The 57671-nt window shown below is 35.4% G+C and carries 40 protein-coding genes (1 of these 40 running past the window's edge); 25 read left to right on the forward strand and 15 right to left on the reverse strand.

Translation table 11 applies throughout. The features are described 5' to 3' along the window. The 4 genes from VB264_RS13050 to VB264_RS13065 all read right to left on the reverse strand — a co-directional run. Positions 1-260, reverse strand: a 260-nt coding sequence (locus tag VB264_RS13050) for a transposase (protein WP_323250011.1), incomplete at its 3' end; no start/stop codon positions are given. A gap of 133 nt (positions 261-393) precedes the next feature. After that, positions 394-2808: a carboxypeptidase regulatory-like domain-containing protein gene (locus tag VB264_RS13055; protein WP_323250134.1), complete on the reverse strand. Its 2415-nt coding sequence runs from the start codon at positions 2806-2808 to the stop codon at positions 394-396. A 104-nt stretch (positions 2809-2912) separates the two neighbouring features. Beyond that, complete coding sequence (locus tag VB264_RS13060; RefSeq protein ID WP_323250013.1) at positions 2913-3899, reverse strand: PorP/SprF family type IX secretion system membrane protein; 987 nt, start codon at positions 3897-3899, stop codon at positions 2913-2915. A gap of 112 nt (positions 3900-4011) precedes the next feature. Further along, positions 4012-12540, reverse strand: coding sequence for an Ig-like domain-containing protein (locus VB264_RS13065; RefSeq protein WP_323250015.1), 8529 nt, complete (start codon positions 12538-12540; stop codon positions 4012-4014). A gap of 573 nt (positions 12541-13113) precedes the next feature. On the opposite strand from VB264_RS13065, the gene VB264_RS13070 reads away from it, so the two are divergent. The 4 genes from VB264_RS13070 to VB264_RS13085 all read left to right on the forward strand — a co-directional run bounded on the left by VB264_RS13070 (position 13114) and on the right by VB264_RS13085 (position 16107). Then, on the forward strand, positions 13114-13650 hold the full coding sequence (locus tag VB264_RS13070) for an RNA polymerase sigma factor (RefSeq protein WP_323250017.1): 537 nt from the start codon (positions 13114-13116) through the stop codon (positions 13648-13650). A gap of 87 nt (positions 13651-13737) precedes the next feature. Next, the gene (locus VB264_RS13075) at positions 13738-14946 is read left to right on the forward strand and encodes a hypothetical protein (RefSeq protein ID WP_323250019.1); all 1209 of its coding nucleotides are present in this window, start codon (positions 13738-13740) and stop codon (positions 14944-14946) included. Between the two features lie 107 nt (positions 14947-15053). Beyond that, complete coding sequence (locus VB264_RS13080; RefSeq protein WP_323250021.1) at positions 15054-15722, forward strand: hypothetical protein; 669 nt, start codon at positions 15054-15056, stop codon at positions 15720-15722. A gap of 139 nt (positions 15723-15861) precedes the next feature. Then, positions 15862-16107 (forward strand): acyl carrier protein, encoded by a 246-nt coding sequence (locus VB264_RS13085; protein WP_323250023.1) that lies wholly within the window; start codon positions 15862-15864, stop codon positions 16105-16107. 88 nt (positions 16108-16195) lie between these two features. Here VB264_RS13085 and VB264_RS13090 read toward each other — a convergent pair whose 3' ends face one another. From VB264_RS13090 to VB264_RS13100, 3 genes are all read right to left on the reverse strand, one after another. Beyond that, positions 16196-18406 (reverse strand): TonB-dependent receptor, encoded by a 2211-nt coding sequence (locus VB264_RS13090; RefSeq protein ID WP_323250025.1) that lies wholly within the window; start codon positions 18404-18406, stop codon positions 16196-16198. A 65-nt stretch (positions 18407-18471) separates the two neighbouring features. Then, positions 18472-19737, reverse strand: coding sequence for a sensor histidine kinase (locus VB264_RS13095; protein ID WP_323250027.1), 1266 nt, complete (start codon positions 19735-19737; stop codon positions 18472-18474). Beyond that, positions 19734-20414, reverse strand: coding sequence for a response regulator transcription factor (locus tag VB264_RS13100; protein ID WP_323250029.1), 681 nt, complete (start codon positions 20412-20414; stop codon positions 19734-19736). Before VB264_RS13100 ends, VB264_RS13095 begins: the two co-directional genes overlap by 4 nt. Positions 20415-20867: 453 nt before the next feature. Here VB264_RS13100 and htpG point away from each other — a divergent pair, with 453 nt between their 5' ends. After that, positions 20868-22685, forward strand: coding sequence for a molecular chaperone HtpG (htpG, locus tag VB264_RS13105; protein ID WP_323250137.1), 1818 nt, complete (start codon positions 20868-20870; stop codon positions 22683-22685). A 72-nt stretch (positions 22686-22757) separates the two neighbouring features. Here the strand turns inward: htpG and VB264_RS13110 are convergent, their stop codons facing one another. The 3 genes from VB264_RS13110 to VB264_RS13120 form a co-directional block, all read right to left on the reverse strand. Next, positions 22758-23438, reverse strand: coding sequence for a response regulator transcription factor (locus VB264_RS13110; protein WP_323250030.1), 681 nt, complete (start codon positions 23436-23438; stop codon positions 22758-22760). Positions 23439-23492: 54 nt separating this feature from the next. Next, the gene (locus VB264_RS13115; RefSeq protein WP_323250031.1) at positions 23493-24260 is read right to left on the reverse strand and encodes a sensor histidine kinase; all 768 of its coding nucleotides are present in this window, start codon (positions 24258-24260) and stop codon (positions 23493-23495) included. Between the two features lie 680 nt (positions 24261-24940). After that, positions 24941-25489 (reverse strand): hypothetical protein, encoded by a 549-nt coding sequence (locus VB264_RS13120; protein WP_323250033.1) that lies wholly within the window; start codon positions 25487-25489, stop codon positions 24941-24943. Between the two features lie 366 nt (positions 25490-25855). Here VB264_RS13120 and VB264_RS13125 point away from each other — a divergent pair, with 366 nt between their 5' ends. Further along, the gene (locus tag VB264_RS13125; RefSeq protein WP_323250035.1) at positions 25856-26386 is read left to right on the forward strand and encodes an inclusion body family protein; all 531 of its coding nucleotides are present in this window, start codon (positions 25856-25858) and stop codon (positions 26384-26386) included. Positions 26387-26489: 103 nt separating this feature from the next. Continuing rightward, the gene (locus VB264_RS13130; protein ID WP_323250037.1) at positions 26490-26999 is read left to right on the forward strand and encodes an AidA/PixA family protein; all 510 of its coding nucleotides are present in this window, start codon (positions 26490-26492) and stop codon (positions 26997-26999) included. A 3-nt stretch (positions 27000-27002) separates the two neighbouring features. Here VB264_RS13130 and VB264_RS13135 read toward each other — a convergent pair whose 3' ends face one another. After that, positions 27003-29411 carry a heavy metal translocating P-type ATPase gene (locus VB264_RS13135; protein ID WP_323250039.1) on the reverse strand — a complete coding sequence of 803 codons (2409 nt, stop codon included), beginning with the start codon at positions 29409-29411 and terminating at the stop codon, positions 27003-27005. A gap of 192 nt (positions 29412-29603) precedes the next feature. Between VB264_RS13135 and VB264_RS13140 the strand changes: the two genes are divergently transcribed. The 3 genes from VB264_RS13140 (at position 29604) to VB264_RS13150 (ending at position 31736) form a co-directional block, all read left to right on the forward strand. Further along, on the forward strand, positions 29604-30296 hold the full coding sequence (locus tag VB264_RS13140; protein WP_309912430.1) for a Crp/Fnr family transcriptional regulator: 693 nt from the start codon (positions 29604-29606) through the stop codon (positions 30294-30296). 140 nt (positions 30297-30436) lie between these two features. After that, entirely contained in the window at positions 30437-30802 is a 366-nt protein-coding gene (locus VB264_RS13145; protein ID WP_309912432.1) for a cyclic nucleotide-binding domain-containing protein, read from the forward strand. Between the two features lie 100 nt (positions 30803-30902). Next, on the forward strand, positions 30903-31736 hold the full coding sequence (locus tag VB264_RS13150; protein ID WP_323250041.1) for a universal stress protein: 834 nt from the start codon (positions 30903-30905) through the stop codon (positions 31734-31736). Between the two features lie 49 nt (positions 31737-31785). Here VB264_RS13150 and VB264_RS13155 read toward each other — a convergent pair whose 3' ends face one another. Beyond that, positions 31786-35943: a hybrid sensor histidine kinase/response regulator gene (locus tag VB264_RS13155; RefSeq protein WP_407654654.1), complete on the reverse strand. Its 4158-nt coding sequence runs from the start codon at positions 35941-35943 to the stop codon at positions 31786-31788. A gap of 376 nt (positions 35944-36319) precedes the next feature. Continuing rightward, a complete protein-coding gene (locus VB264_RS13160) occupies positions 36320-38206 on the reverse strand; it encodes a beta-N-acetylhexosaminidase (RefSeq protein ID WP_323250045.1) in 1887 nt (628 codons plus the stop codon). Between the two features lie 419 nt (positions 38207-38625). Here VB264_RS13160 and VB264_RS13165 point away from each other — a divergent pair, with 419 nt between their 5' ends. After that, the gene (locus VB264_RS13165) at positions 38626-41046 is read left to right on the forward strand and encodes an alpha-L-rhamnosidase-related protein (protein ID WP_323250047.1); all 2421 of its coding nucleotides are present in this window, start codon (positions 38626-38628) and stop codon (positions 41044-41046) included. Between the two features lie 7 nt (positions 41047-41053). Continuing rightward, entirely contained in the window at positions 41054-41446 is a 393-nt protein-coding gene (locus VB264_RS13170) for a hypothetical protein (protein ID WP_323250049.1), read from the forward strand. 63 nt (positions 41447-41509) lie between these two features. On the opposite strand, the gene VB264_RS13175 is transcribed toward VB264_RS13170, so the two are convergent. Continuing rightward, positions 41510-42136 carry a nitroreductase family protein gene (locus VB264_RS13175; RefSeq protein WP_323250051.1) on the reverse strand — a complete coding sequence of 209 codons (627 nt, stop codon included), beginning with the start codon at positions 42134-42136 and terminating at the stop codon, positions 41510-41512. A 106-nt stretch (positions 42137-42242) separates the two neighbouring features. Beyond that, positions 42243-42938: an XRE family transcriptional regulator gene (locus VB264_RS13180; protein ID WP_323250053.1), complete on the reverse strand. Its 696-nt coding sequence runs from the start codon at positions 42936-42938 to the stop codon at positions 42243-42245. A gap of 302 nt (positions 42939-43240) precedes the next feature. Between VB264_RS13180 and VB264_RS13185 the strand changes: the two genes are divergently transcribed. The 13 genes from VB264_RS13185 to VB264_RS13245 all read left to right on the forward strand — a co-directional run. Further along, positions 43241-43414 carry a hypothetical protein gene (locus tag VB264_RS13185; protein ID WP_309912448.1) on the forward strand — a complete coding sequence of 58 codons (174 nt, stop codon included), beginning with the start codon at positions 43241-43243 and terminating at the stop codon, positions 43412-43414. Between the two features lie 101 nt (positions 43415-43515). After that, positions 43516-44403, forward strand: coding sequence for a glycerophosphodiester phosphodiesterase family protein (locus VB264_RS13190; protein WP_323250055.1), 888 nt, complete (start codon positions 43516-43518; stop codon positions 44401-44403). A gap of 464 nt (positions 44404-44867) precedes the next feature. Next, a complete protein-coding gene (locus VB264_RS13195; RefSeq protein ID WP_323250057.1) occupies positions 44868-46031 on the forward strand; it encodes an AAA family ATPase in 1164 nt (387 codons plus the stop codon). A 2-nt stretch (positions 46032-46033) separates the two neighbouring features. Further along, the gene (locus tag VB264_RS13200) at positions 46034-46954 is read left to right on the forward strand and encodes an HNH endonuclease family protein (protein WP_323250058.1); all 921 of its coding nucleotides are present in this window, start codon (positions 46034-46036) and stop codon (positions 46952-46954) included. A 54-nt stretch (positions 46955-47008) separates the two neighbouring features. Continuing rightward, positions 47009-49354 (forward strand): M1 family metallopeptidase, encoded by a 2346-nt coding sequence (locus VB264_RS13205; protein WP_323250059.1) that lies wholly within the window; start codon positions 47009-47011, stop codon positions 49352-49354. A gap of 341 nt (positions 49355-49695) precedes the next feature. After that, positions 49696-50853 carry an aminotransferase class I/II-fold pyridoxal phosphate-dependent enzyme gene (locus tag VB264_RS13210; protein ID WP_323250062.1) on the forward strand — a complete coding sequence of 386 codons (1158 nt, stop codon included), beginning with the start codon at positions 49696-49698 and terminating at the stop codon, positions 50851-50853. Between the two features lie 8 nt (positions 50854-50861). Then, positions 50862-51485 (forward strand): dethiobiotin synthase, encoded by a 624-nt coding sequence (gene bioD, locus VB264_RS13215; RefSeq protein WP_323250063.1) that lies wholly within the window; start codon positions 50862-50864, stop codon positions 51483-51485. After that, a complete protein-coding gene (gene bioA, locus VB264_RS13220) occupies positions 51451-52815 on the forward strand; it encodes an adenosylmethionine--8-amino-7-oxononanoate transaminase (protein WP_323250065.1) in 1365 nt (454 codons plus the stop codon). The genes bioD and bioA overlap by 35 nt, the downstream gene beginning before the upstream one ends. A gap of 167 nt (positions 52816-52982) precedes the next feature. After that, entirely contained in the window at positions 52983-54737 is a 1755-nt protein-coding gene (locus VB264_RS13225) for a family 43 glycosylhydrolase (RefSeq protein WP_323250066.1), read from the forward strand. Positions 54738-54873: 136 nt separating this feature from the next. Further along, complete coding sequence (locus VB264_RS13230) at positions 54874-55077, forward strand: hypothetical protein (protein ID WP_323250068.1); 204 nt, start codon at positions 54874-54876, stop codon at positions 55075-55077. Continuing rightward, entirely contained in the window at positions 55061-55489 is a 429-nt protein-coding gene (locus VB264_RS13235) for a putative toxin-antitoxin system toxin component, PIN family (protein WP_323250069.1), read from the forward strand. Before VB264_RS13230 ends, VB264_RS13235 begins: the two co-directional genes overlap by 17 nt. Before the next feature lie 254 nt (positions 55490-55743). Continuing rightward, positions 55744-57288: a cryptochrome/photolyase family protein gene (locus VB264_RS13240; RefSeq protein WP_323250071.1), complete on the forward strand. Its 1545-nt coding sequence runs from the start codon at positions 55744-55746 to the stop codon at positions 57286-57288. A 43-nt stretch (positions 57289-57331) separates the two neighbouring features. Continuing rightward, positions 57332-57671 carry the start of an ABC transporter ATP-binding protein gene (locus VB264_RS13245; RefSeq protein WP_323250073.1) on the forward strand. Its footprint extends 404 nt past the window's final position, so 340 of the gene's 744 nt are visible here — the first part of the coding sequence; its start codon is at positions 57332-57334; the stop codon falls past the right edge of the window.

Raw genomic sequence — 57671 nt, forward strand, 5'->3', positions numbered from 1 at the left:
TCATTAAGGGATTTGGCAATCTTGCGACAGGAATAAATATTACTTAAATAACTGTAAAACAGCACTTTTAGCATCATTCTGGGAGCAAAAGCGGTAGTGCCACCTCCTTTGTATTCAGCCATGATTTTAGAAATATCCAATTTGTCAACCACATCATTTATTAGATGAACTGGATGATTTTCGGGAATTCTCTCGAAGATATTAACAGGAAATAGTTCGGGACTATTTAGCGGAAGAGGTTTGAAAAGTGCCTTTGCCATGATTGAAGATTTACATAGCTAAAATACTAAATATCAATAACATAAAAACAAAAAAGGCTGCCAATTACTTTTTGGACAGCCTCTTTTTTATGATTTTAAAATTCGGGATGACTCATGTTTATCTTATATCTCTTTATTCTAATTTTATAATCTTAAATTCTGAACGTCTGTTTATCTGATGTTGTTCTTCTGTACATTCTATACCATCAGCACATTCATTCAATAACTGTGTCTCGCCATAACCAGAAGTTTCAAATCTGTCAGCAGCGATACCTCTTTTAACTAAATATTGAACAACAGAAGCTGAACGGTTTTCTGAAAGTTTTTGGTTAAATGTTGTTGTTGCTCTACTATCAGTATGCGAACGTATTTCGATTCTCATATTTGGATAACGTCGCATCAATCTCAATAATTTATTCAATTCTACAGCCGCATCAGGACGAATATCATACTTCGTATAGTTGTAATAAATATTATCTAACGCTATGACATCACCTTCTTCAAACATCGTTAAATTACTATTGATTTCCGCTGGATCATTCACACCCACTTTTTCTATTTTATTTCCCTTGCTCGCAAAATGGTCTTTGGCAGCATCAATAGTATATTCACATCCTTCACAAATCTCAAATTGGTAAAGTCCATTCGAACCTGTAATAACTGTTTGAACTGTTTGGTCACATTCATTGGTTAGCGTTACTTTAACACCACCTAATGAGGCTTTATTTTTGCTTGCAGTTACCCTACCTTTTATTATTTTCGTTGTCGCACATGGTGAAGTATTTATAGCTTTAGCAACATTTGAGGTATCATCAATTCCTACTCTCATAAGTGGAATGTCTAATGCTTTTAATAAATTACCTTCAAGAGTTGTAAAAGAAACTGAATTAGGTAAATAATTATCTCTGCTGGCATTAAACTTATATTCTTTGTTCAAGTCTATACAAATTTTAAACCCTCCGTTTGAATCTGTTTTTTTCATCACTGATTTACCGTCAGTCAAAACTTCAACATCTGAATTATCCAAAGGCATTTTTGAATCTGCATCATATACAATTACTTGAAGCTCCTGACATTCTGGTTTTTCATCACATTCGCGCGTAAAACGATAAATATCATCATCTGTTCCTCCACGTTTACGATTTGAAGAAAAAAAGCCTGTTTTACGTTCACCGTCAGTAATCAATCCAAAATCATCTTTACTTGAATTAATGGGTATTCCCATATTAGACACGTTGCTCACTGCACTCATGCCTGATAATTTCACATAAAAAATATCTAAATCACCAAGACCAGGATGACCGTCTGAGGCAAAGTATAGATTTCCTCTTTCGTCGGCAAATGGAAACATTTCATTCCCTACGGTATTAACAATTGGCCCCATATTAATGGGTTTTCCAAATTTTCCATCTTGATATTCGCACACATAAATGTCAGTACCACCATACCCCCCAGGCATATCTGATACAAAATACATTAATTTATCATCTTTGGTTAAAGCCGGGTGACCTGTAGAATAATCGTTGTTATCAAAAGGGACTTCCTTAACATTTTCCCATTCATTATTTTTTAAATCAGCCGTATATATTTTTAATTTGTTGATTTTATCACTAGACGTCTTGTATTTACCATTGTTGTAATTGTTCCTCGTAAAAATCACTTTCTTTCCATCGCTCGTAAAAGTCATTGGGCCTTCATGGTATTTTGTGTTAAGACTTTTACTAAAACTCTCTGTTTTTACGCCAGGAGTTTCTACAAAGTTTCTGTAAATATTAGAACCACTATAAGTACCAATCGTTTTAGTATCATTGGCTGTTGGAGGAGTATATTCATCTTCGCCTATTCCTGCCCCTCTTTTCTTAATTTTCAATTTATCATCTGCCGAACTTCCCAAACCTGCTGGTGTTGTCGTCGTTAATTGATTGATATCACTGAGATAATACATATCCAAAAAGTGTGAATTATCCCAACTAAACATTCTTTTTAGTCCTATTTCATTTACCCTACTTGAGTTAAAAACCAAGCCATTTTTATAATACATCGGACTAAAATCAGCGTGGTCGGTATTCAATGCTAAATAGTCTATTTTATAGCAACTAGCATTTTTATTTAAAACATCTACATTTTTATATAACCTTTGAAATCCTCCGCTCCTTGTATCAGCTATTTCAATTTTAGCATACTGCTCATAAACCTCCTGAGCTTCTTTATACTTACCGTTTGATGCTAACGCTTGAGCATAGTATAAATATACTTTAGAGTCTGCTCCTGTGAATGCCGTACCTTTTGAAACTAGCTCACGATAAATCCTTTCAGCGTTTTGTGAATCACGCATTTGTCTGTATGAATAAGCCAATTTAATTAAAGCAGCTTGTCGGTCTACATCAGATAGCTTACCTTTTAATACCTGTTCAAACATTTCAGAGGCATTTAGGTAACTCATCTGTTTGAATTGATATTCGGCATCCTTTAAAGTTTGCGCAATAGCCCCAACTGCTGCAATCAACATCAGACACAAACAGAGTATAATTTTATTCAAATTAATCATCATTTTAAATATTTTACTATCTATTGTATTACTAGGAGGTCTCTTTACAATTTTGGTTCTTATCTAAGCATATTGCTTAGATATAATGCTCGTCAATTACTTGATTAAAAATATCGAGGCGTAAGTATCTTTGTTTTACGATACCCAAATTCATAACGAAGCATAAATTCATGAGAACCTTTTTGTATATTTTTCAACCCATTTAATGCATAATCATAAGCATATCCAAAACGAATTTGATCAGTAGCCTGAACCTCTAGCATTCCTATCAATGCATCACCATATTGATTAGTAAAAGGAGACGAAAATTTCAAATTATTGGTCCTCCACGAACAACCAAGAGCAAATCTATCATTAAACCATAGGTTTGCATTGAAATCAAATGAAGCCACGTCACGCGTCATTTTAGATAATACTGATGGTTTTAACGTAAATGAACGACCTAATGGGAAAACATACCCCATCATCAAAAAATAGTGGCGTTCTTGCCTTGTTACTGAATCTCCAGATTTGCCTGCCTCAGCATCTATCAATCTATTTCGCATTAAACTCGGGCACGAGAACCCTATATAACCTCTGTCATCACTTAGATAAATGCCCGCGCCAAAATTAGGTAGCCATTTATTGAAAGAATAAGTAAAAGCTTGGTCACCTGTTTGAGTTAATAGTGTTTGTGTTAGGTTTCCAGAAACACTCGTTGCGCCAGCTTGAAGTCCCATGGCTAAGGTTGCTCTTTGCGTTACTTTTATCCTATAAGCATAAGAACCGTATAAACCCACATTCCTAAAGTCTCCGATATTATCATTGTAGGCTTGAAAACCTACTCCTACTTTCTCTCCATTTATCGGACTATCAACTGAAAAAGATTGCGTATTAGGTGCTCCCGTAATATTTATCCATTGTTGTCTATGTACTACAGTGGCGCTCAATACATCACGGCTTCCTGCATAAGCAGGGTTTATTGGCAACATATTGAACATATACTGTGAGTATTGAACCTCTTGCTGAGCCTGAATAGAATGGACAGCTGTTATGGTGAACAATAATGCTGTCACATATTTAATTCTTGAAAGGAAACCTTTGAGCTTCATGCTATTCAAATTTAAGATTTTATAATTACCAGAATTGATTCTATTCTGCTAGTAAGATTAAATAAAGTGATGCTTATTGTAGCCATTCGATAGAATGGCTACAATGAATGATTTATCGAGAAATAGTCATATAACGCACAGGTTCTACACCCGCCGGTAATGCTACTTTTTCTCCTGTTGCTTTTTTATATATTGTTACTTTATAGAAGTACGTACCCGATGGTAAACCCATTCCTTTCTCAATTAAACTTACGCCTGTGTTTGGTCTTCCGTCCCAATCATTTTTATAATCTTCAGACTCAAAGACCAAACTTCCCCAACGATTATATACTTCGACAGCTGCCCTTTCATCTGAGTTAACACCATCAATCACAAAAGTGTCGTTAACTCCATCTCCATTCGGCGAGAAACCATGCGGAATAGATACTGGTTTTGCAGGAGGTGTGATATTTGGTATGATAATTGGCGTTGGCGAAGACTCAAATGGATTTCCGTCGTTGTTTGGATCAGGATTTTCTCCATTCACAGAAGAGTCCGTTACCTGAGTAAGATTATCTTCGGTCATTGCCTTAGCATATGCATTTGTATGAAGCGTATCTATTAATACATTTTTGGTAATATTAATGGTGTACTGGATTACGATACTATCACCAGGAAGTAATGCTGTAGTAGAATCAACGGTAAGTAACGAGTCTAATCTTCCATTAAATCTTAAATTCAATACTGTATTCGCTCCTCTTACTAAAGTAGGTCTTCCTAAAATAGACCAAGCCGCTACTTGGCTACCAATTGTTGTTGTCAAATCATTGCTTAAAGCAATATCTTTAAGGAGTACATTACCATAGTTTTTGGCGATTAATGTCATCGTAACATTGTATGAACCATCTGATTGAGGACTAGTATCAGTCACTGCTGACAATGAAACGCCAATCGATGCTTTTACATTAGAAGCTCCTTTGGTAAGTACCACTGGTGTTGCTACATTATCATTTGACGGATTCAAATCACCGTTTCCATCTGGATTAGTGCCATTCGTTGAAACATCTGTGTATGACTTATTATCAGAGCCAAGTCCTGTTCCTATCGCTACGTTGTTAAAAACAGAATCCGTTGCCGCTGCTACATTTATAGTAACCGTTAAATTGATAATAGCTGAATCTCCTTTGGCAAGTGAACTTAATGAATCCACTAATAAATTACTATTAGCCCCTATTCCATTATAGTTTGGATTAACTGTTATACCAGCCTTGGTTGTTGTTACGGTTGGTTTTGCCACTATCGTTGCTCCTTTCGCTACAAAAACAACACCGAGGCTATCTCTTACATTGAGTCTGGTAATATTGTTTGTTCCCATATTAACTACTTTGATTCTATAAGGAACTGTCCAAACGTTCTGTGAAACTCTTTTCAAATCAGCACTAACCAATTCTTTCGCTAATCCAATTATGGTAGTAGAGTTACCTAAAGTTACCTGCGTTACACTTGGATTTGCATTAACATTTGTACCATTACTAGACTTCGCAATAAGCACCTCATTGGTAGGGCGTTTACCACTTATCTGAGCCTGACTATTAAATGGTCCAGTTTCTCCATTGGTTGTAACCTGAACAATATAAGTTACTGTATCTACTGCCCCAGGAAGCATATAGCTGGTAGCAGAATTAACTATATTAGAATCTAACAACCCAAAATTATTATTCACAGTTAATTTAGAGCCAGCTCCTAATGTTGGTTTTTTAATGATAATTGCCGTCGTCGGAGTTTTAAAAGTAGTAGCCAAATTATTGGTTAGGCTTACATTTTTAAGTGTGTCTTTACAGAAGTTTTTAGCAATTAATTGATACGTAACATTATAAACACCACTCGACACCGATACAGTGTTGGTCACTGCCATGGCAAGCCCTACTCTACATGAATCTACCGTTATATTTTCTCCATTTACAGTTACAGAAGAATTGTCATTTGCAGGATTAGTATCCTTAAATGAAGCAACAGAAGCAGGGTTTGTCACTGCGGTTGTTACTTTCATTTTAGCTACATAAGTAAACGTTTTTGTTTGATCTTTTTCTAACGAATCTAAGTTAATTACGATTTTGCCCCCCGAAATTGTTAATCCTGCAGGAATTAAAATTAAGTCTATACCAGCAGGGAAAGGGTTGCTAATTACGATATTCCTTGCTGTGCCAGGGCCATTGTTTTTAACTGAAATCGTAAAACTGATATTTTCGTTAAGTTTTGCTGTTGCTTTATCTGAAACAATCGTAATAGCTACATCAGCATTCGGAGTTGTAGTGCCATTATCAACAATAATTATCGCTCCTGCTGAATAACATCCCTCAGTCGATTGATAAAAAGCATAATAAGTACCAATTCCTACAGCCGTCGGTGTTAAAACTGTGTTCGTCGTTGGCGAACTTGTCGTTTTAAATACTAATGTCGTTCCTGTTGGCGCCGTACTAGTCACTAGTTTTGTTAAGTCAGTGGTTGCTCCTACTGCAATCGTACTATTAATGGTAACTGGACTAACAATATTTGAGGTAGTATTTACTACAAATGATAATTCATTTGATTGTGGTGAAATACAAGATAGACTTTCACAAGTAGCGCTATATTTTATATTAGCATTTGGCACAATGATTTTAGGCAATCCCGTTGTTCCATCAGACCATCTAATAGTTCCTACACATCCTGTTGCACTTAAAGTAATCGCTTGTCCCAAACAGATAGTTGTTTTATCTGATGTAATAACTGGTGCTACTAGGTTACATAATTCAGTTACCGTAATCGTTACTGAACTTCTATCATCTTCATTATTACTCGTTCCATTCGCTGGCGTCGAATCTGGGTCAGGTTGGTCAGATTTTGTAATTTCAGCAGCGCTAGTAAATGTACCAGCTGTAAGCACTTTTACTTTATAAGTAAATACCTGTGATGAGCCACTCGGAATACTAACACTTGTCCCTGTAATAACTCCAGAAGTATGAGTCGTATTAGTGCTTGATACAAATACCATCCCTGCTGGTATTATATCCTTAACTTCAACGTTGGTTGCAGTATTTGGTCCAGCATTATTAACAGTTAAGGTATAAGTAAGCGTATCGCCAACATGTGGCGTAAGATTTGATACAGTTTTTATTAAACTCAAATCAGCATTTTCTCCATTAATCGTTACAGAAGAAGAATTATTTGTAAGATTAGGGTCTTTTAATGAAGTAACAGAAGCAGGGTTGATAATTGTCGCTGTTCCTTTCATCTTGCCTACATAAGCAAATGTTCTTACTTGATCTTTCATTAATGAATCGAAGCTAATCACGATTTTATCTCCTGAAACTGTTAAGCCATTAGAGCTTGAAACAAATTCTAATCCAGCAGGTAGCGGATTGGTAATGACGATATTCCTTGCCGTACCTGGTCCATTATTAGTTACCGAAATCAAGAAATTGATATTTTCATTCAGCTTTGCAAGTGTTCTATCAGCATCAATCTTAATTGCCACATCTGCATCAGCTACAGTTGCTTCATTAAATACAATTATTCTAGTTCCTGCCGAATAACATCCATCAGGCGATTGATAGAAGGCATAATAAGTACCAACTCCTACTGCCGTCGGTGTTAAAACTGTATTCGTCGTTGGCGAACTTGTCGTTTTAAATACTAATGTCGTTCCTGTTGGCGCCGTACTGGTCACTAGTTTTGTTAAGTCAGCAGTTGCTCCTGTTGCAATAATCGTGTTGGTAGTAACTGGACTCACAATACTTGGAGTAGTATTTACAATAAACGATAACTCATTAGATTGTGGGGAAATACAAGGTGAGCTTTCGCAAGTAGCAGTATATTTTATGTTAGCATTTGGTACAATAACTTTAGGCAGTCCCGTTGTTCCATCAGACCATCTTATAGTCCCTGCACAACCTGTCGCACTTAAAGTAATGGCTTGTCCCAAACAGATAGTTGTTTTGTCTGATGTAATAACTGGTGCTGATGCTGATGTAACTGTAATAGTTCTGATTAAAGATGCAGCACTTGTACAAAGTCCAATACTACAAGTAGCAGTATAAGATGTTGTAACAGTTGGAGAAACCGAAACTATTGCACCTTTCTGACCATCAGACCAATTGACCGTACCGCTACAACCAGTCGCTGTCAGTTGTACTGCACTTCCTAAACAGATGCTTGAAGTTGCCGAAGTAATGACCGGTATCGCTGGGTTCTCAACGGTAATCACCGTTTGTACTGATTTTATTGATGTACAAAAAGCAGTACTACAAGTAACAGCATAAGACGTTGATTTAGTCGGTATCACTGTAAGGCTTGCTCCTGTAGCAGTTTTATCATCATAATACCAAGTGACCGTTCCATTACAACCATCCGCTGTTAAGGTTACTGAGCCTCCTGGACAAACAGATGATGCTGTCGTACGTATTGTTGGTGCTGGAATAGGCACTACATTGATAACTTTCGAGGCAGAAGCATTGCTCGTACAACCATTAATCGTACAAACAGCATTATAGCTTGTTGATACAATCGGTGTTACTAATATAGTAGTTGTTGTTTGTCCTGTACTCCATCTTACCGCTCCATTACAATTTAACGCAGTTAATGTAATTGATTCTGAAGGACATATTTCTGTTTTCTCCGCTAAAATATCAGGAGCATTTGGTTTTTGTGTAACGATAATGTTGATAGCTGCTAATGCGCTTTCGCAACCTGATACTTTACATTTAGCTGTAAATGTTTGTGAAGAGCTAGGCGTTACCGTTAACGTATTTCCTGTTGGTAAACCTGCTACTTGCCATTCTACTACTCCGCTACAACCAGTAGCTGTAAGCACCGATGATTCACCCGAACAAATAGTACTTTGTGAAGCAATTAAAGTTGGTGCGGCAATATTCGTTACTGTGATGCTCATTACATTTGATGCAGGGCTTTGGCAAGCATCCTTTTGGCAATAAGCGGTATATGTTCTACTAACTGTTGGGCTGACTGTTATTGAAGCCACATTTGTTTGCCCTGAACTCCACACGATAGTTGACCCTGTACAGCCAGTAGCTGTTAAGGTAGTTTGTCCGTTCAGACAGATAACACTGTTTGTTGCTGTGATTACAGGTGCAGTTAAGTTACATACTTCTGTGACAGTAATGCTGACAGCGCTTCTATCATCTTCATTATTATTGGTTCCATTACCTGGTGTTGAATCTGGGTCTGGCTGATCAGACTTTGTAATTTCAGCGCTGTTCGTAATACTACCTGCTGATAACACCTTTACTTTGAAAGCAAATTGTTTAGAAGAACCACTCGCAATACTTGCTACTACTCCCGTAATAAGGCCTGAACTATGCGTTACATCGCTACTTGATAAAAATGCCAATCCTGATGGCAAAGCATCTTTCACTTCAACATTAGTAGCAATATTAGGACCAGCATTGTTTACATTTAATGAATACGTAAGCGTATCGCCAACATTCGCTATTGAATTTGAAACCGATTTGGCCAAACTTAAATCAGCTCTTTCTACTACGTTTACTGTGACTGATGATGTATTATTAGCCAATTTACTTGGGTCATCATTTGTTCCAGTGATTGTTGCCGTGTTAACTACTGCCCCTATTTTGCTAAGTTTTACATTTATTAAAAGTATTTTATTCGACCCTTCTGATAAACTACCCACATTCCAAACTCCAGTAGCACTATTATATTGACCTGCTGGAATGGCACTTAAAAAAGTGGCTCCTTGTGGCAAAATATCTGTTAATGTTACATTATCAGCATTAATATTCCCAATATTTCTTGCGTCAATAGTATATGAAATGTCTTGCCCTAATAAATAAGAAGGCGATGTTCTAGCATCTGGTGATGAGATTACGGTTTTTACTACCGCCAAATCTGTGAAACATTTTGATACTTTAAATGAAATAGAGGTACGGTCACTCACACAGCCTTCAGCACTAGTTGCTTCAGCAAAATAAGTTACAGTTCCTTCAATCGTTGGCGTTACAGAAAATCCTAAGTCTGAACCAATGCCAATTGGTGTAGTACTTGTCGCTGAACTATACCATTTAATCGTATTACCGGCACTCACAGCAAATAATTTGGTTGAGCTACCTAAACAAATAAGGGTATCGCTCTTTAAATTAACAGGTGCAGCAGGTTTTGCCTTAATCGTTAAAATTGTATTTGCCAATGCTGCATTACAAAGCGAAATAGCTCCGTCTGGGTCATTGGTTTTAAAACTCAATATAATAGACCCATCAATCACATCCGCAGCTGATGGTGTATATTTTGCAGTAAGGCTAGCGGCATTATCAAAAGTACCTGTTCCGTCTGTGGTCCATACCCCACTCGTTGCTCCTCCGCTTAATATTGCATTCAGTTGTACTGGCGTTGACGTTCCTCCGCAAATTGGTAAAAGAGCAGTTAAGCTAACAGCGGGTGGATTGGTACATTGACAAGTCGTAATATTTACAACCACCATAGCTCCATCGCTATAACAACCATTGCTTGATTTCTCGAAAAGGAAATACGACCCTGCCCCTATCGCTGTAGGATTTGAAATAACAGGTGAAGTCGTAGAATTAGCAGTATGCCATTCAAAAGTTCCGCCTGTTGATACCGTGCTAGTAATAGCGTCGGCTAAGTTTACGCTTGTAGCATTGATGGCACAATTATTAGTAAGCGTTGCAAGTACTGTTGGCGTAGCTGGCTTAGGATTAACGGCTACCGTCACAGATGCTTTTTCACTAGGACAAGCAGTTGCTGAACTATTAACAATACTTAAAAAATAAGTAGTAGTAACCGAAGGCGATACTGTTATTGATGAAGTCGTTGCAAAAGGAGTGGTTGCAGTAGCAGAAGTAAACCATTGAAAAACTGGGTCGGTTACGCCCGGTGTTCCTAAAGTCACAGTTCCACCTGAACAAATAGTAGTACCCAAGATAAAAGGAGCAGCAGGAGTTGTATTAACATTGAAGCTAACACCCGTTGCATCTAATTGCGCACATACGGTACTACTCGTATTTATCGTAGTTGCTAAATCGCTTGCTTTAGTAACCCCAAAAATTATATTTGATAAATTCAAGTAGTTGCTACTGCTTGAATTAGCATTATATACTAACGTAAAGATTTTGTAAGCATCAGGAAGCGCCACAGAAAATGATGGTGTATTACTAATCTGTTGGATAGTATTAGTAGAGCCTTTTGTTAGGATATAGTTTACAGAGAAACCAGCAGGGACTACAGGCGATACCCCTGTAGAAGCAGCAAGGACTACTTGTCCACCAGCCGCTGGTAAACAGATGCTAGGAGTTGTTGTTGTTAATGTCCCTGTCCCAATAATACAGTTAGCAACAATACCAGCATCAATTGTTAAGTTATCTCTGCCAACATCGCCAGCTGGTTTTGTCACATCAATTGCGATAGTATTACTAAAACCACCTACGCCAGCATCAGAATCGTTTGTTGAGTTACTGCCTGGGGCATTTGGTGTTACAAAACTTCTTCCTGTCGGTAAAATGAATTTAACTTTGTAAGAACCCGACATTAAATTACTAAACAAATATTTTCCTCCATTAGCCGTAACATCAGTTGCCAATAAGGTATTGTCTGTAGCATCGTATAATTCTACTGTAATACCATTTATTCCTGTTTCACCTGTATTTTTAATACTATTTCCGTCAACATCATTCCAAACTATACTACCAATAGAACCAAATAAGCCTGGTGTAAATTTAAAAGCACAACAACCATTTACCGGACAACGCCCATTGGTTGCTGTAAAAGCATATTCTGTATAATCTGTAACATTTGTTATTCTAATGTTACCATCTGCTAAAAGTGTGACATCAGGAGTAGTACTTGTAACAATTACTGGCGTACCAGTTGCTCCTACTTTTTTAGTCCAAACAATATTGGTAAAACCTGTTGGTATTTGTGTTACATGTTCGTCTCCAGTATAAAAAAACTCTTCTATAGAAAAGCAAGTACCATCTTGATCATCTTCTAAAATCAAATGATTATTAGGGGTTGAATCGGTATCTTGCTCTGTTTCTTTTGTAATCTCTGCGATATTATACCAAAAGCCTCGTTTAGTAACAGTAGCTACTACTAACATCGTAAGTTCAGTACTTCCTGCCACTTCCCCTACATTCCATATTACAGACGTTACACCACTAGCTGTTGTCGTAGTGGCAGTACCAACTCCATTAACATTAAATGATTTGAAAGTAACTCCTGCTGGTAGCGTATTGGTTAATTCTACCCCAGTAGCTTTATCTGGATTAATGTTCTTAACCTTAATCGTATAAATGAGATCAGCACCAACAACGGGACTTTGATTGCTAATGGTTGTACTTACCGATAAATCGGGCAAAGCAGCAACAGTATTAAAGGATGAAGCGAATGATAGAAATATTATCCCAATAAAAGCACGACAAACAGCCATTGCATAGCGGTTGTTTTGTGTACTCGAACTAGTTAATAATGATAACATAGCAAAAAACGATTTTGAAAAATTAAAGCCGTTTTTGAATACACGATTATTGGTAACCACTTTCGAAGGGTAGTTATTAAACCAATTAAACAAACTTGTTTGCATTAGTTTTTTACTTTTATAAACCGAGTTGCTTTGGTAAAAAATTTGAGTCATTATTTGTACAGTTAGTAGATTGTCCATTTGTATGCTGGAATACGTTTTGAACAATTTAGGTCCCAATCAAATTGAATTAATATATATGGTAGCTCGTTTCAATCCTTGTGCTTCATTTAATGAATGATGCATCAAGCTCTTATTTATTGTTTAGTTATAGGCATACCCCACACTAAACCAATTACTTATATCCAAAAAAAACTATTAGTAGTACTATAAAAAGAGATAAATAGGTTTATTTTTCATTTTAGAAATGAATATCCCCTTTAAAAGCATCCAAAATTGTGCCAAATAATTAAAAAATAGCAACTATTTTTAATTATGGAATAGTATGTTTAAATCCATAAATTTAGCACCCTTTTTATTTATAAAACGGTTTGAATAGTTTTTTTTATCAATAATTTTTTATTAGTGATATCTAAACATAATTCAGCGTTTACTTTTCCGTGAGAAATGATGAAATTATTTGAATTGGTTATTGAATACCAGCTCTTGCTTAAATGAAAAAAATATTTTTAATTATTTTTTCATCCAAAGCAATATGATGGAAACAATTGGTGTATTCTATTACAGATGAGGACAGAACAACTACTACATACACTAAAACAGTGCCGAAAGAACGATCGAAACGCACAGCGAGAGCTTTATGAAGGCTTTTATAGGTATGGCTTATCCGTTTGTATTCGTTATGTAGCAGACCTTGATACATCTAGAGAATTATTAAATGATGGTTTTATGAAAGTATTTACCAATATAGATCAATATAAACCCGAATATCCTTTCGTGAGTTGGTTCAAAAGAATTTTGGTAAATACATGTATTAACTATCTTCGTAAATCGCATCAAGAAATACCTACTGCCGAGCTGGTTGAAGCATCGGAAATGGGAATGGAAATGGATTTATTTGGAAAGTTTTCGGTGGAAGAAATTGCTACCCTCATTCAGCAACTACCTCCTGCTTATAGAACTGTATTTAACCTACACGTTATTGAAGGATATGAACACAAAGAAATAGCCGAAATGCTGAATATTTCAATTGGCACTTCGCTCTCTAACCTTCATAAGGCTAGAAAAAAATTACAAGAACTGATTTTAACTAATAATTTTTAATATGTACACACTAATTATTGGTTAACAATGGATGAATAAGCATCCTGTAAAACGATAATTATCTTTGGTTAATAAAGCACTGAAATCATGGATGAACAAGATTTTGACCGACTGTTTGGTTCGCAGCTTCCCAATTTTGCGGGAAGTGATTGGCGGGAAATGGAAGGACGTTTGGAAAGAAACGATTTAAAACGGAAACTGACCCGACTGATGTGGGCGATACCATCAATAGCCACTATTATGTTTGGCGTTTCGGCAGTGTTGTATCATTACTTAAACCAAACCCAACAAAAAGTAAAAGAATTGGAAAATAGGTTAGTAGAAGTACATTCAAGGTATTCTAGCAAACCTGATACTATTATCCAAAAAACAATTGTTTATGATACGATTTATCAAAAAGTATTCGTCACTAAAACAATTGTACAAGTACCTAGTACGAGTGAAAAATTTACCAATAACCAAGACAAAGCTTACTTCGAAAAATATGATAATAAAACTACTGGAGAACAATCTATTATAGAAAGAGAAAAGTATATGGGTATGAATAAATTAAATTTTAAAAGCCCTATTTTAGCTACTTCGTCTCTCGATAAAAAAAACGTGATTGAATCTTTTAAATCAGTAGCAATGGAGGAGGATTCATTAGTGATGGAAAATCATTTCTCGATTATTCCAAAGTCGGTCTCAATTGGTGCGTTGGGCGGTATTCAAATGCCAATTGGTAATTTTTTAGAACGCGGTGGAGGTACTCAAATAGGGGTAAGAACGGTTCTGGGTTATCATAATAGCAAAGGCTTAGAGCGTTGGGGAGTAGTGATAGATTTACAGAAAAACGATCTCTTTTTCGAGAACCACCGAGAAGAGGGCTTCGGGTATTTTGACGGGGGCTTTGGAATAGGCGGAGGCGGTGTTGGGGGTGGCAAAAAGCCATTAAAAAAAGTAGATGTACCTCAATTTTGTGCTTATCAAGTTGGGTTGGGGCTACGATACAATTTGTTATTTAATCAAAACTTCAAACCATATTTTGGAGTAAACTGGAGCGTGCAAATACCTAATCAATATAATATCAATTACTATTATGAAGACCCAACGAACAATCAAAGTACCTCTAACAAACAAGCATCCATTGCCAATTTGTTAGGGGGCAACGTTGGGGCGACGTATCAATTTTCAAAACATTTAGTAGCCAGTGCAGAAATAAATTATCAGACCCAAGCATTAAAAAACCCTAATCCTTTAAATGCTCCGGCTACTTTAGGTGCTAGGCTTGGATTATTTTATAGGTTTGGTAATTAAGGTTTAACGTTTCACATATTATAAGTTTCCGTGCCTGATTTTTCTTTAAAAAGTCGGGGTGTATATCTTTTTGTCAAAAATAACCACTATTTGTTTATAGTAAAAAAATGAAGAACAGTCTGATTAAAGTATTGACATTAATGTTTGTTTTAGCTTTTGTTTTTAAAGCACAAGCTCAGAATAACACTAATAATGAACCCATTTTTGGGACGGTAGTCGTAAAAAAAGTATCAAGCGATACTACAAAAAAACCTTTTAATATATTCAAACCAGCTTTTTTAAGGCTTGGCGTAATGGGTGGAAGCATATTTTCATTCAATGGCGGACGAAATTCTGTAGGTGGCACACTAGGACTAAGAGTGGAATATGGTATTTCAAATCGTTTTTCAATCATTGGGCAATTTCAAAATAATGCAAGCAGAGGCAACGATTTTCCAGAAGTACAAACGTCTTTGGGATTGAATTGGATGCCCTTCAAAAGCAAACGTTTACAACCTTACGTTGGTCTTGGAGTAGGCATTGGTGGTAATGGTTTTGGTAGGTATAATCGCCGATTCTCTGGAGCAATGCCTGCATTTGATTTTGATAATAATAAAAGAAGACATCATGCTGAAGGTTTTGGTTTGGTAAGAACAGGCCTCAACTATGTGATAGCACGCCGACTGATTGGAACGCTAGAAGCAAATTATCAAATGCCTTTTCAAACAAAAAGCTCGAATGGGAACGCTAATATTGCCTTGGGCTTATCGTACCAATTCGGAAGAAATAAAAAATAGCAACACAAATTTGGTTTTACATAAACGGTTGGGGCTAATGCCCCGACTGTTTCTTGAAAGCTTAGAAACGTGTGCTATGTACAAGATGTAACACAGTAAAATATCAAAAGCTTATTTTCTCATACTAACTCTTTCCATTATGAATACTTCAGTCATAACCACCATTCAAGGTTTTTTAACAAAAACGTTTTATGTGAAACCGCATAGGGTAAAGCCCTACACTAGAATCTATGAAGATTTGGATTTGAATCAAATGGAATTTCTAGAAATGGTGATGATTGTTGAAAATGAATATCAAGTACAATTGGCTGATGGAGAGCTAGGTAAATGCAAAAAAATTAATGACCTCGCTACGATGATTGAGCGGGCGTTAGGAAGAGTATGAGAGTTTTTTTCATAGATGTAGAGTTTAAGTGAATTGGAAACGCCATAAAGAATCTTATGGCGTTTTTTGTTTTTTTATATGCTTAAACTTACAATTTATACTTCAAAGCCAAATTAACGATTGCTCCTTCTTGGGGTGCCCAGATAGGTTTAAATGACGGGGTTTGAAGTGTTCCTGACACAACGCTCTCATAATCTGACTGTTTGATGTTTAATACATTTTCAGCATTTAATATCAAACTTAGGTGATCACCAAATTTACGCTCAATGGCCGCTGCCCAAAATACATAGTCTTTCACTCGTTGATTATCGTATAAATATTGGCTACCTACAAAACTACTTTCTATCCCAAAACGCCATTTATTTTCAACCGTATACGCCAATGTTAATGAAAATTTATCTTGCGGACTGAAAGGCAAATAAGCCGATTCGCCCGAGCCTGAACGCTTGGCAATGGTATGATTATACCCTAAATAAAACTCAATGGCATCATATTCTAGTCGTAAATAGGTATCTGTACCAATGCTGTTAATATCATAATTTGCATTGGTCAAGCGAGTTTTATTATTGCCACTGATTGAAGCCTCTGCAACAACAGGGTTCGTAATATTGGTGTAATAAAAAGCTTGGTCTAATTGTACGGAAAATTTTTCCCCAATGTGCGTAGAATATGCCACATCTATATTACTTCCCACCGAATGTTCTGGTTTTATCCCCATATCTAAAGGACTAAGGTTCCAGTAGTTTACACTAGTAACGCTGTTCGCTGGCGTTTGATTAGCAAACACATTAGGTGTTTTATACCCCGTCCCCACACTCCAACGAACGGTAAAGTGTTCCGACGGTTTAGTCATCAACGAAATTCGTGGTAATACAAATGTGCCAAAAACATTATGCTTATCTACACGCAAACCTATTTGTAATGAAAGTTTGGGGAATAACTGCCAATCGTCCTGAGCAAAAAAACCAATGGTGTTGTATTGATAACTTACTAGCTGAGTACTATCGAGTTGAGGTTTATTGAAATTCTCTAAGGTAAAGTTTCCGCCTAAAACTACCTTATGTTTACCAGCCACCCAATAATCAGCTATTTCAGTGTAGGATGATGTTTGGTTAGCCTTGAAGAATTTACTTTGTTCAGTAAAGTTTCTGCTAAACGTACTAATAGCACCTTTGATAGTTAAAGTATTATCGTCTGAAAAAGCATGATTAAAATTATAGTCCACCGTATGGCGTTGAAAATCGTTGGCAGAAACAAACAGTGGTCCTGCATTATTTTCTTGGTTTACAGCCTCCACAACACCTCCAACCCTTTTCTCCGTAATAAATGAGTAACCTACATTTACTTTGCTTTTATCTGAAATGGTATAAAAAAAGCGTGGGTGAAAAGAAAACTGCTTTATTAAAGGGCTATCTGAAAAACCATCGTTGTTTACATCTACCGCCTTTTGATCAGTGACACCTGCGAAAAGCGTCATACCAAATTTGCCAAATTTCTGGGCATAATAAGTATTTAGGTTAGTCTCTTTTAAGTTACTTCTATTTAAAACACCCGTAAATTCTGGAGTTTCAGAGGTAGGTGTTTTTGAAACAATATTAATCATCCCTCCTATTGCCCCTCCGCCATAAAGCGTAGACACTGAGCCTTTCACTACTTCCACTTGTCGTAAATCTAAAGGTGGAATTTGCAAAACGCCTAAGTTACCCGAAAAGCCTTCAAAAAGGGGAATCCCGTCACGTAAAATCTGAGTATATTTTGAATCTAAACCTTGCATTCTAATGGCTTGATTTCCATTGGTAGGCGAAGTTTTTTGGATATGAATAATAGAAATATCCCCGAGAATACTAGCGACATTCCCTGGTACTACCGCACTTTCTTCATCCATATCTTCTTGACCAAGCACCTCTACTTTTATAGGTAAATCTTCAATACGAGAATTGGTTCTTGAGGCGGTAACAGTCACTTCTTCAAGGTCTTCTCCCGATGCCGAAAGGGCAATTACAAAAGGTTGTTTGTCATCACTAAGAGGTAAAGTAATCTCAACTTGTTTTTTTTGATAGCCTATAAAACTAGCTTCAAAAAGCTGTTTGCCCGCAGGAAGGTTTTTTAATGTTACCAAACCATTGATATCCGCCGAACCACCAATTGCTTTTTTAGTGTTTAGCAAGCGAACACTTGCCCCGATAAAGACTTCATGATTGGTAGAATCCTCTAGTTTAAAGCTAATGGTAATATTTTGTGCAAAAATTGTTGAAGAGAACATTATCAACAAGCATAGGAATAAAGGTTTGTGTTTCATTTGAATCCATTTTTTGAACAAACCTATGACATGAATTTGGAGGAAATTTGAAGACAGAAACTTCATTACCATTTCACTTCAAAAATATGCTCGTTTTCAGCTTCATTAAATTGGTAGAAAAGCTTCAAATCGTAATATTCTGCTATCTGATGCACAATGGCTAGCCCTAAACCTGTAGCTTCTGGATGATTAGGGTGTTTTACAAAACGGTGAAACAGTTGCTCAACAGGAAAAGGCAAGGCTTCGCCTTTGTTTCTGATAATTAGGAGGTTTTGGTGTAAAATACAATTAATTTCTCCTTGCTTTTGGTTGTATCGAATCGCATTTTTCAATAAGTTACCCACTAATATCTCTGCTAGATACGGGTTTATCCATAAATATTGATTATCCTGAATTTCCTTCTTGATGACAATCTCCCGATGTTCAGCAAAAGCCTGATAAGTATCCAAGAGTCCTTTTACTAACACGCTCATATCTACTGCTACTGCCTCTGAAAACTGATTGTTTTCTATCTTGGTGAGCAATAACAAAGATTTATTCAATTGCGAAATCTTTTGAAGTGCTTCGGTAGATTTTTGAATATGTAAAATTTCTTTTTCGGGTAAATTCTCTGACTGCAAAAGGGTTTCTAGCTCTAAAGAAATAACCGCAATAGGCGTTTGAATTTCATGAGAGGCATTTTCAGTAAACTGTTTTTGCAAACGGAATTGTTTACCAATCCGCTCTATCATTAATTGGAGTGTCTGGCTTAGTAAATTAAATTCCTCTGTGGCTTCCGGCTGAAAGAAAGTTTCCGATTGCTTATTGATTTGATATACCCTTAGTTTGTCGATAATGCCATTAAAAGGTTTCCATAATTGACGATATACCATAAAGTTGAGGAACAACATCAACAATAATAACCCTAAAAAGCATAGCCCAACACCTACCGATAATTTTGCCGCAATTTCTTCAAACTCTTCATAAGGCTGTTTCAAAGTAACTAAAAAATTATGTTGTGGTGTGACAACACTCCCTTTCAAAACCCTGATGGCTGTTTTATGATTTTCGCGTAAATCTATTTCGGTAGAATCCATCAAATAAGGTTGTATGTTGATAGATGCTGGAATAATTGCTAGGTGAGGATTATCATCAATCGTCAGTAGATTGAACTGACTAGGAGGAAATTCGTTAAGCCTTTTTTGGACTACTTTAAAATGCGAAATTAATAATTCATCTATTTCGTGTAAGGTAGATTTATGGATAAACCAGTTGAGCATCAGTACACCGAAAATGGCAATCGGCAAGGATGCTAAACTTAAATAGAGTGCTGTTTTAAGGAGTAATTTCATGATTTTTCTGAAAAAATATAGCCTGCGCCATATCTCGTTTTTACATAATCTGGACAGCCCTTCTCGATAAGTTTCTTACGAAGATTTTTGATGTGGGTATAAATAAAATCGTGTGAATCGGCCAAATCCATGGAATCTCCCCAAAGATGTTCGGCAATCACAGACTTCGAAAGTATTCTATTCTTGTTTGAAATAAAGAATAATAGGAGTTCATATTCCTTGCCCGTCAGCTCTACTAGTTCATCTTTAACACTTACTTGTTGGTTATCTGGGGAAATACTAATCACATCAAAAACTACTTTCGTTTTTCCATCAAATAATCTCCTCCTCAACACTGATTTAATTCTGGCATTCAGTTCAGATAAATGAAAAGGCTTCGTTAAATAATCGTCTGCTCCCAAATCGAGCCCTGTTAATCTATCCTCCAACGAATTTTTAGCAGACACGATAATGATACCTGCCGAGGTATTACGTTTCTTTAATTCACGAATAATCTCTAGCCCGTTTCCGTCAGGTAAAGTAATATCTATTACTAAGCAGTCATAATCGTAATCATTTACTTTCTCAATGGCTTTGTGAAACGTAGCAACCGACGAAACGATATTTCCTTCTTGTTCTAAAAAAGATTGCATCGATACCAATAGTGAAGGTTCATCTTCAATAAGTAAAATTTTCATTCTTGCAGTGTTGATTGACTCACAAGTTATTAAATGTTTCTGAAGGAAATCTGATTTTTAAACTTGATAAAGGTTCAGTTAAGGTGATTGGGAGCTGTAGTTGCAAGAAGACAAAAACCTCATAGCCATCAAGCCATGAGGTCTGGAGTATGTTAGTGCACATAGTTAGATTGTTTTACAAATATGAAAACTTTTTATCAAAATTAAAATGCGTATTTATACCTATTTAAAGAAAAAAGATTTTTAACGTAGCAAAAAGACTTTACAAGATGTTTTTTTAAAAACCGTCAATATGGTGATACCTACTAATATTAGCAGAAAAACCTTTTTCATGCTAATAATTATCGGTTTACCCTGCCAATTTGACATTTTATATTGCCTTGGAACTGTATTTGCAAATATTCACTTTAGTAGAGTTTAAAATGTTTTAAGCTAAAAAATGACAAAATGACTATGCAAGAAAAAGGTAATATCTCGATTCATACCGAGAACATTTTCCCGATTATTAAAAAATTCCTTTATTCTGACCATGAAATATTCCTTCGTGAGTTAGTGTCAAATGCTGTTGATGCTTCGCAGAAAATTAAAAGATTAGCTTCAATTGGTGAATATTCAGGTGAGTTAGGTGAATTGAAAGTTACGGTTTCTTTTGATAAAGAGGCAAAAACCATCACCATTTCAGATGCTGGTTTGGGGATGACGGCTGAGGAAATTAAAAAATACATTAATCAAATTGCTTTCTCGGGTGCTACCGAGTTCGTAGAAAAATATAAAGATAAAGGCGACGAAAAAGCTATTATCGGGCATTTCGGTTTAGGTTTCTATTCTGCTTTTATGGTAGCTGAAAGAGTTGATATTATTTCAAAGTCATATCAAGAAGGTTCAGAAGCCGTAAAATGGACTTGTGATGGTTCTACTGAATTTGAAATTTCAGAGGCTACTCGCGAGGCTCGTGGTACTGATATTATTTTACACGTAGCCGAAGACTCTCTTGAGTTTTTAGAAGAATTTAAATTGAAACAAATTCTTGATAAATACTGTAAATTCTTGCCGATTGAAATTGAATTTCAAGAGAAAATTATCAATAATCCTTCGCCAATCTGGACTAAATCTCCGTCTGAATTAACAGATGAAGATTATCTTAAATTCTACGAAGAATTATATCCTTTTGCTGAAAAACCTTTGTTCTGGATTCACTTAAATGTTGACTATCCATTTAACCTGACGGGGATTTTATACTTCCCGAAAGTGAAAAATGAATTACAATTACAACGTGAAAAGATTCAATTATACAGTCGTCAGGTATTTATTACTGACGAAGTAAAAGACGTTGTGCCAGAGTTCTTGATGTTATTGCATGGCGTTATCGATTCACCAGATATTCCTTTGAATGTTTCGCGTAGTTTCTTACAGGCCGATAGTAATGTTAAGAAAATCAATTCGCATATTACTAAAAAAGTAGCCGATAAATTAGCAGAGTTATTCAAAACTGACCGTGCAGATTTCGAACAGAAATTTGACAATATCGGGCTATTTGTGAAGTACGGAATGATTTCAGACGAGAAATTCTATGACCGTGCGAAAGATTACTGTTTAGTTCAAAACGTTGATGGTAAACATTTCACGCTAAATGAATATGCAGAATTCGCTCAAGAAAATCAGAAAGATAAAAACGATGATGTAATTTACTTGTACACAAGCGATGTAAATGCACAAGACAGCTTTATCCAATCTGCCAAAAAACGTGGGTATGATGTATTGAAACTAGATTCAGTATTAGATAGTCACTTTATCAATCAGTTAGAAACTAAATTGGTAAAAACTAGCCTAAAAAGAGTAGATGCTGATACGATTGAGAAACTTATCGACAAAGGTGTTGCTGTTGATGTGGTACTTTCTGAAACAGAGAAAGAATCAGTGAAAAAGATTTTTGAAGAGGTAATCAACGATACAAGCAAAGTTGTTGCTTTAGAAGCAATGCCTGTTGATGAACTACCAGCCGTAATTACTCAAAACGAATTCATGCGCAGAATGAGCGATATGTCTCGTGCTGGTGGTGGAGGTATGAATATGTTCGGGTCAATGCCAAACAATTATATTGTTTCTATCAATGCAAACCATGCTTCTGTCGCTAAAATCCTTCAAACTTCGGATGTGCAAGAGCAGAAAAAATTAGCTAAACAAGTATATGACTTGGCCTTGTTGTCACAAAATATGCTTACTGGTGCTGATTTAACAGCCTTTATTCAAAGAACAGCTTTAGCACTGTAATAACACTGATAATGATAAAAGCTCTGTTAAGATTTATTCTTAGCAGAGCTTTTATATGATGTAGCTTATCCCTTAAATCAATGAAACTATGCTGTTTTTGATAGCATATAACACCAAACCCGTGACATTTCTGGAACCTGTTTTTTGTAATAGATTATTTCTATGACCATTGACAGTCTTTACACTTATATAGAGTTTCTCGGCTATTTCCTCGGCTGTATATTGTTGACAGACAAGCTGTAATATTTCCTCCTCTCTTTTAGTGATGACAATATTCATTTTTTTAGCCTTTACTTTTTTGCCTATTCTGCCTTGAATTGCCTTCAAAGTACGCTCGTTAATATAAGAGCCCTTGGAATGAACCGATTGAATAGCATCAAATACTTCTTGGGGGTCGCTATCTTTTACTAAATAGCCATGTGCACCATGTTCAATTAAATCGGTTATAAAATTTTCATCTTCATGAACTGAAAGAATAAGGATACGTACTTGGGGAAAAGAGGCTAACAGTGCATTCGTTACATCCAACCCATTAAATCCCCTGTTGTCGGGCCGTGGTGGAAGTGAAATATCTACTAACATTACATCTGGAATAGTTTTAGACTTATTTAATTTATCAATGACCGAATACCCATCTCCAGATTCAAACACTACTTCAAATTTATTATTACCGGCATAATTCAATATGCCTTTCATTCCTTCTCTGAAAAGTAGCTGGTCTTCTACCAAGCCTACTTTTATTTTGTTTTCCATTATTAAACGATTGTTTAGGTGGTGATGCTTTATTAAAAATCTGTAGAATAATAATTATAAAGGATTTACACTATTATCAATTGGTATTTCAATAAAGGCATAAAAACCTTTCGCATTTTCATTATTACCCCACTTAAAAATCCCATTAAGAGCTGTTACTCTGCCTTCTATACTTTTAAGTCCTAATCCATCAGAGCCATTTTCTATGTTTATTCCGCACCCATCGTCAGTGTATTTACACTGTATATCAAAAGCATTACACAAAATGTTTAAATCAATCACTGTAGCATTAGCATGCTTGATGGTGTTGTTGATTAATTCCATGATAATTCGATAATAACCTAAACTAATCACCCATGTGACAATGGGCATATCGCACAGCGCAGTCAAACGAATATGAATTTTCCCAGTTCTATTAATTTGGTCAGTAACAGCTTCTAAGGTTTTTATTAATCCAAATTTCTCCAATTGAGGTGGCATTAATTGATGGCTGATACTGCGTATACTACTAAGGGCAGATTCTGAAAGCTGACGAACGTTCTCAATACCTGCACGTGTTTTGGTATCTTCTTCTATAATTTGTTGTTCTATCACCATTAAATGCATCCGCATAATAGACAGCACAGCACCGAGTTCGTCGTGTAAATCTTGGGCTATTCTTTTACGTTCTTCTTCCTGAATATGGATGCTAGAACGGAGCAATTCATTTTGATAGAGTATTTTTAAGGATTCTTGCTTGAGCTTTTGCTCAAATAGGTTTTTGTGAAAGTGTTGATTTAAAAGCACAACACCTATGGCTATTATAAAAACTATAATAGTCATAGGTAATATGGTTTCTACAATGTTCAATTGCGTGACCGCTTCCATAGGCTAATAAAAAAACAACCGTACATTATAAAAGAGAAAAACGCATGCAATATCCATGTATAAAGATTAGTATCTACCGAAAATTTACTTACAATGGTAGCCCCAAAATAGAATATCAACAAATTGGACGTATGATAAATGAATAATCCAGAGTTGATCCAGTTCAAGCTGATAATATCATTATAAGCATTTTGTTTAACGATATCATTTAAAAAAACCATAAATGAAAAAAGCGTGAGGATTATAATAAGGATAGATTCAATTGTTAATGCATTAGAATTGAAGGTATAGATATTCTGTAAGGCTAGCGAATTAATGATACTAAAGATAGAGAATAATATGGTCATACACCATATTATTCTCTTATTAATAAAATCACCTAAGATTGTCCGATAAAACCAAGCTTGCAAAATAAAACCTACTGGAACGTATATATGTAATAAAGGCATATTGTTCTTACGATATAGCCAAAATGCCAAAGACAACAACTGTATAAAGCTTGAAAAAATGATAAAATAAGAAAATACACGTAATTCTCTTTTCAATTCATTAAAACAAGCAACAGTGTACAGCAGTGTTATTAGTATCGGTAAATCCGACAACAACAGTATCGTCTTGGCTATATTCATCCTCTATTACAGCTTTTTCTTAGTTAAAAGGTCTTCATTTGTTGCACATGTATTAGGGCAAGGGGTATTTAAATCCAACATATATTGGTCACCATTCGGGTAACTTGCTAGGTCTCTCGGTTTAATTCCATGTCCATTTTTATCAAGCATAACATCTTCCCCACCAATAGCAGGAGTAACATTTAAATTGGCTCCTACTACGGGTACTACATATAATTTAAAACTTCCTTTACTTTCTTTTTGCGACTTTGGTTGGTAGGCTAAATAAACCCGAATATTTTTATAAGTGGCTTTGCTAAGTAATGCTGAGTCTAAACCCATGGCAACTAATAATTCTTGAGATCTGATAGTATAAGCCCTAACAGACACATCAACTAGTTTTTTACGGCATAATGAGTCATAGGAGTCAATATCAGCAATTGCACTGTCTTTTGGTGTTAGCAAATCACTGAGAGGTACGGTGCTTTCCTTTATCGTATTATTTTCTGACTTTGTACAAGCAGTCATGGTAATCGCACATAAAACTGTTGCGATTAATAAGTTTTTAGTCTTCATAGTTATTTTTATTTAGTGTTTAATAATAATTGCCACTTTTCGCAGGCTCGCTAAATAGTGCATTATTGAATACAATACAATAATAAAAAAATCAACTCAACAAACTACAAAAGACCATTGGCATAGTCCTAAAAACAGGTATTTATACCCGTCGTTTTCATCAAATCAGGTATAAATATCCGTTTTAAGAAAGAAGTATTTCTCATCTTTTCTCCTCCTTTATTTAATATCAATTTTGCATATCACTTTTAATGAAGTGGAGTTCAGTTACCACTTGAATAAACGGGTCTGTCTGTAGGGGCATTTACTACAGGGGCGAATTCTGAAAAGCCTTACGAGTAGGAACAATTTCAATCTTTTTTCACTATGGCTAAGAATAAAATTATCAACGTCAATATCATTATTGACACAACTCGACTAATGAGAGATTTTAAGAGTCCGAGCAAAGACCAAAATAATCCGACTGGCATCGGTCATAACTACCAATACATGGTGGTATCAGAAGGAACAAATATCAATGGACAAGGTACTGGCGACCTTAGCTTCACTGCTGTTCAGGGAGATGTAGTTCGTTTTTATGCAGTGTCTGAATACAATAACTATGACAACCCAGTTATTTTATACAATTTGTTCAAATTTGGGGGTGTTGATGTTTTCAATAATCCAAATTTTGAATTGCAGCAGTTTTCGAATGTAAGCACTGTGGCGCCAAAAACTTTTAATCCATTAACATTACAGAGTGGTGTTACACAAAATTTTTGGTTTGCACAAAACACTGTGAACCAAAAAGGAACAGAAAACTATGGGCTACGCTTTGCCTTGTATAATTATGATGATTCTAATAATTTAATCCTTTATGGTTATTTCGCTTGGGATCCTACCATCATAGCGAAATAGCATTTGATGTTACTTCACTTTTCGAAGCAATTTATTCCTAGAATAGGTTGCTTCGATATTTCATTTTACAATAATATATCCGTTTTATCTCCAATCATATATCATGAATACAATTGTAAACATCAATATTATAGTATTCACAGAGCAATTGATAAAAGATTATCCAGAGCCAAGCCAAGACCCATCAAATCCAACTCAGGTAGCTAACTCTTGTGTTTATGTTGTAAAATTCGGGCAACAAAATAAAAAAATCACAGGATTTGTAGGAGAGCATCTCAATATTAATGCATCAAAAGATTTGCAGATCAATTTCTTTATGTCATCAGAGACCTCTAATTACGATACTCCTGTTATTCTTTATGAAATGAATTTACAGAAGTCTATTGAACATAATCCTCTTCAGCTAAAAATGTTTCCAAAAGTTAAAACAATTGCCCCTAAAAGCTTCAATCCGCTTGTTTGTGAGACTATTGAGAAAGATTTTTGGTTTTACACTGGATTTTTCAATAAACATAATAAAAGTGAATATGGCCTTAGATTTTCTGTTTATAGTGACGAGAATCTAAATATCTTGGGGTATTTCCAGTTTAATTTATCCTTATCGATAGGCTGATACTTATTTCTCTTTAAAAAGGCTTTTTCCTTTAAAAACCATTCCTATTGAAGCTATTCCTACTAACGTAATTGAATTCAAAGGCATTAATATTGCCGCTACAATTGGTGAGAGCGTACCTTGTACAGCAAAAGTTAACCCAACACAATTGTACATTAATGAAAATATATAACTAAAACGTATAAGCTTCAACGCAAATCTGCTGTATTTCAAAAAGGCTGGGAAGTCTTTCAAATGCTCTGCTGATAAAATCCCATCACTCATTGGGGTAAAATTCAGCGTATCATCCGTTACGGCTATGCCTATTTCTGCCTGTTTCAAAGCCCCAGCATCATTCAAGCCATCTCCTATCATGATTACTTTTTTGCCTTGGGCTTGTAACTTAAGGATAAAAGATAATTTTTCATGAGGGCTACACTCAAACCGTAAATGCTCTTTTGAGGTAAACCAACTTTCTAAATGGGTCTTTTCGTGTTGATTATCGCCCGATAATAAATATGTTTCATAGTTTTCACCAAGGTTTTTTATGGTCTTTTCAATGTCTGCTCTGTAATGATTAGGCAACGCAAAATAGCCTAAGTATTCATCATCAATGGATAAATGAGCAACCGAAGCAGAGAATGAATTAAACTCTTTTTCAAGCGATGAATTGACAAAATTACCAGACCCCAACTTTACTAAATGTCCATGATATTTACCTTCAATTCCTTTGCCTGGGGTTTCTTTAAACCCTTCAATGGCTAGAAATTGTTTTTCATGTGATATTTCTTTTATCTTCTGTGAAATAGGGTGCGAAGAATTATGTGCTAAAGAAACCACTAACATTTCTTCAAAAACCGACAGCGGGCGCTTTCCTTGAAAGTGTGGCTTGGCTCCTTCTGACGTTGTGATTGTACCTGTTTTATCAAAAACGATGGTATCGCAATTAGCCATTGTTTCAATAACATCCACATTCTTTAAATAGAAATGCTGTTTTCCCAATATCCTTAACCCATTGCCCAGTGCAAAAGGATAACTCAACGACAGTGTGCAGGGACAAGCAATAATTAATATGGCTGAAAAAGCATTCAACATTTTACTGGAATCCTGAAAATACCAATAAGTAGCCACTGAAAATGCCAGTGTCAACACGCCAAAAGTAAAGTATTTACCTACTAAATTTGAAAACACTTTGATACGGCTTTGTTGCTCTTTCTGAAACGTATCATTGTTCCAAAGTTGTGTTAGATAGCTTTGAGATACATCTTTTAGCACTTCCATCTCTATCGTCCCTCCTACTTGTCTGCCTCCAGCAAATAAAAAATCGCCCAGCTCTTTATTTTCAAGGGCAGCTTCTCCTGTTACAAAGCTATAGTCTATCCTAGCTTCACCTTTATACAACAATGAATCCGCAGGGATTAACTCACCGTTTCTTATTAAAATTTTATCTCCTTTTTTTAAAGCACTTACTGAAACAGACTCTTGCACGCCCATCACTAAACGAGTAACCGCCAAAGGGAAATAGGATTTATAATCGCGTTCGAAAGACAGAAAATGATATGTTTTTTGTTGGAACCATTTCCCGATTAATAAAAAGAAAATTAAGCCCGTAACAGAATCAAAATAGCCCGCACCATGATTAAAAACAACTTCGTAGGTTCCTCTGAAAAAAGCGACCAATATGCTTAATAAGATAGGAAAATCGATGTTTACGATACCTTTGCGAAGGCTTTTGTAGACAGATTCAAAGTAGCTAGAAGCTGAGTAGAATACTACGGGTATTGCCAATACGATGTTTAAATACCCAAAAAGCAATTTATAGGTATCGTCTTGTAGCCCTAAGTATTCAGGAAAGCTAAAGAGCATAATATTGCCCGCACAAAAACCTGCAAGGCCTAATTGTGTAAGTAATTTTCTATCATTAGGCTTTTGTTTTTCCTTCACTACATCATTCAACGACATCAAAGGCTCGTAACCTACTGAACTCAACAATTCGGCTAATTGACGAAAGCTGATACCGTGTTGGGCTACATTATGATTGAAGGTAACGGCTACTTGTTTCTTTAAAAAATCTACCTGCGAACGCTCAATGCCTTCGTGCAAACGGAATAAGTTTTCAAGTAAATACAAACATGAACTACAGTGTATGGTAGGAATATAGAAAGTAACCTTTGAAATGCTTTCATTCTGAAAATCTAATAGTGTTTTGGCAATTTCAGGATTATCTAAAAAATCAAACCGTGAAATTTGAGGAGTATTACCAGCTTTTTTTTCTATTTCATAATAATTACAAAGGTTGTTCTGGTCTAGAATCTCGTAAACTGTCTTGCATCCATCACAACAAAAAAACTTCTCTTCTATATGAATATGGTCGTCGGGGCATTCATTTCCGCAGTGAAAACAAAGTTGAGCTATATCGGTAGTGGCAATCATGTGAGTAGCGTTTATTTTTTGAGCAAGAATCCCAAAAGCTCTGCATCAAAACACAAAATTAATTTTTGACAAATCAAAGTTCATCATTAAACAATTTGCAAAACATGAGTAAAGCAATTGATAAAACTGATTAAAGTCATTTACAAAAGAGATATAAATAGGGAATTTCGAAGATAATAATCCAGAAAATGTATGACTCCCAACTGTAATAATTGCGAATTCAAGAATTCGTCACTTTTCAAAAACTGTTCTCATGATGAATTAAACCATATCAACGATAGCAAATGCTTCAATACTTATAAAAAAGGACAGGTTATTTTTCATGAGGGGAATCGTCCGTTAGGGCTCTTCTGTGTATTCAATGGAAAAGTAAAAGTAAGCAGGCTAGGGTCTGATGGCAAAGAACAGGTAATAAGGCTTGTGAAGAAAGGAGACACTTTGGGCTATCGGTCTTTGATTGAAAATACCAAGTATAGTGCTTCTGCTATTGCCTTGGATGATACACAGGCCTGTTTTATATCTGCTACAGAATTTAACAACCTTATTGATACCAATGTAAAAGTGGCTAGTGACTTAATGAGGATGCTTGCCAAAGTATTGGGGGATACGCAGGATAAATTGGTACACTTGGCAATGAAACCTGTCAGAGAACGCTTGGCGGAGGCTTTGCTTTTATTAAAAAGCACTTATGACGACAAAAAAGCGGAACATTTTTCGATTTCCATTTCCCGCGAAGACCTTTCTTCTATTGTAGGCACGGCTAAAGAAACTGTAATTAGGTTCCTTTCTGAATTTAAAGAGGAGGGTATCGTAAGCACTCGTGGAAGTGAAATCACTATTCTGAGAGCCGATAAATTATTACAAATAAGCAGTTTATACGATTAATTAATACACCAGTACATACATTAGATACAATTATTTATAAGCTAGTTCTAGCCTTATTTTATCATTAATTGTATTGATAAAAATCATTTCAGTGAAGTTAGTAAAAGAGCTAACTTGGTCACAGATTAACAAACATTTACATGAATAAAGCAGAGAAAGTAATATTGTCCAGTGGTATTCAACTGAGTTTTAAACAAGGTGACTATTTGTACAGAAAAGGACAACACCCCGACTACGTTTTTTATATCAAAGATGGAAGTGTGGAATTAAGAGACGGGTTGAAGGAGGCTGTTGTCCTTAAAAACAAAAGGTATTTTTTGGGATTAGAAGAAATGCTTTTAGAAAAAGACCATCCTTACTCAGTAAAAGTACTAGAGCATTCTATCTTTTTGATTTTTGAAAAATCTTTAATCGATGCCCTCATCCACGAACATACTGATATTCGTAGGTATTTTATGATGAGTATCTGTAATCAGATAGATGAAAGAAATACTGTTTTTGAATAAAATTGGCAAGCTGATAAATGTCATTTTTTATTCAAAGTACAGTCATAATTTCCTATTCATTAATAAAGGAACTTTAAAACATAAATTAAATTTCAATTTTATGAAAACGATCCTTTTCCCTACTGATTTTAGTGATAATGCCAAACATGCAGCACAATATGCAGGTATGCTAGCAAGGTTATTTAATGCAAGAGTAGTTTTACTGAACATATATAGTATTCCTATTATTTCTGAATACCAATTGCCTTCTGATATTGAGAATTTCATCAATAGAAATAGAAAAGAAGCAGAACAAAACCTTGAAAAATTTACCGTAGATTTTATTAAAAAATCAGGGTTAGTTCCTGAAAGGATAACTCAAAAAGTAGAATATGGCTTAGCGACGGATAAAATTGTAAGTATAGCTAATCAGATTCAAGTAGATTTAATTGTGATGGGGACTAAAGGTGCTAGCAATGTTTTTGAACGTTGGCTAGGCACTCATTCTCAGGAAGTAATGAAAACTGCAAATTGCCCTGTTTGGGTTATACCAGCGAATGCTCCAATCAACTATCCTCAGCACTTATTGTATGCAGCAGATTTTCAAGGAGATGAAGTAGCTGCTATTCAAAAAATATTGACAACTACTCAGCCATTAGGCGCAAAATGTAAGGTTGTTCATATTCATGATTATTTTGAGCCTAATGTAGGATATGCCATTCAAGAAATGAAGGGCTTTTTAGAAGATAAGTTTCAAGGTGATAACTTAGAAGTAAAGTGCATCAATCGTGCTGAAATTATTGAAGGACTAGAAACTTACATCAAGAATCATAAACCAGATGTAATCGTATTGGCTATCCATGAAAAATCTTTATTAGATAGATTTTTCAATGAAAGTGTAACAAAACATTTTATTCAAGAAGGTGATTTGCCCCTTTTATTTTTCAAGAAATAGTAAACGAGGGTTATTGTCAGATAAATAACCCTCAATATTTTAAACTCGCCTAGTTAGCTACTTGCGTTCTATTCTCTTTGATTCGTACAGCCCATTTTTCTAATAGCTTCACAAAAGCCTCTAACTGAAACGGTTTACCGATGTAATCATCCATTCCTGCTGCATCACAGTCGGCCTGACAATCGTTCATCATATTAGCAGTCATCGCAACAATGACAGGTTGTTTGATAGCCGTATTTTGCCTGATTTTCATTGATGCTTCCAAACCGTCCATTTCGGGCATTTGTAAATCCATCAAAACGATATCATATTCTTTTTTATCAAATGCCGCTAAAGCTAATAGCCCATTTTCAGCCAAATCGGCTTCGTATCCCAATTTACTTAATACTTTAAGGGTAAATTTTTGGTTCATCGGATTATCCTCTGCAACCAATATTGATACGGGGAATCGTTCAGCAAAATCATTTGCTAATTTTTGAACGACGGGTTGAGTGAATGTTTTATCTGTCAAAGTTCTATTTTCTTTTATTGTTAAATTTGTAAGGATATTTTTATATAATGTATGTTGCTTTACAGGTTTTGTAAGTACCGAACAGAATAAATCAGGGTAAGCCTTATGTTGATCATCAGCGATAGAACTAAGCAACATAATGGGTAGTCTTGGTTTAATGGACTTAATTTTTAACGTTAACTGTATTCCGTCCATTTCAGGCATTTGCATATCTGTAATCACCATGCATATTTCCTCTTCATTCTCAATAAAAGTTAATGCTTCCGTCCCTGAAGAGGCAATCAGAGGAATCATTTTCCATTGCTCTAACTGCGCTTTCAAAATACTTCTATTCGTTGAATTGTCATCAACTACCAGTATTTTTTTATGTTCTAAAAATTCAGCTTTAGGCAGAATAGTACTTACAATTTCAGGTGCTGTACTTTCAGCTACCAGTATTGAAAATGTAAAAGTAGCTCCTTTGCCAAACTCACTTTCAACACCAAGCGTTCCTCCCATCAAAGACACTAATTTTTCACTTATTACCAATCCTAATCCAGTTCCACCATATCTACGGGTTGTTGAAGAATCTACTTGAGAAAATGCTTTAAACAACCTGTCTATTTTATCTGCGGGAATACCTATTCCAGTATCTATTACTTGAAAACCTATTTCTAAAGGAGCATTCTTTTCATTTTTAATCATAAATACTCTGACAAAAATCTCTCCTCGTTCTGTAAATTTAATAGCATTTCCTATCAAATTCAACAGTACTTGCCTTAATCTGAGGCTATCTCCGACTACTTGGTTAGGCACATCTGCTTCTATATGGCAAAGTAAATCTAATTTCAATGAAGCCGCTTTTACGGCAAAAACATCAAGAACCTCTTCAGTACAAACACGTATATTAAAGTCTTTCTTTTCAAGCTCCATTTTTCCAGATTCAATCTTAGAAAAATCAAGAATGTCATTAATTACCGTTAACAAATCATCTCCACAAGCATGAATCGTTTTAGAATAATTGCGTTGTTCTTCGTCTAGCTGCGTTTCTTCTAACAAAGATGCCACACCAATAATACCATTCAATGGCGTACGGATTTCGTGGCTCATTGTTGCCAAGAAAATACTTTTAGCACGATTTGCCTGTTCAGCCTCTTTTCTAGCTTTTCTTTCCTCAATAGTCGATTGCATCAATTGGGCTGTTCTGAGTTTTACCTCTTTTTCTAGCAATGCTTTTTTTACATTTACCAGCCCTATTCTATAACGATAAAATGCAAAAGCCCCCCCTATTATGACAAAACCCATCAATACTCTAAACCAATGCGTCATCCAAAAGGGTGGTGTAATAATCAAATCAATGGCTATTCCTTCATTATTCCACAAGCCATCATTATTAGATGCTTTTACCCTGAATATATAATGCCCAGGGTCTAAATTAGTGTATGTCGCCCCTCGTTTATTGCCTATATAATTCCAATCTTTGTCAAAACCATCTAATTTATATGCATATTGGTTTTTTTCTGCCAAAGTATAATTCAATGCAGCGAATTCAAATGAAAACACTGATTGTTTCATATCAAGTTCTATTTCCTTCGTCTCATTAATGTGGCTTGTAAGCGGAGATTTATTGCCAATCTCTACAGCCTTATTAAAAATGAAAAAATTAGTAATATAAATCGGCGGAACAAATGCATTATCTATTACTTTTTGAGGATAGAAAGCATTAAAGCCATTAGAGCCTCCAAAGTATATTTTCCCATCTGGTGTTTTTAAAGATGAGTGGACTTTAAATTCATTGCCTTGCAAACCATCAGAAATATCATAGTTTTTAAAGACCTTATTCTTACGGTCATACCTTGAAACTCCTTTATTAGTACTTAACCAATAGAAACCATCATTGTCTTTTACAATCGCTTTGATTGCTTCATTCGACAGACCATCTTTCTCTTTCAATTTGGTAAAAATATTGGTTTTAGGATTAAAAATATTTAATCCACTTCCAGTCCCAATCCAAATTTTCCCTTGTTCATTTTCTACAATAACGTAAATCAGGTTATTACTCAAGCTATTAGGATTTGAAGGGTCTTGTCTGTAATGAACAAATTGTTTGGTATGAATATCAAATTTATCAAGTCCATTTTCAGTCCCAATCCAGATATTTCCTTTTTTGTCCTCACACAGGGTCGTTACAACATTATCACAAAGTGTTGTATTATCCTTCGGATTATTGAGGTAGTGAGTAAAAGTATTGTTTTTTCTATCATAGAAATTTAGTCCTCCTCGCCAAGTTCCTAGCCACAGGTTCGCTTGTTTATCTTTGATGATAATATTTACACTTCTAGATGAGATAGAAATAGGGTTATTTTCCTCTGGAAGATGATGCGTAAATACTCCCGTTTTAGTATTAAATAAATCAAAACCGCCTCTATGATATCCCAAAGCCAATATGTCTTTCTCCACTTCTAACACCGAAATGATGTAATCAGTACTCGGACTATTAATATTTTGGGGGTCATGTTTTAAATACGAAAATTGATTCGTAATTGGATTGAATTTATTTAGCCCACCTCCATCAGTACCAATCCAGACATTCCCTTTATAATCATCTTCAATAGCCAGTACAATATTATTGTTTAAACTATTTTCACCTATCCGATGTTTGAAAAGAGGAAATTTACTTCCTGATTTTGGCAAATAACATACCCCTCCTGAATAAGTCCCAATCCACATATTTCCGATATTATCAAGGTACATGCAATAAACAGAGTTGCTACTCAAACTAGAATTATCGTTAGGGTCATTTTCAATGGTAGTAAAGCCATTTGTTTTTCTATTGAAAACACTGATTCCTCCATTTTCCGTACCTATCCACAGATTATGCTCTTCATCTTCATTAAAAGATAAAATATCATCAAGGGCTAGGCTATTACGGTTCTTTGGATTGTGTCTAAAAATAGTAAAGTTATCAGTTTTATCATTAAACTTGGCAATACCTCCTCCTAGTGTACCAATCCAAATAGTCTTTTCAGCGTCTAGGTACACTGTTTTGATAAAACTTGAAGAAATACTAGTAGGATTTTTAGGGTCATGAAAATACCTTACAAATTGCTTTGTTTCTGGATTAAACCTATTTAGCCCATCTTGCGTAGCAATCCATATTTCATGATTTTTATCTTCACAGATTTTGAAAATATAATCATTACTTAAGCTATTCTTATTATTCCCCTCGTGTTTATATGAAATATATTTTCCTGTTGTTGGGTTATATAACACAAGACCCAAATTGGTACCTAGCCAAATACGTTTTTTACTATCCTGAAAAATATCTCTTACAATTAATCTTTTATCTACATTGATACAATGTGTAAAGACCTCTTTCTTACGGTCGAACTTATCCAATCCAATTCCCGTAGCTACCCAAATATTGTTTTCGTCATCTTCTAATATATCAAATACTAAATTATCACTAATGGTGTTGGGGTTCTCTACTGAATGTTTATATACAGTAAAATTATAAGCATCGAATTTATTGAGCCCTTCGCCCGTTGCAAACCACATAAAGCCCTTGCTATCCTTTAGTATAGCCCTTACGTGACTCTGAGAAAGTCCCTCAGTATTTGAAAATCTTTTGAAATGAGTTTTTTGAACTTGTCCAAATATGGGTATCCAAAAAATAGTTATCAAAAGGGCTGTTATATTAAATCTACACAATATCATAATTTTAGAAAATGTGTGTGGTTATCTGAATCATATTTTCCTCTCTTGTAGGTTATCAAAAACATACATAAATAAGGGAAACACTGTCTTGTATTTTCTTAAAACAATAATCGGGCTAAAGTATGCTGAAAACGTTAAAAAATATTATTTTTTCTTTTTTTTAGAGATGAAGTAAATTCTTCTACCCTTCTAAACAACACCAGTAACACAACTAAAGGCAATAAGGTAGCATTTATTCAAACAAATAAAAAACAATTATCCCATAAAAAAATAATGTTTCATTATTCAAGTTAAGCCTTTTTCCTGAGAAAATAAAGACACTTGAATAATGAAACATTAAAATTTTTATACTATTCTTTTAAAAAATATAAAATTACTACTTTGAAGCTCTCTTTTCTAAATCTGCTCTTTTTAGCGTAATCAAATGTCCAATTGGTTTTCCACTACGATATGTAATTACTCTTAAAGTAATAGGACCTTCTGGCAAGTCAACGATAGAACTATATTTAGGTGAAAAACTGTCAGGCATGGTGTCATCAATGGTATAATAAATATCCAAATCAGATAACTCTGTTCCTAGCTCCAAACTAAGTTTATTATCTTTTAACGTCGTTTTTACGATGGCATCATATACCGCACGAGAATAATTCACTTGTGCCAAATCCGCTCTTTCAAAATGTGCCTCCATGCGCTTAGCAAAATTATCCCAATTTTTGGATGCTTTCGGTGACCAATACACGTCTGCCAACGCCCACACTCTTGGATAAGACATATATTCAGCATATCTCAATGATGGTATTTGCTCAGTCCACATATTCCCTTGTCCACCTAAAATATATTTAGCATCTACACCATCAGGCACAGGTTCAAAGCTATAACTTTTACTGACACGCAAACCTGCATAAATCGGAGGGTCGATAGTAGCCTCCCCTTGGTTATAGTCTAAATAAGCAAAAGTTGTAGGTGTCATCACTACGTCATGTCCCATTTTTGCTGCTTCAATACCTCCTTTAATTCCTCTCCAACTCATCACAGTGGCTTCTGGCGAAATACCTCCTTCTAAGATTTCATCCCAACCTAGTAGTTTTTTGCCTTTTGCTTTTAATATTTTTTCTAGACGATTCATAAAATAGCCCTGTAAATCTTCCACATGACGGATGTTGAGTTGCTTCATCAATGCTTGACAACCTTCATCTGCTGCCCAAAAACCTTTATAACATTCATCGCCACCAACATGGATATATTTATTAGGGAAAAGCGTAGCTACTTCTGTAAACACTTTATCTAAAAACTCATACACTTTTTCATCCGAAGGATTCAAGGTATTTTCGTACAACATTTTAAAGGTTCCGTTTCCGTACCAATCGGCCATCGCAGCCCCAGGGTTTACAAAAGTTTTTGGATTTTTGTTACAGCTTAATTCTGGATACGCCGCAATCGCTGCCATGCTATGACCTGGCACATCAATTTCTGGCACAATCGTAACATTTCTGTCTTGTGCATAGGCAACTACCTCTCTGATATCGTCTTGTGTATAAAATCCTCCTACCGTAGCGGCTTCACCGTCTTTAGGAATAGCGCGGTCGCCAAAGTGTCCTGAGCGAGGTACTCTAAATGCACCTACCTGCGTAAGTTTTGGCAATGATTTTATCTCTATTCTCCATCCTTCGTCATCTGTTAAGTGCCAATGGAAGGTATTATATTTCATTCTAGCCAATTGGTCGATGTATTTCTTCACATCCTCCTTTGAAAAGAAATTACGACTGACATCAAACATTATTCCTCTCCATGCAAATCTTGGATAGTCTGTAATTTTTACCGCAGGAATCGTCCACGAAGATTTTGCAACAGCTTTGGCTTCTATTTCCTTTGGTAATAATTGAACAAGTGTTTGAATACCATAAAATAAACCAGCCGTAGTATTAGCACTCACAATAACTGCTTTAGTGGTTGATACGATAGTATAACCTTCCTTACCTATGTTATCGTTGTTGGTTTCATTGAGAATCAACTGTATCGCACCGCCTTTGCCCTCTTGTGTTTTCAACAAAAATCCAGTTGGTGTATTTAGTTTTTGCACCAGCATATCAGCCACCGAACGTGCCGAAGCATTATTATAGCTGATAATGGTTGATTTAGTAAGCGTAAATAAACCAGCAGTTTGTTCAATTTCTACTGGCTGCGGAATAATATTTAAACTACTTTTTTGGGATTTGCCTGAAAAGCTTGCCAAGAGCAATACAATAAACAGTGTTTTTTTCATTTGGTTCTTTAATTTTTAATTGGACAAAGTTTTTGTTAAGTAATCAATAAAATTATAGCAACGTTTCCATTTACCGTAAACAATTAATAACTAGCAACTTGAAATACATATACTTTTTTTAGAATCGAATTTCGATTTACTCATCAATAAGTTGAAATTTATGTCAACCTATTTTAGGCAAGCACAGAACACAACTAATCACCAATCAATATTTACTAATCACTACTTGACTGCAATAATACTATTTTAAATAATGATTCATCATAAGTGATGGTATTTTCCTTAGAAATTTTCCCTTATTTTGTTCACAAATTTTCTGATATTTATACAAGAAAATACCCTGAATTACCTGTAGAAAAATAAAATATTACGCTACAGGTTAATTGATTATCAACTCCATTTTTATAAATAAACAATCTATGAATACCCTTAAAAAGCGATTTAGTGTACTTGGTCTTGCTTGGATAAGCCTCTTGGTGACCAACTGTACTCAAAAAATTTCCTCAAAACTAAACTTAGAAAAGTCATTATCCAATGTTGAAAGTATTAAAGGAAGAACCGAATACCTCAATTCTCCTTATGTCACTGCGGGCGATAGGTTGTATATGATAGGTCATCAGAACGGTCAGTTTCCTGATTTGGGTTGGCACGTAGCAGGCGAAATGGGTGGTATTTGGGATCATCCTATCAAATTAATAGATGGCTTTACAGGAACAATTGTGATAAATGGGCAATCTACCTGCTTGTCCCAAGCTGATGAATTTGTCAATTATCCCTTTGCCAATAAACACGCTTATCAATCCGCTGTAAAAGGCTTATCAATCGAACGCTTTCAGTTTATACCTGACGGGCAAGAAGCCGTAGTAATAGAATATACGTTTAACAATACAGAAGCTACTGACAAAACTTTCACGTTCTTATTTGATACTTATACTGATTTACGCCCTGTTTGGCTAGGTGAAAAAACAGGAATGATAGATGGCAATGATGAAGCAACATGGGATGAAGCCACCAATACTTGGATAGTTAAAGATGCTTTAAATCCTTGGTTCGTCATGTTTGGTGGGCTGAATGCTGAAAAGGCAAATGTAACTCCTGTTTGCAATTATCAACCTCAAGGAAAAGGCTGTAGGGCAGCTTTAAGTTTTACACTCACTGTTCCTGCGAATAGCGCTAAAACTATTCCTATCACCATAGCAGGGTCGTATCAATCTTCACAGCAGATGAAAGATACCTATCAGTTTGTTCAAACGAATGCTTCAAAATTATTGGCTGAAAAACGATTACGCTATGAAAGTATTGATCATCAAACACGTTTGACAATTCCTGATAAAAAATTAGAACAGGCCTTTCGTTGGGTTAAGTACGATACAGATTGGTTGATTCGCGATGTGCCAGAAATTGGTCGTGGCTTATCTGCTGGCTTGCCCGACTATCCTTGGTGGTTTGGCGTAGATGGCGAGTACGCCTTACAAGGCTTAATTGCCACAGGCAGAAAAGATGTGGTTTACAATGCAATTGATTTGATTCATAAAATTTCAAAGAAAACCAGTGATAATGGCAAAATACTTCACGAAGTTTCTACAAATGGAGCCGTTTTCAACGATGGCAATATCAATGAAACACCACAATTTGCTTCGCTCATTTATAAAGTATATCAATGGACGGGCGATAAGGAGTTTTTAGCTAAATATTTCCCAACTATTAAAAAAGGGTTAGACTGGCTAATGACTAAGAACGATGCTAATGGCAATTTGTTTCCAGATGGTTTTGGCATGATGGAAATTCATGGGATGAACTCAGAAATGATTGACGTAGCGGTTTATACCCAAAAAGCCTTTGCAGATGCTGCTGAAATGGCGAAAGCAATGGATGATAATGCCTTAGCAACAATGTATTCAGACAAAGCTCAATTAATCCGTCAGAAAATCAATAAAGATTTTTGGGTGGCTGATGCCAATTCCTTTGCTGATTTTATTGGTACTAAAGAACAAGCCTTACATTTAATTGATGATGCCATCATCAGAGCCGACACCCTTAAAAAACCGTGGGCTGTAGAAGAACTCAACATTACTAAAAATAAAATATCGGCATTACCTGCTAATACTTCGCAAGGTTTTGTACTTCATCATAATTGGGTAGTAAATACTCCTATGGAAATGGGCATTGCTGATGCTGATAAAGCCATTATAGCCTTGAACACTGCCAGCAAATTTGTCAGTCCATTTGGTGTGTTTGTAACGGGTATCGACCGAGACGAAACAGCAGGCAAAGACGAAATGCCTACTTCGCTGAATCGGAAGATATTTACTTATACTGGAGCAGTAATGACCTTACCAACGGGCGTATTAGCCATTGCCGAAAACAATTACGGTCGCCCAGATAGGGCATTGCATTATTTGAACGCAATGACCAAATCGTTTAGTTTTGCCTTACCCGGTTCTATTTACGAAGTCTCGCCCGACTATGGAATGGTAGCACAGGCTTGGAATTTATATAGTTATGGTGTTCCTATTGTCCAACAATTTTTCGGGATACAACCAAAGGCTTCAGAGAAAACGATTTTGATTCAACCACAAATGCCTAGTACTTGGCATCAAGCGAGTCTGGAAAATGTAAAGGTTGGCGACAATGAAATAGGTATTCATTATGACAATAATAGTAATAACTTAACCTTGAAAATTGAACAATCACAATCAGATTGGAAACTTGTCCTTACTTTTCCGACGGGAAAATATCATCACTTTGTTTTGAATGGAAAGGTTGTAGTACCTATTAACAAGGGTAAATCGGATATCATTGAAAGTTCAGAAAAGAAGATAAGTTTAGTCCTAAATTAATATTCACATGAAAATAGCAATAATGCTTTGGATGCATTTGATTACATGGCAGGCTTTGGCACAAAAGCCAGTCTTCCATGCTTTAAAAGACCCTAAACACCATGCAGGTTGTTATATTGAAAAAGGAAATAATAAAACGATTGCTAATTTGTCAGAATCTGATGAGGAAGATAATATAGCGTTGTTTAATATAACAGGAAAAGATGAGGCTTTTAAAGCTATAAAAGGCACAAAGTATTATTCCGAAGCTTTTGCCAATGAAAGATACAAAATATTGATTCATCAAACTTTTATCAAGAAAGTACCTGATAGCTGTTTAGAGTATTATCGTTTTAAGATTAAGGTGATTTATCAAGGTAAAAACTACTTTTATCAATACAAAGGCTTTTGTGGATGTTAGTAAATAAAAAGAGAGGAGCTAGTAAATCAAATATTTACTAGCTCCTCTCTTTTTATTGAAATCTTATAATCTTATAAAGAAATCTTCAGTGCTTCTTCTTACTTTTTTAGCAAATGCCAAAGGGTCTTTAGCGACATCACGATAACCTAATGTCATAAAGGCAACACTTCTTAGTCCTTTTTCTTCCAAACCTAATAGTTCATCTACTCCTTCAGGACTAAAGCCTTCCATAGGTGTAGCATCTACTTGCTCGTTTGCAGCAGCAACTAGTCCAGTTCCTAAAGCAATATAAGCCTGACGCGCTGCCCAATGATAGTTTTCTTCTTTGCTATGTTTTAACAAACCTTCAAGGCTTTTTCTAAAACCTGCTAATGATTCTGGTGTAACTCCTCTTTCAGAGACAATCAAGTCTAAGTAAGCATCTATTTTCTCTTGTGTGATGTTTGCCCAAGCCGCAAATATCAACAAATGTGAAGATTCAACTATTTGTGGTTGATTATTAGCCACTGGCTGAATTTTACTTTTCAATGCTGGATTATCAATTACTATCACATTAAATGGCTGCAAGCCCATAGAAGAAGCTGATAAACGAATGGCTTCTAGGATGTTATCAACTTTTTCCTGAGGAACTACTTCCCCAGTCATTCTTTTGGTGGCATATCGCCAATTTAAAGTCTCTATTAGGTTCATGATATTTTTTATTTAATTGGCATTTAGTTCAAAACTAAATATTTATATCAAAAAAAGCATGCCTAATAAAACCTATTTGACTATAATAGCTGGTCATCTGTGCTATTTATAATGGATATTTAGAAGAATAATAGCCTACAAACTTCCATAATTCCTGTATATCATCCCCCAAAACTGGATAGGGAGCATAATGTTCATTGGTTGATTTCAAAACAAGCACATTCATTTCGGCTAAATAATTAAAAACTTTTTTAAGTACTATGCCTTCACTTCTGGTTACAACGATACAAACTGTTCCATCTTTGACAGTCTTCCAATTTTCCACATATTCTGCAAAAACCAAAGAGCCTTCTCGGAGGGGTAACATCGAATCGCCTTGAATTGGAAACACCCTATATTTTTTGTCTTTTGCCAAAAAAGGCACATTGAATACAGGTAGGTTACTAATATACTCTAAGTCTCCATAGCCATTTACATATCCCGCTACTGCCTTAATGGGCACATATTCAATATTTTCTTCATTATCTATATTAACAGTAGTAGTTAAAATTCGTAATCGTTCTTCTTGCTTAGGACTAGGCGACTTTACAGAGAGATCTTCTTTCAATAATTCATCTATGTTCACATTAAAATATTCCGCAAGTTTAACCAAATCTGTGTAACGCGGTTCTGCTCTACCGCTCTCGTAAGAACCCAAAGTTGACTTCTTTATCATTAATTCATCAGCCATTTTCTCCTGAGAAACCTTACCTTCTAGGCTTTTGCGTAAAAATTGTAGATTTTGACTAAAAAAAGTATCCATAAATTTGGTTTTTAATTTTTATTTTGAGTAAATTTATTCACTGAATTGACGCAGATGCATTTTGTAAATATACAAAAACTAGTCAAAAGTTCAAAAAGAATACTTTTTTTAATCTTTAGTTTTATAATATATATTTTCAATATGAGTTTTCGAAGAAATATATGTTATAAGTCTTATAGGGAAAAAATTGGACAGGTATAAGATTTTTATACCAAAGTGTTAAGGTTTTTGAGTACTGATTAAACGATCATTTTTTTAATGAATTCATAAACATCTTGTAAGAGATATAACTTCCAAAGACCATGAAAACGAAAACAAAACTTTTTACTTCGTATGATTTAATTAAAGCTATAGAAAGAGCAGCTAATTTTATTGATGCTGGCAATCATCAAGTAGTATTAGATAAATCAGAAGTATTACCTGACAAAAGAGGGTATAGAGTAACGATTAAATATCACTCGTTTGCTCGTAATTAATCCTTTTTTTATTAATTCAATCATAATATGTGTTAGACAAATAAGGAGCATAAATTAAAGTACTTTTGTGTTTCTTAAACATCAATGATGTAACAAAACTGATGAAAAAGTCTATCCTTTTATTATTACTATTTACATATACCACTAATATGTTTGCCCAAGGCTTTGACCTTGAAGGGCATCGTGGAGCAAGAGGCTTAATGCCTGAAAACAGTATTCCTGCTTTTAAAAAAGCATTGGACTTGGGGGTTACTACTTTAGAAATGGATGTATGTATTTCTAAAGACAAAAAAGTAGTGGTTTCGCACGAACCATATATGAATGCGTTGTACGTAACCAAGCCCGACGGTACACCAGTAAGCAAAGTAGAAGAAGCCACTTTGAATTTGTATCAGATGACCTATCAACAAATAAAGGAATTTGATACTGGGAAACGAGGAAATGCCTTGTTTCCAGAACAAGAAAAAACACCTACCTACAAGCCCTTACTTTCGGAAACGATAAAGGCTTGTGAAGCATATATAAAAGAAAAAGGCCTAAGGGCTGTTCAATATAATATTGAGATTAAATCTGAAGAAAAAGACTATGGCACCTATCAACCTGCAACAATTAAAGAATTCTCTGATTTGGTTTATCAGGAAATTATCAAAGCCCTACCCGCCAATAGGGTTATTTTACAAAGTTTTGATTTTAACGTGTTGATTTATTGGCACAAACAAATTGAAGCGAATCAGTATAAAAACATCCCTCTATCTGCCTTGGTTGAGAAAGAGGGTCCAGCAAAAACATTTGAGGCTTTAGGCTTTTTACCAAGCTATTATAGCCCATATTATAAACTCTTGACACAAGAGCAAGTACAATATTGCCATGATAAAAATGTGAAAGTAGTGCCATGGACAGTGAATAATGTCGAGGATATGAAAAATATAAAAGCCATCGGTGTAGATGGTCTAATTACTGATTATCCCAATCGTGCTAAAAATTTATAAGCTCTACCCATAAAAAACAAGTTCTACCTATGATAAATACAAATTACACCTAAAGAATGATAAAGTCGCACCTAATAAAATTAAAGTTACACCTAAGAAAAAGTTGAAAGTTCTACCTAAAAAAATTGAAAGTTGTATCAAAAAAAATTATATAGTTCTGCCCATACCGTTCTACACTATCTAAAAACAAAAGAGCTCGGAAATTTCCGAGCTCTTGTATTAAGATTATTCTCTGCTAAAATAATTCCTCTGCTAATATCCCTGCCCATTTTCAGTAAATCTTCCATTATTACATCTGTGGTTTTATCATCCTCTTCTTATTAATCAATGCAAACTTTTCAAATCAGCATTTAAAAAGTTGGCATTGATTAATTCTGGATTAGGGTGTTGCATTTGATATGTTATCAATTTTGTTTTAGACTTGCTTTTAAATTTGTAATTTCGGTAAAACAAAATCTATCACAATGCTACCAATCGCTCTAAAATCATTTCATATTAAAAATTACAGAGGAATTATTGATACACAAATTGATAATATTCCAGATGATACACAATGGATTTTTTTGACAGGTGAAAATGGGTTTGGGAAAACTTCGGTTTTGCAGGCGTTGGCATTAGGTTTTACACAAAAAATAGACTTGGAGGAGGAACAAGAGAATGAAGCCACAGTATTATTTTCTTTCAAGAAAAATAATGAAATCATTCCTGAATTTTCACAAGAAGATATAAATGATGAAAATTATTTTGATTATTATAGTGAAATGTATGGAGGAATTGTAATGGGTTTAATTGATTATACTATTGGTTATGGTTCTACTAGACTTAGAATATCAGCAGGTACATCTACAGAAGTAACAAAAAAATATGATTCTACTTCCTCTCTTTTTTCTAATGACACGTTACTCATAAATATTGAGGAACGTTTCAAAGATTGGAGTATAAATTATGCAGAAGGAAAGGCAAAGCTTGCTAAAATTTTCAGAGAATTATTGCCACGTTTAGGAACTATTCAAGTTAGCTTTGATGATAAAATCAAAACTACAATAGTAAAGTACTTTGAAAAAGATGAAGAAGGAAATCAATATCCTGAAGGTCTTACTTTTGATCAATTAGCTGCTGGTTACAGAAATATTATCGGAATGATTGGTGATATGATATTTAGGCTTTCTTTAGAACAAGATGTTGAAGATTATAAAGATTTAGAAGGCATTGTCCTAATCGACGAATTTGAATTACATCTTCACCCAAAATACCAAAAACTATTTGTAGAAAAATTGACTGAATTATTTCCAAAAATTCAGTTTATTGTTTCAACACACAGTCCAATTCCTTTGTTGGGGGCGCCCAAAAATTCTGTGATAATCAATGTATCAAGAAGTAAAGAAGAAGGCATTAAAGCAGAATTATTAGATATAGATTTCAGTGTACTTACACCAAACACCATTTTAAGTTCCCCAATTTTTGGTTTTCAAGACTTAATTCCAGAAAGTAAAAGTAATGATGAGATAGTGAGAACTGAGGATACTTATAAAGAAGTATTGTTTCACGACCAATTAGATAAACAGATAGATGATTTTTTGACCGAAGAAAATAAACAAGAATTATTAGACCTATTAAAAGTGAAATAACAATGCGGAAAGTAGTTAAAGACTTAGAGAATATACCTACACAATTAGTAAGTCAAGATGCCATTGATAGTTTACAAAATATTATTGAAACACAGGACAAAAGTCTAATTAAATCTGACATTTATAGAGGGAAATACATCAAACTGGATGGTAGTAAAGGGGATGCTGTAGTAGAAAAATTGCATGATATCTATCATGGTAAATGTGCCTATTGCGAAGAGCGAACCCAAATATACATTGAACATTATCGCCCAAAAGGGAGAGTACAAAGTACAAAACATGGTGGATATTATTGGTTATGTTATGAATGGACAAACCTGTTACCTACTTGCCATGAATGTAATAAAATTGGTGGTGGTAAAGCAGACCAATTTCCTGTAAAAAACAAACACTTGACTTTTGAGGATTGTAAGACAAATCAAAAATTAGATACTGCGAAAGTAAAAGCATCATATTTAAACAAAAATGAAGCTCCCCTTCTACTGCATCCAGAAATTGATGAACCCAAAGAATTTTTAGCTTTTGAAATTGATGTCAACAAAAAAGGAATTTCAATAACAGGACTTGACGGTATAAATGGAAGAGGATTTAAAACTGTCAGTATTTGTAATCTTAACCGTGAATCTCTTTTGTTTAATAGATTAGACTACATCAATGATAATATTAAAAACGGTATTAGAAAAATATTAGGGCTATATTCAAAAGGAAGTATTTCTAAAGAAACATTCAAATCAGAAATGAAAGAGTTTTTTGAAGATTTAGATAAAGACAAAACAATCTCTACGAAGACGTTTACACTATTAAGATGGTTTATATTGGAAAATGTTGAAAATTTCCAAAAACTTGTTATCCCTAATTTACCAATAAAAGACCAAGATATCATCCTTGCTTATTTCAAAGCCTACAAAAATGGCGATTTGTAAGTTTTTTCACTAAATTCGTACAGTAAATCTATTCACTTCAATCTAAAAATCAACATGAGAGGTAGCTTAAAGCTCATTACTGGTTTGTTGATTGCTACTTGTTCGCAAATAGCAACAGCCCAACAAGCCCCCACACCCAATCCTTACAATGGCAATAAACGTTTTGAGCAATTAGAAACGATTTTACCAACGCCTAATACTTATCGTACAGCTTCGGGTAGTCCGGGGAAAGAATATTGGCAACAACGTGCCGACTATGACATCAAAGCAGAATTGGATGATGTAGAACGCAAAATTACTGGTACTGAAACCATTACTTATTTCAATAATTCTCCTGACGAATTGCCTTATTTATGGTTACAACTTGACCAAAACTTATTCCAAAAAGATGCTATCGGTGCTAATACCAAAACTGGTGGTATTGCTGGACAATCTTCTTTTCAACAATTCAAAGATTTAACTGACCCTAAAAAGTATGGATACAATATCCTATCGGTGAAAGATGCTAAGGGAAACCCATTGAAGCATACGATTAACCATACGATGATGAGAATTGATTTACCCGTTGCGCTGAAATCTGGTGCTTCGGTTTCTTTCTCAATCGACTGGAATTATTTAATTACTGAATATTACGGTCGTTCTGGTTATGAATATTTTGCCAAAGATGGTAATGTCAATTATTTTATTGCTCACTGGTTTCCACGTATGGCGGTTTATAATGATGTATATGGCTGGCAACATAAACAGTTTTTAGGACAAGGAGAATTTACCCTTACTTTCGGAAACTATAAAGTAGCTTTAACGGTGCCAAATGACCACATAGTAGGTGCTTCGGGAGAATTGCAAAACCCAACACAAGTACTTTCGGCAGAGCAATTAAAACGTTGGGAAAAAGCAAAAACAGCTACTCGCCCAGTATTAATCGTTTCTCAGGAAGAAGCTGAGAAGGCTGAAAAAGGAAAACCAACTGGCAAAAAAACTTGGATTTACAAGGCTGATAATGTTCGTGACTTTGCTTTTGCAAGTTCTCGTAAATTTATCTGGGATGCAATGCAAGTTGATGTAGAAGGCAAAAAAGTATGGGCAATGTCGTTATATCCGAAAGAAGGTAATCCACTTTGGGGGCAATACTCAACAATGGTGGTAGCACATACACTTCGTTCGTATTCAAAACATACAGTAGCATATCCTTACCCAGTGGCTTATTCTTGTCACTCTACATCAGGTGGTGGTATGGAATATCCAATGATTTCATTCAATGGTGGTCGTCCAGAAGCTGATGGTACTTATTCTGAACAAGTAAAAGCTGGTATGATTGGTGTAATCATTCACGAGGTAGGACATAACTTCTTCCCGATGATTATCAACTCAGACGAACGCCAGTGGTCATGGATGGATGAAGGATTGAATACTTTCTGTCAGTATTTAGCAGAGCAAGAATGGGATAGAGATTTCCCTTCTCGTCGTGGCGAACCTCAGTACATTGTTCCTTACATGAAAACTGACCCAACACAACAAGTACCTATTATGACTAATTCAGAGAATATCATGGCATTCGGGCCTAATGCTTATGCAAAACCAGCTACAGCATTGAATATTCTTCGTGAAACGGTGATGGGACGCGAGTTATTTGACCATGCTTTCAAAGAGTACGCTCGTCGTTGGGCATTCAAACAGCCGTATCCTGCTGATTTCTTCCGTACAATGGAAGATGCATCAGGCGTGGATTTAGATTGGTTCTGGAAGGGTTGGTTCTATGGTGTTGAGCCAGTAAACCAGTCACTTGAAAACGTAGAATGGTTTGGTATTGATAATATAGACCCATTAGCAAAAAATGCAGCTGCTAAAAAAGAAGCTGATGCTAAACGTCAAACGATGAGCAACATCCGCAATAAAACGGATATTCCTAAAACGGTAGTAGAAGAAAATCCAGATATGAGAGACTTCTACAATACTTATGACCGTTTTGCTACGACTGAGGCAGATAAGAAGAAATTTGAGCAAACAATGGCTTCATTGGCAGAAGATGAGAAAAAATTAGTAAACTCAAATAAAAACTTCTATGTATTAAATGTTAAAAACAAAGGAGGTTTACCAATGCCAGTGATTGTGAAAGCAAACTACGAGGATGGTACAGAAGAGGTATTTAGATACCCAGCTGAAATCTGGCGTTTGAATGACAAAGAAATTAAGAAAGTAATTCCTACTGATAAGAAAGTAACGAAATGGACATTAGACCCGTACATGGAAATTGCTGATATCGAAACAGAAGATAATGCTTTCCCAAGAGAGCCTGAACAGCCAAACCGCTTTCAAGTATTCAAAGCACAACGCCCAGTTCAGCCAAACCCAATGCAACAACAGCAAAAGGCTGGGGCAGTTCAAGGAGCTAAAAATTAATGCTGAAGTTTTTCAGTAATATTTTAGAAAGATGAAATACCTAAAAGCCTAACTTAGGGCTTATAATTAAAAAAGCATGGCAATGAAAATTGTCATGCTTTTTTTTAGTTATACTATATTTTTCAGAAGGCTATAAAAAGAAAGTTGCCCAGACGGAAACCATCTGGGCAAACTTAGTAAATAGTTCTACACCTATTAACTGCGAAGTTAGATAAAAATATGGTATGATGTCAAGCATTTTCTTAAAAAATCTTAAAAAAACCAATTTGGTGTCTAATATGAAAAGAATAAGGGTATAGCGCTTTTGTAACTATCTTTGCAAAAACAAACGATAAACATTAGTGATTTCTTTAAGCAAACGAATCGATACCATACTTGAACAACGAAAAGAACAATCCCTTTTTCGTACACTTCGTAATAGCGAAAATTTAATTGATTTTTGTTCTAATGACTATTTGGGCTTCGCTCGTTCTGAAAAACTTCAATTGGCTATTCATCAACAGTGCAAAAATGGGTATCTATCTACAGGAGCTACAGGGTCAAGGTTATTAGCAGGGAATACGGCTTTTGTAGAAAATTTAGAAAAACAGATTGCCAATTTCCACAAAGCAGAAGCAGGCTTAATTTTTAATTCTGGTTATGATGCTAACGTAGGCTTGCTTTCATCAATTCCGCAGAAAAACGATTTCCTTATTACCGACGAGCTCATACATGCCAGTATGATTGATGGAGCAAGGTTAAGCTATGCTACTCGTTATAAGTTCAGACATAACGACGTCGAAGATTTAACCAAAAAGCTTGCTAAAATTGAAGAAGACAAAACATCAAACCCACTTTTAAAAGACGCTCAGGTATTTGTAGCCATCGAATCCGTTTATTCGATGGATGGCGACCTTGCCCCTCTCCTAGCAATTGTCGATACTTGTACTCAGTTCAGAGCAAATCTTATCGTCGATGAAGCCCATGCAACAGGTGTGTTTGGAAAACATGGCGAAGGCTTAGTAAACGAATTGCAGGTAGAAAAAAAGGTTTTTGCACGTATTATTACTTTTGGCAAAGCATTGGGCTGTCATGGAGCCATTATTTTAGGGAGTAATACACTAAGAAACTATTTAATCAATTTTGCTCGTTCATTCATTTATACAACGTCTGCTCCGATGCATAGCCATATTAGTGTACAATGTGCTTATGATTTGCTTCAATCGGATACATTCTCTAATAAAAACTTACATCATTTGATTGATTTTTTCAAAAGGCAAGCACGTTTAAATCCTACAATTGATTTGATAGAAAGTCCTTCGGCAATTCAATGTATCATTATTTCAGGCAATGAAAACTGTAGGGCTGTAGCTAATACTTTACAAAGTAAAGGCTTAGATATTCGTCCTATTGTATCGCCAACTGTGCCAAAAGGTAAAGAGAGATTAAGAATTTGCTTACATGATTTTAATACAGAAGAACAGATTTTGCAGATTTTTGAAGTACTAAACAAACTTTAAAATTTATTATGAAACAACAATATATCATTGCTGGCATTGGTACAGAAATCGGAAAAACATTTATTGCCAGTATTCTTACTGAAAGCTTGGAAGCTGATTACTGGAAACCTGTCCAATCGGGATCATTAGACTTTACAGATACCAATGCCGTTCAAAGCTTAGTAAGTAATCGTAAAACAATCTTTCATCCAGAAGCCTATCGCTTGAATGAACCTCTTTCGCCTCATGCGGCGGCGGCTATTGATGGTGTAGAGATTCAATTATCAAATTTTGAACTGCCAATTACGGACAACAATTTAATTGTTGAATTAGCAGGTGGATTAATGGTTCCATTGAATAAAGACACTACCAATCTTGATTTAATTAAGCAATTAAATCTACCAGTCATTTTAGTTTCTAAAAATTATTTGGGGAGTATTAATCATACTTTGCTTTCGATTGAAGTACTTAAAAGTAGCAATATCGACATCAAAGGAATTATTTTTAATGGAGAAAGTAATCCTTCATCTGAAGACTATATCTTGAATTACACACAAGTAACATTGATTGCCAGGGTAAATCAAGAACAAAACATCTCTCAGGAAACCGTAAAAAAATATGCAGAAGACTTCAGAAAAACACTTTGTCATTGATGAACACCTGGAATATCCAGTAGAAAATATACAGCATCCAGTAATTACAAATTTGAGTGAAAGAGATGCAAAAGTATTGTGGCATCCTTTTACGCAACACCAAACGGCACCATTCTCCATCCCGATTGTTCGGGCAGAAGGAGTTTATCTTTTTGATGAAAATGGTAAAAGGTATATAGATGCTATTGCATCGTGGTGGGTGAACTTACATGGACATTCACATCCATACATTGCCCAGAAAGTAGCCGAACAATTTCTAAAATTAGAACAGGTAATTTTTGCAGGATTCACCCATGAACCCGCTGTAAGATTAGCAGAAAGATTATTAGAAATATTACCACCAAACCAGCAAAAAATATTCTATTCAGATAATGGTTCTACTTCCGTAGAAGTAGCCATGAAAATGGCATTTCAGTATTTTCATAACCAAGGAATTAGAAAGAAAACCAAAATCATAGCCCTTGAAAATGGCTATCATGGCGACACGTTTGGCACAATGGCCGTAGGGGCAAAAAGTGCATTCACCGCTCCTTTCGACCCTTTCCTTTTTGAGGTGATTTATCTACCTATTCCAGTAAAAGGTGAAGAGCAATTGGCACTAGATACCATGAAAAGTCTGATGAGTCAAGCAGATGAAATAGCGGCTTTTATTTTTGAGCCACTCATTCAAGGAGCAGGGGGAATGGTAATGTATGAACCTGAAATTTTGGAAAGCTTAATAAAACTAGCTAAAGAGAATGGGATATTGACCATTGCGGATGAAATTATGACGGGCTTTTATCGTACAGGTAAAATGTTTGCGACGGATTATTTAACAGAAAAACCAGATATTTTTTGTCTCTCAAAAGGATTAACAGGCGGTGCTATGGCTTTGGGTGTTACATCGTGTACGCAAGAGATTTATGACGCTTTTCTTTCGGATGATAGAAGAAAAACGCTTTTTCATAGTCATTCTTTCACGGCAAATCCTTTGGCTTGTACCGCTGGACTTGCCAGTTTAGATTTATTACTGAATGATGAAACGCAAGACAATATCAAAAAAATAAATACTTTACACCAAGGCTTTATTCAGCAAGTTACTCTGACATTTCAACACAAAATCGCTGACATCAGACTGAGAGGGACGATTCTAGCGATTGAAATAAAGGTACAAGAAGGCACTTCATATTTTAGTAATATGCGAGACATTGCTTATAATTTCTTTTTAGAAAAAGGTATTTTGATGCGTCCTTTAGGGAATGTGATTTATCTATTAACGCCTTATTGTATCACTGAGGAGGATTTAGGGTATATATATGGTTGTATTGAGGAGTTTTTGAGAGAGATTTGAAGATAGTAGGTTTTTATGTTGAATAATGTGGAGTTCAAGAGGATATGTTCATTTAAATGAATAGCAATTAATACAAGAAGAATATGAATTATTAACTTACAAAACCCTCTATAAGTCTATTTTATATTCTGTATTTTTATCTCTCCAAATTCAATCAAAAACATATTATGAAAAAGACATTGCTCTTGCTGTTTTGCTGTTCCTCATACTTTTCAATATTTGCTCAAAACCTTAATCAAAAAACATATTGCAACCCTGTAGATATTGGTTATCGCTATAATTTTGAACAATTGAACGAGAAGATTTCCTATCGTTCGGGTGCAGACCCTGTTATTATCAATCATAAAAATGAGTATTACCTTTTTGTAACCATTTCGGGGGGATATTGGCATTCAAAAGATTTAATCAATTGGGATTACATCAAGCCCAGTATGTGGCCCATGGAAGATATGTGTGCCCCAGCTGCTTTGTCGGTCAGAGATACGCTTTATTTGTTTCAATCTACTTTTGAACAACGCCCTATATTGATAAGTACCGAACCCGAAAAAGGGAAATTACAATTCTATAACCGTTGGTTGCCTCGTTTGCCACAGTATATCGGGCCGTGGGATCCTGCCTTGTTTTATGATGAAGACCTAGACAAATGGTATATGTATTGGGGCTCATCGAATGTATATCCGATTTTTGGGGCTGAGCTTGACAAAAAACGCAATCTGACTTACGCCACACCTTATAAAGGTTTAATTTATCTCGACCCTAAAAATCATGGATGGGAGCGTTTCGGTCGCGACCACCGCGATACGATTAAACCATTTACCGAAGGAGCATGGATGACCAAACACAAAGGCAAATACTTCTTGCAATATGGTGCACCCGGTACTGAATATAATGTGTATGCCAATGGTACGTATCTGGGAGACTCTCCGCTTGGTCCATTCAAATATGCTCCTTATAATCCTATTTCGTATAAACCTGGGGGATTTCTTACGGGAGCGGGGCATGGCAATACTTTCCAAGATAACTATGGTAATTACTGGAATACGGGTACTCCTTGGATTGCTGTTAACTGGAATTTTGAAAGAAGGGTCGCCATGTTCCCAACGGGCTTTGATGCCGACAATCAGATGTTTGCTAATACTCGATTTGGCGATTTTCCGCATTATTTACCTACTAAAAAATGGACACAGAAAGACGAATTGTTTACGGGCTGGATGTTGCTTTCTTATAAAAAACCGTGTGTGGCCTCCTCTGTACGAGATACCTTGAGTGCTAATAAAGTGACGGACGAAAACCCACGTACTTTTTGGGTAGCCAATACCAACAAAGCAGGCGAATGGCTCACGGTAGATTTACAGAGTGTACAAGAGGTAAAGGCATTACAAGTAAACTTTACCGATTATAAATCTGATATTTTTGATAGTAACGAAGAGCGAGTGTATGCCCAATTCAAATTTTATGCATCTAACGATAACAAAAATTGGCAATTGATTTCCGACAATACAAACGAGCCAAAGCGTGACAGACCCAATGCTTATATAGAATTGCCCAAACCTGTGAAGGCTCGTTATATTAAATACGAAAACATTCATGTACCAATGCCGAATTTGGCGGTGAGTGATATTCGTATTTTTGGAAATGGTACAGGTAAGATTCCACAAACCCCAAAAAATCTAATCGTAAAACGTCAAACTGATACACGTAATGCAGATATTACTTGGGAGAAATCTGCGAATGCTGTAGGGTATAATATTCTTTGGGGAATTGCTCCTGATAAATTATACCAAACCTATCAGATTTGGGCAGATGCCCCCAATAGTTTAGAGCTAAGGGCTTTAAGCGTAGGACAAAGCTATTACTGTGCCATCGAAGCTTTTAACGAAAATGGTGTTTCGGTTGTTAGTGAGGTGAAGGAAATTAAGTAAAAGAAAACGATAGCACAGCTTGCAAGTTGTACTATCGTTTTTACTCTTTTAACCCATTATTACAATAAGCTAGATAAACATTCCTTTGGAATGTTAAAAAATGCTAATATTGTAAAAGTAATAAACATTAAAGAAGATGAACCCAGCATTAACAAATGTACAGATAGAGCTTTTAAATACATTTGCCTATCAGCTACCCGACGAAGAACTTAGTGAATTAAAACAAGTACTTACACATTTTTTTGCTCAACGCATCAGAAAAAGAACTGATAACCTTTGGCAAGAAAAAGGTTATACTCAAGAAACTATGAATAGTTGGCTCAATGAAGAAAACCAATAAGATGCGAGTGGTATTAGATACCAACGTTTTTTTAGTGTCCTTAGCACCACAATCGCCTTATGCCTTTATTTTTGATGCACTTATCAATAAATCATTTGAGTTAGTCGTAAGTACGGAAATCCTAGCCGAATATGATGAAATTATCTCCCAGAGATACGACAAAGAGACTGTCAATGATGTTTTTGAATTGATTTTACATTTAGACAATATCCATCATCAAAATGTATATTATCAGTGGAATTTGATTGCCAATGACCCTGACGATAATAAATTTGTCGATATTTATGTAGCCTCACAAGCAGATTATCTAGTAACAAACGACAAACATTTTTCCTTTCTTAACGAGCAAGCTTTTCCTCCAATTAATCTTATTAAAGCAGAAATATTTCTTGAGATTTTAAATACCATGTAGTTAATAAACTTATTATTGGGGTATTTATTTTCTATCGTTTGCCTCTTAATAGCTTATATTGAACATCTCCAACTAGCTACCTCTCTACTTTATTTAATTTCCCTTTCAAAAGAAATTATTTTATCTAGGCTAAAGTGTCGATTTGCTGAACAATTGTAAAGATAGAGAACTACTTTTTTGTTGTTAATTCCTTTTAACAATACATGATTGATTTACGTTAATGATATACCCAAAAGTTATCATTTAATTTTGATATGAAAAAAACATTACGCCTTATCTTGGGTGACCAGCTTAATCATCAACATTCTTGGTTTCAACAACAGGATAAAGAGGTAGTTTACATAATGATGGAGGTTCGGCAGGAAACAGATTATGTTGTACATCATATCCAGAAAATCATTGCTTTTTTTGTGGCAATGAGAGCCTTTGCCGAGGCTTTAAAGTCGGCAGGGCATGATGTTATCTACCTCCGCCTAGATGATAGCAACAATTTGCAGAGTATCCACCACAATATTTTGGCTACGATTCAAGCTTCATATTTTGAGGTTTTTGAATATCAATTGCCCGATGAATACCGAGTAGATGAGCAGTTGAAAAACTTAGCTGTAGCATTACAGCGTTTAGGAAAAGCTTGCTATGCTGTAGATTCAGCGCATTTTTTAAGTGAACGGCTAGAGCTTGCAACCTTTTTTAAAGGCAAAAAATCATTTTTGATGGAGAGTTTCTATAGGATGATGCGGAAAAAATATAGTCTATTGATGGATGGTAATGACCCCATTGATGGTCGTTGGAATTTTGATGCAGAGAACCGTAAAAAACTACCTAAAAATCACCGCCCTGTTGAACCCTTAACGTTTGATAAAGATGTAACAGATGTTTATCAATTAATCATCAAAGAAGGCATTGCTACGATTGGTAACGTAAATCCTAAAAATTTTATATGGCCAACATCTCGGGAAGAATCTTTAGCACTTTTGGCTTTTTTTGTGGAACATTGCTTGCCTCTTTTTGGCACTTACGAAGACACCATGCACCCATCATATTGGTCTATCTATCATTCTCGCCTTTCTTTTTCGATGAATATTAAATTGCTATCTCCTTTAGAGGTTGTTCAGCAAGCAATAACCCATTGGGAAACCCACCAAGCAACAATTAGCATTGCTCAGGTAGAGGGGTATGTTAGGCAAATTATTGGTTGGCGAGAATATATGCGAGGTATTTACTGGTGCAAAATGCCCGATTATGAATCAGTAAATTTCTTTAAACATACTCGTAAATTGCCTACATGGTTCTGGAATGCTCAAACCAAAATGAATTGTTTAAAACATGCCATTGGGCAAAGTTTGGACTTTGCCTATGCCCATCATATTCAACGATTAATGCTTACAGGGAATTTTACTTTACTAAGTGGTGTTAATCCAGACGAGGTAGATGCTTGGTACTTGGGCATCTATATTGATGCCCTACAATGGGTAGAAATCACTAATACCAGAGGGATGAGTCAATATGCAGATGGTGGGTTGGTGGCCACAAAACCCTATATTTCTTCTGCCAATTACATTGATAAAATGGGGCATTATTGCGATACTTGTTATTATGATAAAAATAAAAAAGTTGGGCATAAGGCTTGTCCCTTCAATAGTCTATATTGGCATTTTTATCATCGTCATCAAGATGTATTGGCAAAAAATCCAAGAATTGGTATGGCATACCTTACTTGGAACAAAATAAAACCTGAACAACAGCAGGAAATATTGAATCAGGCAGAGATTTATTTAAGAGATATTGAAAATTTATAGCGTATAGCAACGAATTTTGTAAATTCGGGAAAGATTTGAATCTATGATTGAGATAAAAGACATTAAAAAAGCCTTTAATGGGCGTGATATTCTACTTGGAATCGATGGCGAATTCAAGCCTGGCGATACTTCATTAATTATTGGTGGCAGTGGTACTGGAAAAAGTGTATTGCTAAAGTGTATGATTGGGATTATAAAACCCGAACATGGACAGGTACTATACGATGGGCGAGATTTTCATAATTCTGATGAAGAAACTAGAAAAACTATCCGTCGCGAAATGGGCGTTCTATTCCAAGGAGGTGCTTTATTTGACTCTAAGACAGTATTAGATAATGTTAAATTCCCCTTAGATATGCTAACAGACATGAGCGAGGAGGAGA

Origin of the sequence: Arcicella aquatica, assembly GCF_034928825.1 — a bacterium.
In the GTDB taxonomy this organism is placed as follows: domain Bacteria; phylum Bacteroidota; class Bacteroidia; order Cytophagales; family Spirosomataceae; genus Arcicella; species Arcicella aquatica.

Excerpts from the sequence above, each read along its gene's own strand:
- VB264_RS13055 (WP_323250134.1), bottom strand. The coding sequence starts at position 2,808 with ATGATTAATTTGAATAAAATTATACTCTGTTTGTGTCTGATGTTGATT.
- VB264_RS13060 (WP_323250013.1), bottom strand. The coding sequence starts at position 3,899 with ATGAAGCTCAAAGGTTTCCTTTCAAGAATTAAATATGTGACAGCATTA.
- VB264_RS13065 (WP_323250015.1), bottom strand. The coding sequence starts at position 12,540 with ATGACTCAAATTTTTTACCAAAGCAACTCGGTTTATAAAAGTAAAAAA.
- VB264_RS13070 (WP_323250017.1), top strand. The coding sequence starts at position 13,114 with ATGAGGACAGAACAACTACTACATACACTAAAACAGTGCCGAAAGAAC.
- VB264_RS13075 (WP_323250019.1), top strand. The coding sequence starts at position 13,738 with ATGGATGAACAAGATTTTGACCGACTGTTTGGTTCGCAGCTTCCCAAT.
- VB264_RS13080 (WP_323250021.1), top strand. The coding sequence starts at position 15,054 with ATGAAGAACAGTCTGATTAAAGTATTGACATTAATGTTTGTTTTAGCT.
- VB264_RS13085 (WP_323250023.1), top strand. The coding sequence starts at position 15,862 with ATGAATACTTCAGTCATAACCACCATTCAAGGTTTTTTAACAAAAACG.
- VB264_RS13090 (WP_323250025.1), bottom strand. The coding sequence starts at position 18,406 with ATGAAACACAAACCTTTATTCCTATGCTTGTTGATAATGTTCTCTTCA.
- VB264_RS13095 (WP_323250027.1), bottom strand. The coding sequence starts at position 19,737 with ATGAAATTACTCCTTAAAACAGCACTCTATTTAAGTTTAGCATCCTTG.
- VB264_RS13100 (WP_323250029.1), bottom strand. The coding sequence starts at position 20,414 with ATGAAAATTTTACTTATTGAAGATGAACCTTCACTATTGGTATCGATG.
- htpG (WP_323250137.1), top strand. The coding sequence starts at position 20,868 with ATGCAAGAAAAAGGTAATATCTCGATTCATACCGAGAACATTTTCCCG.
- VB264_RS13110 (WP_323250030.1), bottom strand. The coding sequence starts at position 23,438 with ATGGAAAACAAAATAAAAGTAGGCTTGGTAGAAGACCAGCTACTTTTC.
- VB264_RS13115 (WP_323250031.1), bottom strand. The coding sequence starts at position 24,260 with ATGACTATTATAGTTTTTATAATAGCCATAGGTGTTGTGCTTTTAAAT.
- VB264_RS13120 (WP_323250033.1), bottom strand. The coding sequence starts at position 25,489 with ATGAAGACTAAAAACTTATTAATCGCAACAGTTTTATGTGCGATTACC.
- VB264_RS13125 (WP_323250035.1), top strand. The coding sequence starts at position 25,856 with ATGGCTAAGAATAAAATTATCAACGTCAATATCATTATTGACACAACT.
- VB264_RS13130 (WP_323250037.1), top strand. The coding sequence starts at position 26,490 with ATGAATACAATTGTAAACATCAATATTATAGTATTCACAGAGCAATTG.
- VB264_RS13135 (WP_323250039.1), bottom strand. The coding sequence starts at position 29,411 with ATGATTGCCACTACCGATATAGCTCAACTTTGTTTTCACTGCGGAAAT.
- VB264_RS13140 (WP_309912430.1), top strand. The coding sequence starts at position 29,604 with ATGACTCCCAACTGTAATAATTGCGAATTCAAGAATTCGTCACTTTTC.
- VB264_RS13145 (WP_309912432.1), top strand. The coding sequence starts at position 30,437 with ATGAATAAAGCAGAGAAAGTAATATTGTCCAGTGGTATTCAACTGAGT.
- VB264_RS13150 (WP_323250041.1), top strand. The coding sequence starts at position 30,903 with ATGAAAACGATCCTTTTCCCTACTGATTTTAGTGATAATGCCAAACAT.
- VB264_RS13155 (WP_407654654.1), bottom strand. The coding sequence starts at position 35,943 with ATGATATTGTGTAGATTTAATATAACAGCCCTTTTGATAACTATTTTT.
- VB264_RS13160 (WP_323250045.1), bottom strand. The coding sequence starts at position 38,206 with ATGAAAAAAACACTGTTTATTGTATTGCTCTTGGCAAGCTTTTCAGGC.
- VB264_RS13165 (WP_323250047.1), top strand. The coding sequence starts at position 38,626 with ATGAATACCCTTAAAAAGCGATTTAGTGTACTTGGTCTTGCTTGGATA.
- VB264_RS13170 (WP_323250049.1), top strand. The coding sequence starts at position 41,054 with ATGAAAATAGCAATAATGCTTTGGATGCATTTGATTACATGGCAGGCT.
- VB264_RS13175 (WP_323250051.1), bottom strand. The coding sequence starts at position 42,136 with ATGAACCTAATAGAGACTTTAAATTGGCGATATGCCACCAAAAGAATG.
- VB264_RS13180 (WP_323250053.1), bottom strand. The coding sequence starts at position 42,938 with ATGGATACTTTTTTTAGTCAAAATCTACAATTTTTACGCAAAAGCCTA.
- VB264_RS13185 (WP_309912448.1), top strand. The coding sequence starts at position 43,241 with ATGAAAACGAAAACAAAACTTTTTACTTCGTATGATTTAATTAAAGCT.
- VB264_RS13190 (WP_323250055.1), top strand. The coding sequence starts at position 43,516 with ATGAAAAAGTCTATCCTTTTATTATTACTATTTACATATACCACTAAT.
- VB264_RS13195 (WP_323250057.1), top strand. The coding sequence starts at position 44,868 with ATGCTACCAATCGCTCTAAAATCATTTCATATTAAAAATTACAGAGGA.
- VB264_RS13200 (WP_323250058.1), top strand. The coding sequence starts at position 46,034 with ATGCGGAAAGTAGTTAAAGACTTAGAGAATATACCTACACAATTAGTA.
- VB264_RS13205 (WP_323250059.1), top strand. The coding sequence starts at position 47,009 with ATGAGAGGTAGCTTAAAGCTCATTACTGGTTTGTTGATTGCTACTTGT.
- bioD (WP_323250063.1), top strand. The coding sequence starts at position 50,862 with ATGAAACAACAATATATCATTGCTGGCATTGGTACAGAAATCGGAAAA.
- bioA (WP_323250065.1), top strand. The coding sequence starts at position 51,451 with ATGCAGAAGACTTCAGAAAAACACTTTGTCATTGATGAACACCTGGAA.
- VB264_RS13225 (WP_323250066.1), top strand. The coding sequence starts at position 52,983 with ATGAAAAAGACATTGCTCTTGCTGTTTTGCTGTTCCTCATACTTTTCA.
- VB264_RS13230 (WP_323250068.1), top strand. The coding sequence starts at position 54,874 with ATGAACCCAGCATTAACAAATGTACAGATAGAGCTTTTAAATACATTT.
- VB264_RS13235 (WP_323250069.1), top strand. The coding sequence starts at position 55,061 with ATGAAGAAAACCAATAAGATGCGAGTGGTATTAGATACCAACGTTTTT.
- VB264_RS13240 (WP_323250071.1), top strand. The coding sequence starts at position 55,744 with ATGAAAAAAACATTACGCCTTATCTTGGGTGACCAGCTTAATCATCAA.